The following is a 57,671-nucleotide window of genomic DNA, read 5'->3' on the forward strand; positions in this document are numbered from 1 at the left end:
TCGGCGTCGAGATGGTTGGTCGGCTCGTCGAGCAGCAGCAGATCGGGTTTGCTCAGCAGCAGTTTGCACAGCGCGACACGGCGGCGCTCACCACCGGAGAGGTTGGTGACCGGCTCGTCCGGCGGCGGGCAGCGCAGCGCGTCCATCGCCTGCTCGAGCTGCGAGTCCAGATCCCAGGCGTCGGCGTGATCGAGATCCTCCTGCAGTTTGCCCATCTCGTCCATGAGCTCATCGGAGTAATCGGTGGCCATGAGTTCGGCGATCTCGTTGAACCGGTCCAGTTTGACCTTGATCTCGCCGAGGCCCTCCTCGACATTGCCGCGAACGGTCTTCTCCTCGTTCAGCGGCGGCTCCTGCTGCAGAATGCCGACGCTGGCACCGGGCGCGAGAAAGGCTTCGCCGTTGTTCGGCTGGTCCAATCCGGCCATGATCTTCAGCACGCTGGATTTACCGGCGCCGTTGGGGCCGACGACGCCGATCTTGGCGCCGGGAAGGAAGTTCAAGGTGACATCGTCGAGCACGACCTTGTCGCCGTGCGCCTTACGAACCTTCTTCATTTGGTAGATGAACTCAGCCATAGCGATCACCCTATCCGTCAAACATCGGTGCGGTTTCACACGTCGGCGTTCACCGGCCGGTCGCCGGGCGCCGTTTCTTTCATCGAATGGTCCTGGTCCCCCGCCACCCCTACGGCGACCGGCTCGGTGTCCGGACCCGCCGCATTGTCCCCGGTCACCATCGCATAGCCCGTCCGGCGGCGCACCACCTGGGCGGTGCAGCGGGTGAGGTCGGGCCCCACGATATTCGCCCGCATCTCCAGATCCCGCCGATCGATACCGTCGCGCGAGCGGTACTCGTTCGACCGGAGCTGGCCTTGGACGATCACCGGGTCGCCGCGGTGGATGGAGGCATCGACACCGGCCACCAGCCGCCGCCAGCAGCTCACCGTCAAGAACAGCACGCCGTTGTCCACCCATTCCCCCGACTCGCGATCGAGCCGCCGCGCGGTACTCGCCAACCGGAAGCTGAGCATCTGCTCGCCACTCGGCAGGTCGCGCTTGACCGGATCCGTCACCACGGTACCCACAATTGTCGCGATAGTTTCGTACACGAGCCCACCCCTTCGTCGTGCCCGGTGCCGCCGGGCCACTTCACGCCCCCGGCTTGCGGGGATGTATTCATCGTGTCCGCCGCCGCGCCACCGTGCCGGACGGAATCGCGATCTGTGGACAACTCCCGCCCGCCGCCGAAATTGTGGACAACCCGCGCTTCACCCGGCGGGGGTCAAAGCACCGGAAGCTCGGTATTCGCGCCACACAGCACGATCACCGGCCGCTCCCCCCGCGGCGGAACGTACGCACCGCTGAGGATCGCGGCCAGCGCCACCGCACCCGACAACTCGACGACGATCCGGAACTCCCGCCACAGATAGTCCCGGGCATCGGTGATGGCGTCGTCGGTGACCAGCACCGAACGCACGCCGTAGCGTCGCGCCACATCGAACGAGATCTCGCCCAGCCGCGACGCCCCCAGCGCATCGGCGGTGATACTGGCGACCTCGACGTCCACCGGCTCACCCGCGGCCAGCGCGGAATGCAGGGTCGGAATACCTTCCGGTTCGACCCCGACGACCTCCCGGCGCCGCCCGGCCGCCGCCGCGATCCCACCGATCAGCCCGCCGCCGCCGACGGCGACCAGCACGGGCGGGCGGCCACGCACCTGTTCCTCGAGCTCGAGCCCGATCACGCCCGCGCCGGCCACTACGGCGGGCAGGTCGTAGGCGTGCAATTGCAGCGCTCCCCGTTCCGCGGCGATCTCCCGGGCATGCTCGTAGGCCTCGGCGTAGGTGGTCCCGTGCCAACGCACCTCCGCCCCGTGCGACCACATCGCCGCGACCTTGGTATGCGGCGCCGATTCCGGCACCACCACCGTGCACGATTTGCCCATTCCGGCCGCGGCCAGGGCCGCCGCTATTCCGGCGTTCCCGCCGGAGGCGATCACCACATGTTCGGGGCAGACCCGCTCCGAGAGCAGCGCGTTGTAGCTACCGCGCACCTTGAACGTGCCGCCGTGCTGCAGATATTCCAGTTTCAGCGTCACCGGCACCGGACCACCCGGCCCCGGAACGACGGTATGGAAGACCGGGGTCTTGCGGATATACCTGCCCAGGCGCCGGCGGGCCGCCCGCACATCGGATCGGTAGATACGCCGCAGCGGTTGCACGGGTGTCAGCGGGGTTTTCTGCTCGGTCATCTACCTTACTGCCCGATCTCGCTTGGCCAATTCGGCGAACATGGCGTTGTGCGCGGCCAGTTCCGCGTCGTCGTCGCGTTCCGCGGCCCGGTCGGTGCGACGGGCCAGCTTTTCGTCGCTGCGCGACCACTGGATCAGTAGTGCCAGCATCACCACGACCAGCGGTACCTCGCCACTGGCCCACGCCAGGCTGCCACCGGTGCGCTGGTCGCCCAGCAGATCGGCATGCCAGTCGAGACCGAGACCGCGGTAGAACCAGCCGCCCAGCACGGTACTCATCCCCATCAGCACCACGCCGAAGAACGCGTGGAACGGCAGCGATCCGAACACCATGCCCAGTTTCGTGAGCGGCTCCACCCGGCGGGGTTTCGGGTCGATCCCGATCACCACCCAGTAGAAGAGGTAGCCGCTGACCAGGAAATGCAGGTTCATCAGCAGATGTGCGGCGTGCGAATCGACGAACGTGTCGAAGATCCCGCCCAGGTACAGCGCGTAGAACCCGGCCACGAATACCACCGATGCCACGATCGGGTGGGTGAGGAACCGGGAGACAGGGTTGTGCACGGCCGCGAGAATCCACTCCCGCGGGCCCGGCGCTCCGGTGCGACCCGCCGGGGGCAGTGCGCGTAGCGCGAGCGTCACCGCACCACCGAGCGCGAGCAGGATCGGGGTGAGCATGGACAACGCCATATGCGCGCCCATATGGACGCTGAACATCGCCGGCGCGTAGCGGCCGACACCGGACGAGGTCGTGAACAGCAGCACGGCACAGCCGAGCAACCAGGCGAGGGTCCGCCCCATCGGCCAGCTGTCGCCGCGGATCCGCAACCGCCGGACACCCAGCAGATACAGGACCGCGAGCACCACCGCGAGGGTGCCGAAGATCAGATCGAACCGCCAGTCGAACAGCAGCCGGGTGACGGTCGGCGGCCCCGCCAGCTCGTACCCGAGTTCCACTTCGACCGGGGTGGGCACACTGGTCGGCGGCGGAGGCGGCGTACGCCCCAGCCCGACGGCCAGGCCCATGGTCGCGGCGAAGATCAGCGTTTCCACGCCCGCGAACCGGATCAGCGCCCGCCGGTTCCCCGGTGCGGCGGCCAGCGCGGGAAGCGCCGACCGGCGCTGGAAGTAACCCACCACACCGAGCACGACCAGTGCTGCGGCCTTGGCGAGCACCAGGCGCCCGTAGGTGCTGGTGAACAGTTCGCCGGCCGGCACCCGGACCCAGGCGTTCACCACACCGCTCACCGCGAGCACCACGAACGACGCCGCCGCCAGCGGCGAGAACCGGCGAGCCGCCAGACCGGTATGGGTACCGTCCCGCAGTGCGTGCACGAGCAGCGCGACCAGGCCGCCCACCCAGACCGCCGCGGCGATCAGGTGCAGGATCAGGCTGTTGGTCGCCACATCGTGCGCTCCGCCCGAGGACGAATGGCCGGTCAGCGCCAGCGGCATCATCACCGCGATCGATCCGGCGAACAGCACCGGTGTCCAGCCCCAGCGCAGCGCGAGCCGGCACGCGATCGCCAGCAGCAACGCGCCCACGGCGGTCAGCCGCCAGGTTCCGGCCAGCTCGATCCGGTCGATCACGCCCCACAGGTCCTGTGGTGCCAGGACCTCCGATACCGGCCGGCCGGTGCTGTCGGAGACCGTCAGCGGCACCAGCAGCGCCGCGCAGACCGCCCAGGCGAAGGCCAGCCCCGAGGCCCGCCGCACCGCGCGATATCCGCCGGTATCGAGCAGGCCGCTGCGCTGCGGCGGTACCAGGAAGGCGGCGAACAGCAGGGCACCCACGGTGAACGCGGCCAGCAGATCGGCCAGCGCCCGGACGGCGGGCAGGCCGTAGGTGGTGAGCGGACCGGGATCGGGGATGCCCAGCAAGCTGAGGGCCTGAGCCGCCGACGCGCTCACCACGAGGATCGCGACCAGCGCCGCCAGTGTCCCGGCGAGCACCGTCAGTGCGCCCGTCACAGCCGCCGGAGCGCCCGGCCGACCGGCCTCGGCGGCGGGATCGGCGGCAGGGGCCTGGACTGACGACATAGCTTCGAGAGTAGTTCGGCGAGCATCGGTGGGCCCGGCGGGGCTGTTTCCGGGCAGCCCAAAACAAACGATCCGATCGATCGCTACACTTTTCGGCTGGACAGCGCGGCCGTTGTCCGCCATGGTGGAAACACTGCCTCCGTAGCTCAGTTGGATAGAGCAAGGGCCTTCTAATCCCTAGGTCGCAGGTTCGATTCCTGCCGGGGGCGCTCCACCCACCCGACTGAGCTGTTCGGGCCAGTCGGAGTGGGTGTACCCATCTCGGCGCCGCCCAAACCGCCCGATTCACAGCAATTCCGGGCTCACGCCCGGGCGGCGATACCTTCCGGCGCCACACCCGGCAGGCCCTCGCGGCGGCTGGCCTAGGGTGTGCCAATGGGTTTGCCTTCGCCTACCGCCGACAGCCGCGCCGTCGTGACCGGGGCCTCATCCGGGATCGGGGCCGCGCTGGCCGCCGAACTCGCCGGCCGCGGCTATTCGCTCATCCTGGTGGCCCGCCGCGGCGACCTGCTCGACGAACTCGCCGACCGGCTCACCCGCGCCCACGGCATCACCGCGGAAGTCCGCGCGGTCGATCTGGCCGATCGGGAGCGGCGAGCCCCCTTGACCGAAGAGCTGGCCGGCCGCGATATCTCGATCCTGTGCAACAACGCCGGTATCGCGACCTTCGGCCCGATCACCGGCCTCGACCCGGCCTACGAGCGCGCCCAACTCGAACTGAACGCGGTCGCCGTCCAGGATCTGACGCTGGCGGTCCTGCCCGCCATGCTGGCCCGCGGAGCGGGCGGCATTCTGGTCAGCGGTTCGGCGGCCGGCAATATGCCCATTCCGCACAACGCCACCTACGCGGCGAGCAAGGCGTTCGCGAACACCTTCGCCGAATCCCTGCGCGGAGAACTGAAGGACACCGGGGTGCATGTCACATTGCTGGCTCCCGGACCCGTCCGCACCGAGACCCCCGATCCCGCCGAAGCCTCCATCGTCGACCGCATGGTCCCGGATTTCCTGTGGGTCTCCGCCGAGTACACCGCACGAATTTCGATCGACGGGCTGGCACGCAACAAGATGCGGGTCGTGCCCGGCCTGATCGGCAAGGGGATGAGCGCCGCGGGGAACTACGGCCCGCGGGCGGTCACGGCTCCGGTCGCGGGCGCCTTCTACAAGAAACTGGGCGGCTGACCGGTCACGGAGCGAGTCGTTCACAGATCGTGACCGCCGCGATTGCACCGCGGCGACAGCCTGGCTGATTAGGGTGGGACGAGTGTCCGACAAATTAGTGGTGTGGATGGATTGCGAGATGACCGGTCTCGATCTGGTCACCGACAAACTGATCGAGGTAGCCGCCCTCGTAACCGACAGCGAACTGAATGTCCTCGGTGAAGGGGTGGATATCGTGATCCACGCCGACGATGCCGCGCTCGCCGCCATGCCGCAGGTGGTCGCCGAAATGCATGCCCGCTCCGGTCTCACCGAGGAAGTCCGCAAATCCAGCGTGACCCTCGCCGAGGCCGAACAGCAGGTCGTCGACTACATCAAGCAGTACGCACCCACCGCGGGCGTGGTGCCGCTGGCCGGGAACTCCATCGCCACCGACCGCGGTTTCATCGCCCGGGATATGCCGTTGCTCGACCGGCACCTGCACTACCGGATGATCGACGTGAGCTCGATCAAGGAACTGTGCCGGCGCTGGTACCCGCGTATCTACTTCGGCCAGCCGGAGAAGGGCCTGACCCATCGCGCGCTGGCCGATATCCGGGAATCCCTCCGGGAGCTCGAGTACTACCGCCGCACGGTTTTCGTACCCGCGCCCGGGCCGTCGACCGCGGAGATCACCGCGATCGCCGCCGAGGTCAGCGCCCGGGCCGCCGAGGAGGAGAACGCGTCCCGCGGGAGCGCCGCATCGTCCCAGGTCACCGCCACACCGGAAACCGATTAGCTAACGACGGGGTGAACAAGCTAGTATCTATGCCGCCGGTGCAAATCGGCGATGGTGAGTGTAGTTCAGTTGGTAGAGCACCAGGTTGTGATCCTGGCTGTCGCGGGTTCGAGTCCCGTCACTCACCCTGAAAAGCCCGAGGGCCACCGGCCCTCGGGCTTTTTCATTTCCGGCACGGCCGGTCAGGCAGCAGGTTTGGTGGTGTCGACCGCCGGCGGCACCTCGTCACGGGCACCCTGATCCAGCCGGAACGGCGGATACTCGTCGCGCAGGAGCGAGGCGTAGACCTGCACGCGCAGCATCCATCGGTTCACCCCCATCACGAAATCGAACAGCCCCTGGGAGTACCGCGCGACGAAGAGCAACCCGACCAGCGCGACCAGGGTCAGCGCACCGATCAGTGGAACGCCCGCCGCGCTGGCCATCACATCGGTATCGCCGGTATACACGACCCAGGCCGCGCCGGTCATACCGCCGATGATCAGGTAGTGCGGGATGGCCAGCAGCCACCATTTCACCAGCACCAGGCCGCGATGCAGGGCCGGCGGATAATCGACGTCCAGATCCGCCGGGTAGTTGTCGTCGCGCGACAGGGCGAACGGCGGGTACTTGTCGGTACCCGCCGGGGTCCAGGCGTAGAAGCTGACCCGCCAGGACCAGCGGATGACACCGACGCTGTAATCGAAGAGCACACGCGGGTAGTTGCCGGTGATCAGGATCGCGAAGAAGGCGATCACGGTGACCACGGCATAACCGATGTGCAGGAAGAACAGAACAATGTAGTGCGGTATGGCGAGGATCCATTTGACGATCCACATCCAGCGCGAGAGCGCGGGATCCAGATCGCCGCGGATGCGGACCGGATAACCGACGGGAGCGGACATAGCGATCGGGGCTCCTTCGAGAGTGCTGGCCCGGCCGGCCGAGTTCAGCGCAGCCGTACCTCAATTGTGAGATACAGCACACCCTTTCGGGATGAACGCGGCATAAAGACACGCCATCGAGATCAAGTCGGCTTCGTGCGCGCCCACGGGGCCCCGCGACCGGCGCCTACCGGACCGGAGTGTCGAGCCCGTCCAGCGCGGCCAACCGGGGCAGCGAACCGGGATAGTGCTCGTTGAGCCAGCCGATCAGTTCCTCCCGCACAGCACAGCGCAGCGACCACACCGCATCCGGATCGCGACCGGTCATCGACGCCCGGACCTCGATACCGGTGGGGGTGCTATCGGTGACCAGCAGGTTCCAGCTGCGCCCGTCCCAGTCCGGATGGTCGCTCAGGTACTCGTAGAGATGCGCGCGCAATTCGGCCACCGGCGTGCTGTGGTCCAGGTGCAGGAACACCGTGCCGGTCATCTCCGTACCGCCCTTGGACCAGTTCTCGTACGGTTTGCTGTTGAAGTAGGACACCGGCATGGTGAGCCGGCGATCGTCCCAGATCCGCACGGTGAGGAAGGACAGGGTGATCTCCTCGACCGTGCCCATCTCGCCTTCGACCACGACCGTATCGCCGATCTTCACCGAATCGCCGAACGCGATCTGCAGGCCGGCCATCAGGTTGCTCAGCGTGGACTGCGCCGCCACACCGGCGATGATGCCGATGATGCCGGCCGAGGCCAGCAGGGAGGTGCCCAGCACCCGTAGTTCCGGGAACAGCACCAGCATGGCGATCGCCGCGGTGGCCACAGCCAGCACGGTGCTGGTGATCCGGCGGATCAGGGTGAACTGGGTGTTGAGCTGGCGCACTCGGCGGGGGTCGCGAGCCCGGCGGGAGTAGGTGTTGAGCAGGCCGTCGGCCACGGCGTCGGCGATCCGGACCACCAGCCATACCGCCGACATGGTCACCATTGTGGCGAGAACGCTCAGAATTACCTTGTCCTGCCGCAGTTCCAGACCGGCCAACGGGTAGGTGACCCGGAGTGCGGCGAAGCCGAGGAACAGCTGGAGTGGCAGCTGGATCCGGCGCAGCAGGCCGGGGATGGCGGTCTTGGGATGCCGGACCGACCAGAACCGCAGCCCGCGGTCGATCGCCCAGCCGATTGCGATCGTCACAGCGAGCGTGCCCCCCAGCACGATCAGCAGCCGTATTACGTTCTCCACTCGAGCCCACTCCTTGCCGATCGGGTACGTTCGGAACCCCTTCGGACAAGGCTACAGTTCGGTAACGGCGGATTACCACCTGTCACGGGAGGCCCTCGGTTGCGCTCCGGAGTGCTTCGCGGACTCCCCCGGCCGCGCGTCCGTAGCGTTCAGGCGGCGGTCGCCACGGCGCTCACCTGGTCACCCGGCCTCGTTCGGAGGTGCTTGCCCGTGCGCCGAATACAACCGGACCTCACCGCCCTCCCCGAGGAACGCATTGACCAGCATCACCCGTTCCGCACGGAGAACAGCGGCATCGGGCGCGGTGGTGGTGATCGAGATCTGCGGGATCGCGGCCCAGTTGACCACATAGCGTTCCGGCGGACCCGCGTCATCGGACAAGCGGGCCAGCCGGAAGACCGAAACCGTTTTCCGCTCCATGAGATCGCGCACCACCTCCGCGATCCGCTCGGGATCCTCCAGCGCGAACAGGAATCCGAAGGTCAGCTCCGGGGAGGAGACGTAGGCGGGCACGATCCCAGAGGTTAGCCCATGGATAACCGCCCGGTGTGAACTATCCCACCGGGCGGTCGCCGGACCTGATCAGAGCCGCTTGCCGGGCGTATCGGAACCGGCATCGTCCGGTTCCACCACATCGGCGTCCACGACCTCGGCGACCAACGGGGTCGCCGAGGCGTGCGTCGTCGCGGAACCCGGACCGTCCGCCCGACCGTCGGTGCCGTCCTCGCGCCCCGCCGGACCGTCCACGTCGTCGCGGCCTCCGGTCGCGGCGGCATCACGGCGCGCCGCGGCGGCGGCCTCGTTCATCTCGATCGCGTCGGTGATCCATTCACCGATCTCGCGGGTCACCTCGGCGACGGTGCCGGTGATGATGCCCGCGATATTGCCGACCCGGCGCGCGCCCGAGGAGGTGAGTTCCTGGATGAGGTCCTTGTTGGCCTCGAATTTGCCGATCATCACACGTCCGCTCCGATAGGACTCTGCTGACGCATCACGATAACACCGGGCTCGGAGCGTTTCCGCAGCACAGCGGGCAGAAACCGGGCGAACCGCGACTCCTGGATCTGCGGCGGCAGAGCCAGCTGGAAGATCTTGGCCCAGACCGAGCCGATCTGCTTGCCGAGCGGCCCGGTGTTGTACGGCAGACCGAACTTCTCGCACAGCGCCCGCACCTCGGGCGCGATCTCCGGGTACCGGTTGGCCGGCAGGTCCGGGAACAGGTGGTGCTCGATCTGGTGCGAGAGGTTCCCGGACATGATGTGGAACAGCGGGCTGCCGGTGATGTTGGCCGAGCCGAGCATCTGCCGGACGTACCATTCGCCGCGGGTCTCGTCGGCCGTCTCCTCCTCGGTGAAACTCTGCACACCGGACGGGAAATGCCCGCAGAAGATGATCGAGTACGCCCACAGGTTGCGCACCAGGTTGGCGGTCACATTACCGGCCAGGGTGGACAGGAACAGCGGACCCGACAGCAGCGGGAACGCCACGTAGTCCTTGAGCACCTGCCGCCCCGACTTCCTGAGCTGGCCCTTGATCAGTGGTTTCAGCTCGGCCCAGGTGCGCTTGCCCTTGACGATGTTGTCGGCCTCGAGGTCGTGCAGCATCACGCCCCATTCGAAGAACACCATCAGCAGGAACGCGTACAGCGGGTTGCCCAGGTAATACGGGTGCCAGTCCTGATCCTCGTCGATCCGCAGCACGCCGTAGCCGATATCGCGGTCGCGCCCGTGGATATTGGTGTAGGTGTGGTGCATGTAGTTGTGCGAATGCTTCCACTGGTCCGCCGGGCAGACCGTATCCCATTCGAAGACCCGGGAATTGAGGTTCGGCTCACGCATCCAGTCGAACTGGCCGTGCATCACGTTGTGGCCGATCTCCATATTGTCCAGGATCTTCGACACACTCAGCGCGGCGACACCGGCCAGCCAGAACGGCGGCAGGAAGCCCAGGTACATCAGCCCGCGGCCGGCGATCTCGAAACCGCGCTGTGCCTTGATGATGTTGTAGATGTACTCGCGGTCGCGCTCGCCCAGATCGTTGACGATGCGGTCGCGCAGCTCGTCGAGGGTCCGGCCGATCTCTTCGACCTGATCGGGTGAAAGGACCAGCGGTCCGTCCTTGGTTTCGGTGAGGATGGTCATCTGTTTCTCCCCTTCGTTTCCAGATGTCTGATTTCGGCGTCGGTAGGAAATCTCAGATTTCGATATCGACGTCGCCGACGGCGGCCTGGACGCAGAGCTGGATCGGCTGATCGGGGTCGGATTCCAGTTCACCGGTGCGCAGGTTGCGGGTGCAACCACTGCGTCGCACCGAGGTGCACGAGAAGCAGATCCCCATCCGGCAGCCGAACTCCGGCGTCAGGCCGGCGGCTTCGGCCTGTTCCAGCAGCGAGGTTCCGGCGTTTTCGGCGGTGACGCCGCTGGCCGAGAAGGTGGTGCTCCCGTGCACGTCGGTGGTGTCCACCGGCGCCGCGGTCGCCACGAACTCTTCGGTGTGCAGGCGTTCACTGAGCTCTTCGGCGGCGAAGAGCTCACGCACCGATTCCATCAGCGGCGGCGGCCCGCACAGGAAGGTTTCCGCTTCCGCGAACCAGGGCGCCACCCGAATGAGTTCGTCGCGGTCGAAACCCCGGCCGTCCTGTTCCGGGTACCTCAGCTCCACCGCGATATTCGGATGGGCGGCAGCGATTTCGGCGAGTTCGTCCCGATGCGGCACCAGCTCCGGCGACCGCGCGTAGTGCAGGAACACCACCGGTCCCGCGTAACCCTCGTCGGCGAGGGTGCGCAGCATCGACAGTACCGGTGTGATCCCGCTACCGCCGCTGATCAGCAGCACCCGATCCGGCCGCTGCCGCGGCAGGTGGAATACGCCGGAGGCCGGTTCCAGATCCAGGATCATCCCGGGTTCGGCATGCTCGTGCAGATAGCGCGATACCAGGCCGTGCGGGTGCACCCGGAGCGTGAGGTCCAGGCGGCGGCGCGAATCGTGCTGGGAGTTGACCGGCGAGTAGCACCGCACCTGCCGGACACCGTCGATCACCACACCGAGCTGGATGAACTGGCCGGGCAGCAGCCCGTTCCACTGCCGGGTCGGGCGCAGGCTCAGCGACAGCGTGCCCGGCACGGACCGGTCCACGCCGACGATCCGGGCCCGCATATCGCGGACGGTGAGCATCGGGCGCACCAGTTCCAGGTACCGGTCCACCGGGTGCGGGGTGGTCAGCGTCTGTACCAGGTCGAGGAGGGCCATCGGAGTTCTCCGTCCCTGTCTGTCTGTCGTTCGCGTCACGAGTCTTCTATTCGTTTCGGTGTACGAATGTACACTCAACTAGTGTGCCGGATAACCCAGCGGAACTGTCAACCTGCTTGCGGTGTGACGCGGACGACAAGATGGAGACGACGGAATGGTGAACGGCTGTATGCTCACTGAAATGACCGATCAGGGAGCGAGCCGCGTGGAGCGCAAGGAGCGCACCCGGCAGGCTCTGCTCGACGGCACCCTCGCGCTGGCCGCCGAGCGTGGTTTCGGGGCCCTGAGCCTGCGTGAGATCGCCCGTTCCGCCGGAATCGTGCCGACCGCCTTCTACCGGCATTTCGCTTCGCTCGAAGATCTCGGTGCCACCCTGGTCGACGAAGGCGTACAAGCGCTGCGGCTGGCCCTGCGGCAGCTGCGGCGCACACCGGACGCCCGGCTGTCGGAAACGGTGCGGTTCGTCTTCGGCGAGGTTGCCGCCAAACGAGAGCTGTACGGATTCCTGATCCGGGAGCAGCGCGGCGGCAGCGCGGCACTGCGCACGGCGATCGCCCTCGAATTGCATCTGATCGTGCGCGAACTGGTGGCCGATCTGTCGCGGGTACCGGCCCTGGATACCTGGTCCCCGGATGATTTGGAGGTGGCGGCCGATCTGCTGGTCGCCACCGTGACCGACGGTATCGCCGACTACGTCTCGGCCCCGCCGCGCGAACAGCAGCCGATCGTCGAACGCACCATCGCGCAGGTCCGCCTCATAGCCCTCGGTATGGGCGTCTGGAAACCCTGACGTCCTTACGCCACCGAGGCCGGTGCGGAGGTCTGCTCCGCCTTGCCGTCGGGCGCGGAAACCATGAGCACGGCAATCAGCCCGGCGGCGAGTACCAGGATCAACCCGGCGATCCCGGCCCGGTCCGCGCCGAAGGCCCATACGAACAGGCCGAACAGGCTCGGTGACAGGAACGAGGCCGCCCGCCCCGTGGTGGTGTAGAGCCCGAACATCTGGCCTTCCCGGCCCGGCGGCGTGAGCCGGGTGAGGAAGGACCGCGCCGACGCCTGCGCCGGGCCTACGAACAGGGTCAGCGCAAGACCGAAGATCCAGAACATGGTGGGCCCCGACACCAGCAGCAGCACGATCCCGCACAGCACCGCGGAGGCCAGCGAGACCACGATCACCCGCTTGGGCCCGACGGTGTCGTCGAACCGGCCGGCCCCGATCGCGCCCAGCGCGGCCACGACATTGGCGGCGACACCGAACAGCAGCACATCGGAATCACTGATCTCGTAGACCTGCACGGCCAAGATCGCGCCGAACGCGAAAACCCCCGCCAGGCCGTCCCGGAAGATCGCGCTGGCCAGCAGAAACCAGATCACTCGGCGGTCCACAGTCCACAGTTCCCGCAAATCGCGCCACAGCACCCGGTACGAGGCGAGGAACCCGGCGGTCGCCGCGCCCGGATCGGCTCCGGTCCGCCGTATCTCCGGGACGGCGAAGAACACCGGCAGCGCGAACACCGCGAACCAGACGGCGGCCAGTACCACCACCAGCCGGATGTTCAGCCCGCCGTCGGTGCTCACCCCGAACAGCCCGCGTTCGTCGCCGTCGCCGGAGATGAACCCGAAGTAGCAGATCAGCAGCAGGAAAATGCCGCCGAAGTAACCCATGGCCCACCCGAAGCCGGAAACCCGGCCCACGGTCTGCGGGGTGGACACCTGCCGCAGCATCGCGTTGTAGGGCACGCTCGCCAGCTCGAAACAGACATGGCCGAGCGCCAGCAGCGCCAGACCGAGCCAGAGATAGTGATAGTCGTCACGCACGAAGAACATGGCCGCGATCAGCGCGACCGTGACGGCGGTCAGAATCGCGAGCGAACGTTTACGGTTCGCCGTCGCGTCGAAACGCTGCCCGAGTACGGGCGCCGTCAGCGCGACCAGCAGACCGGCGATGCCCAACGCCCAGCCGAGCCAGGCGCTGGCGGAGATACCGCCGGGCAGATCATCCCCGACGCTGTCGGTGAGATAGACGGCGAATACGAACGTGCTGATCACCGCGTTGAACGCGGCCGACCCCCAGTCCCACAACCCCCAGGAGACCACCCGCCCCCGCCCAACCGGGGCGTCCACCTCGCTCATGGTGTGCACAGTAATGGATCCGCGAACCAGGGGCCTGAAGTCGAGCGGCGAACAGCGCAACCACCGTTCGGGCTCGAAGGCGGCGAGCGCTCCGGGTATCAGGTCGGTCACAACAGCCGATCTCACCCGATCCGTGTGACCCCCGCCGAAGATCATCTCCATACGCTCGAAGAGTGTCCCACCCCTATCGTGTGACTTATTTCATACGCTGGGGCTTTATGCAGCCTCAGCTGCACAAACAACAGAAAAGCCCCAGGTTACGAGCCCGGGACGGGGCAAGTTCAGCGGAAATTCCTTCTTGGCCCGAAAGCTCGAGGGGAGTGTTCGGGGGACTCGGATCTCTGCCCGCGAGTTAAGATCATCACGAACATCCCAGCTCAGGAGGTGTTTCTATGAGTGCGCCATCAGGGACTCGAACCCCGAACCCGCTGATTAAGAGTCAGCTGCTCTGCCAATTGAGCTAATGGCGCGCGCCCCGTCGTGCGGTGCGGGACAGACATTAACAGGCCCGGGCCGCAGAAGTGAAATCGATAGCCAGTCGGGCCGGTGCGAGCCGGACGACGCCGTAACGGTTGGCGAGCCGAACCCTATGTGTAGGTGGGCCAACGGAGCCGGACGTGACGAGCAACGCTCGATAGCACTCCGGCGCGGCTGGCAGAATGTTGGACGTGGTCTCGACCGATCCCGCCGCTGCGGTGGGTCGAGGTGTGCAGGAATCGGTCGGATCCGAAGCCATCGGCGCGTAGCGGGTGCGCCGGGACTTGAAACGGGGTTGTTATGCGTATAGGTGGTCGGCGCAGGCCGATCGGTTGGGTTTTCGGACCGATGGTCCTCGTCACGCTGGTGGCGTTGGTGTTGACCGGTTGTTCGTCCTCGGAGGCTTCACAGGGCACGGTGGCCATCGACCGCAACCCCATCACCGAACTCATCAAGCCGAAACTGGTCGCTCCTGTCAAGGACGGCGATATCGGCGTCTCGCCGGCGGCACCGATGAAGTTCGAGATCAGCGACGGCCTGTTCACCGATGTGGCCTTGCTCACCCCGGATGATCAGCCGGTGGCGGGGCAGCTCTCGGAGGACGGGCGCAGCTGGGCGACGACCGAACCGCTGGGCTACAGCAAGACCTACCGTCTGCAGGCCCGGTCCATCGGCTTGGGCGGCGAATCCACGGCGGCGATGAGTTTCACCACCACGGCGCCCGGCAACGTGACCAAGCCGTACCTGGTGCCCGGTGAGGGCGAGGTGGTCGGGATCGGCCAGCCGGTGGCGATCCAGTTCGACGAGAACATCCCCAATCGCAAGGCCGCGCAGGACGCGATCACCATCAAGACGAATCCGCCGGTGGAGGGCGCCTTCTACTGGGTGAACAACCGCGAGGTGCGGTGGCGGCCCGAGCATTTCTGGGCACCCGGTACCCGGGTGGACATCGACGTGAACGTCTACGGCAAGGACCTGGGCAACGGGCTGTACGGCCAGGACGATATCCATTCGCACTTCACCGTCGGTGACGCGGTGATCTTCACCGCCGACGACAACACCAAGATGGTGACGGTGGAGAAGAACGGCCAGGTCATCCGCACGATGCCGACCTCGATGGGTAAGGACGACACCCCCACCGACAACGGCATCTACATCCTGGCCGACCGGCACCAGCACATCGTGATGGACTCCTCCACCTACGGTGTCGCGGTGAACTCGCCCGACGGCTACCGCACCGATGTCGACTGGGCCACCCGGATGTCCTACAGCGGGATCTTCTTCCATTCGGCCCCGTGGTCGGTGGGCGCGCAGGGCAATACGAACACCAGCCACGGCTGCCTCAACCTCAGCCCGACCGACGCGCAATGGGTGTACAACACCGCCAAACGCGGCGATATCACGATCGTGAAGAACACCGTGGGCGGCACGCTGTCCGGCGTGGACGGCCTGGGCGACTGGAACATCCCGTGGCCCGAATGGAAAGCCGGTAACGCCGAGATGTGACGGCGGGACGAACACAGCGCACGGCGCCGGACCCGGCCGGGTCCGGCGCCGTCGCGTTTCACCGGGCGGTTTCGTACAACCGCCGCACGATGTCCTCGATATCGGGTTCCTCGATGGACAGATCCCGGACCTCGGCCCGTTCCGATACCTCGGCCAGGAGTTGTGCGGCGGTCGTGGTCTCGGCGTCGAAGGCGAGCCGCTGCCGTAACCCCTCGGCCTCGTAGGAGATCAGCTCCGCGCCCGCGAGTCCGCGCAGCGGCGGCGCGGCGGCGACGAGATCGACCACCAGCATCCGCTGCGCCCCCACCGTCGCACCCAGGCCCGGCAGCGAACCGTCGTAGGCGAGCCGGCCGTGGTCGACCACGAGCACGCGATCGCAGAGTCGTTCGATATCGCCCATATCGTGGGTGGTGAGCAGCAGAGTCGTCCCGCGTTCGTGGCGTTCGGCCCGCAGGAATTCCCGCAACCGCTGTTTGGACAGCACATCCAGGCCGATGGTGGGTTCGTCGAGAATGATCAACTCCGGGGAATGCAGCAGCGCCGCCGCGACCTCGGCCCGCATCCGCTGCCCCAGCGAGAGCTGCCGGACCGGAGTGTCGAGGGTATCGCCCATCTCCAGTTGTTCGACCAGTTCCGCGGTGCGGGCCCGGCCGGATTCCGGGGCCAGGCGGTGGATGGCGGCCAGGATCGTGAACGATTCGCGCAACGGCAGATCCCACCACAACTGGGAGCGCTGCCCGAACACCACACCGATCCGGCCCGCCAGTTCCCGGCGGCGGCGAATGGGTTCCAGTCCGCAGGTCCGCACCACTCCGGAGGTGGGTACCAGGATTCCGGCGAGCATTTTGATGGTCGTCGACTTGCCCGCCCCGTTGGCGCCGATATAGCCGACCGCCGCGCCGCGTTCGATCGTGAAACTCATCGCGTCCACCGCGGTGACGACCTCGCGCCGGGGTCGGCGCCAGGTTCCGTCGCGCCGGTACCGGACGAATTCGCGCGTCAGATCGCCGACCTCGATAATCGAATCCCCGCCCATCACCGGTCTCCCATCTCATCCACCGCCGCTCTGATAGTGCCGGGTGCCGAACCGCCACATCACCGCCGCCAGCACCCACGCCCAGGCCGCCGCCACCGGAGCACACCAGGCGAGCCAGGACGGCAGGCCGGCGGGCCCCGGCAGACCGAGCACCGCCAGCGTCGGGAAGTAGGCGGTGAAGGCGACCGGTATCGCGACGCAGAACAGGATCCGCAACGGTGCAGGGAACACCGAGGCGGGCTGGGTCGCCGCGAACGATCCGCCGTAGGTGAAGCTGTTGGTGAGCTCCGCACCGTCGATCAGGAAGAACTGGCAGCCCGCGGCAACCACGAACAGGCCGGCGAAGAGGACCGTGCCGCATACGACGGTCAGCGGGATCAAAATCACTGTGCCCGCGGACCATTCGATATCGTTGCGGACGAGTCCGGCCGCCAGGACGACCAGCGCGACCCCGGCCCGCGCCAGCCGGCGCAGCGAGAAATCACTGGTGATCAGCTGCAACAACACCGGCTGCGGGCGCAGGTGGTAGATATCGAGCATTCCGAGCCGGATCAGGGTCGGCAGTTTGTCCAGATGCCCGCAGAAGAGCTGGGCGGCGGCGAAGGCGAGATTGCTCAGTCCGAACAGCAGCAGCGCGGCATCCATATCCAGGCCCCCGAGCACCTTCGCCTGCCGGAAGACGAGCCAGACCTCGGCGAACTCCACGAGGCCGAGCAATGCCGCGCCCAGGATTTCGCCGGCGAAGGACAGCCGGTAGGAGCGTTGTGCCCGGATCCGCGAATTCAGTACCGCCGCGTAGGGCCGCCATCGGGAACCCGCGGGATCCGGGCGCCGCGCCGGGGTGCGCACAGCGATATCAGCCACCTTGGACCTCCAGCTTCCGGCGGCCCGCCGCCAGCAGTACCCGCCCCAGGGCGCAGACCGCCAGCAGCCAGAAGATCTGTACGCCGACCACCTGCACCGCTGCCCAGCCGGTGACCCGGCCGGACAGGACATCCACCGGGGCCTGCAGCATGGAGGGGAACGGGGTCGCGGTGGCGAACGCGCGCAACCAATCCGGGAAGATGTGCACCGGGACGAAAAGCCCTGCGAGAAACGGTCCGCAGGTTTGGTAGAGGGTTCTGATCCCCCGGGTCTCCACCACCCAGAAGCCGGCGGTGGTCAGGGCGAACAGCGCCAGGAACGAGATCGCCGAAGCCAGCAGGATGCTGAGCATTCCGAGCAGATAGGACTCCGGAGTTCCGGGCAGTACCAGCCCGAAGGTGAGCGAACCGATCAGCAGACTGGGCACCATCCGTGGGAGCAAGGCGCAGACGGCGCGGCCGAGATCGGTGGCGAGGTTGCTGAGTTGCAGATCGACGGGCCGCAGGAAGTCGACGACGATATCGCCGGTGCGGATCCGCTCGGCGAGTTCGAGTTCCGCCGCCATGAACTGCAGGGCGCCGAGCAACCCCTGGGAGATCCAGACGTAGGCGCCGATGCTCCCGGCGTCGTAGCCGGCGAATCCACCGGTGGCGCCGACGGCCGCCACCATCACCGAAGCGCGGACGAATCCGAACACGGAGTTGGTGAACAGCCCGGCGAACATGGCCAGCTTGTAGTGCCATTGCCGGCGGAAACCGGCCACGGCCAGCCGCCAGTAGACCTCGGCATATCCCGGGAGATCGGCCACCTTGCCGAGCACGGCCACCCCCCAACCTCGTGCGGACACAAGGACGGGACCTTACCGCGTTGTACCGGGCGGGAAAAGATTATTTCTCGGCCGCCCGAACCCCGGCGGGTCAGAGCCGGGCGGCCAGCCGGGTGCCCTGGTCGATGGCGCGTTTGGCATCCAACTCGGCAGCCAGTTCCGCTCCCCCGATCAGATGCACCGTCACTCCCGCGCCGGTGAGTTCGGATTCGAGGTCGCGGACCGATTCCTGGCCGGCGCAGACGATCACGTTGTCCACCCGGAGCACCTCGGGCCGTTCGTGTTTCGGCCCGAAGCTGATGTGCAGGCCCGCGTCGTCGATCCGCTCGTAGTTCACCCCGCCGATCTGCCGCACGCCTTTGGCCTTCAACGCCGCCCGGTGCACCCAGCCGGTCGTCTTACCGAGCCCTTTGCCGAACGGCGCGTCCTTGCGCTGCAGCAGGACGACCTCGCGTGCCGCGGGCCCCGGCCGCGGCGCACGCATCTGCCCGCGCAGCTGTTCGTCGTCGGCGTCGACGCCCCATTCCTCTTTCCATTCGTCCGGTTTCAGTGTGGGATGTCCTTCGACGGTGAGGTATTCGCTCACATCGAAGCCGATACCGCCGGCACCGATCACCGCGACCCGGGCACCGACCGGTTTCCGGTCGCGGACCAATTCCGCGTACGACAGCACCATCGGATGTTCGATCCCGGGGATATCGGGAATGCGGGGGCGTACCCCGGTGGCGAGCACGACCTCGTCGTATCCGCCGGCGATCAGCTCGGCAGCGGAGGCCCGCGTATTCAGCCGCACCCGGACCCCGGCCAGTTCGAGTTTGCGGGTGAAATAGCGGATGGATTCGTCGAATTCTTCCTTACCGGGAATTTGCCGCGCGATATCGAATTGGCCGCCGATCCGGTCGAGCGCCTCGAACAGTTCGACCCGGTGCCCGCGTTCGGCCAGATTCACCGCGGCCGACAATCCCGCCGGTCCGGCGCCCACGACCGCGATGTTCTTGGTGCGCCGCGTGGGCAGCAGCACCAGTTCGGTTTCGTGCCCGGCCCGCGGGTTCAGCAGGCACGACACCGTTTTGTGCACGAAGGCGTGATCGAGGCAGGCCTGATTACAGGCGATGCAGGTATTGATCTCGTCGGTGCGGCCCGCGGCCGCTTTGTTCGCCCATTCCGGATCCGCCAGCAGTGGCCGGGCCATGGAGATGAGCTGCGCGTCGCCGCGGGTCAGGATCTCCTCGGCGATCTCGGGCATATTGATCCGGTTCGAGGCGCATACCGGGATATTTACCGCCGCCGTGATCTTGGCGGTGAATTCCACGAACGCCGCCCGCGGTACCGAGGTGACAATGGTCGGTACGCGCGACTCGTGCCAGCCGATATCGGTGTTGAGCACACTCACCCCGGCCGCCTCGAGTTCTACGGCCAATTCCAGTATTTCGGTGAAGGTCTGCCCGTTCTCCACCAGTTCGGCCATCGACAGCCGGAAGATGATCAGGAAATCGGGGCCGACGGCGGCCCTGGTGCGGCGCACGATTTCGAGGGCCAGCCGGCGCCGGTTCTCCGGCGACCCACCCCAGCGGTCGGTGCGCCGATTGGTGCGCGGTGCGAGGAACTGATTGATGAAATAGCCCTCCCCGCCCATGATCTCGACTCCGTCGTAGCCGGCGAACCGAGCCAGTTCGGCGCAGCGCACATAATCGTCGATGGTGCGGCGGATACCGCGGTCGGAGAGCGCGCGCGGCCGGAACGGATTGATCGGCGCCTTGATGGCGGAGGCGGAAACACTGCCCGGAACGTAGGCGTACCGGCCTGCGTGCAGGATCTGCAGGGCGATCTTCGCACCCGCGTCGTGTACCGCGCGGGTGATGGCGCGATGCCGGTAGGCCTCGGTCCGGGTGGTGAGTTTCGCACCGAACGGAAGTAGCCAGCCGGTGCGGTTGGGCGCGTAACCGCCGGTGATGATCAGCCCGACCCCACCGCGCGCTCGTTCGGCGAAATAGGCGGCCAGCCGGTTCACATCCCATGCCCGGTCCTCCAGGCCGGTATGCATCGATCCCATGATCACCCGGTTGCGCAGGGTGGTACCCCCCACCTGGAGCGGGCTGAACAGCTGCGGATAACTCGTCGTCGAGTCCATCGCGGGCTCTCTTTCCGATATCGACCCGGGCCCCGGCCCGGTCCTCGCCTGCAGATCCTCATCTCACCATTCGGTGCACGGCGATTTCCACCCCCGCTCACGACCTGCGGTAACGGCCGGTCACGGCGGGGATCGGGCGACGCCACGAAAGGCCGGAAAACAGGCCGCTGCCATCACGGAACCGTCACGAAGAAGCTAAATCCAGAATTCGGCACGGAAAGTTTTGTGCTGTACACCACAGTAGGTTTAAAGATATTTCGCCAGGTCAGCGCCGTACTGGAACGCGTTCATTTCGGCATTCAAGATCGCACTCAGTATTTTCTCAGGTCTCGTTTACCTGCTGTTCACCTACTGTGACCATTCTGAGATCCGGTCGGAAACGACCTGAGGTTCGACTGCTCCGCGAGATTGTGAACGCCGGGTTGGAAACAACCGGCCGGAACAGCCCGGCACAGCGCCGTAGATGAATACCGCACAAGGTATGGCGACGGCCGAACCCGAATTACAACTGTACTCCGCCCCAGAGGTGGAGATCCGCCGGCGCGGCGGCCCGGGAAACCACCCGGCACCGCGGATGCGCCTTCCGGACCCGAACCGGCCTGCGTTCGGTGTCACACAACAAAACCCGACAACAGCACAGCCATGTTTTCCGGTTGCGACCCACCGGTCGCCGCCGAAGATCCGTGCTGCCCGAACCGGGCCGGATCCCGAGACCGATCAAGGAACCGAATCCGCTCATGTCCAACCACCGTTTCTCCAGCCTGCGCCGTCGTACCAAACGCGAAGCCATGGGTTTCGCACTGGCCACCGCCGGTATCGTCGCCGTCACCGCCTCCTCGGCGGTCTCCATGGCCGACGACAGCGCCCCCACCAAGGTCGCCATGGTCGCCGAGCAGAAGCCGGCCGCGACCGTGAACACCGAGGCGAAGGCCGTAGAGGCCGCCGCCGCACCCGCGCCCGCCGCGGCTGCACCTGCCCCGGCGCCGGCTCCGGCACCTGCCCCCGCACCGGCACCGGCCCCCGCTCCCGCGCCTGCCCCCGCCTACCCCAACAACCTGGACGGCTGGATCCGCGAAGCGCTGGACATCATGCACCAGAACGGCATCCCCGGCACCTACGAGGGCATCCACCGCAACATCCTGCGTGAATCCTCCGGCGACCCCGGTGCGATCAACCTGTGGGACTCGAACGCCATCATGGGCATCCCCTCCAAGGGCCTGCTGCAGGTGATCGACCCCACCTTCGCCGCCTACCACGTGCCCGGCACCCCGTTCGACGTCTGGAACCCGGTCTCGAACATCGCCGCGGCATGCAACTACGCCGCCCACCGCTACGGCTCCATGGACAACGTCAACAGCGCGTACTGAGTTTTCGGTGCCGCCTCCGGCGGCACGGGTTTTGGCCCCCCTTGGTCCCTGCTGTCAGCACTCGACACTCGCGGCTGCGCCGCATCGCATCGAGCACTGACAGCAGGGACGGGCCAAAACCTCTCAGGGCCTCGTAAGACTCGGCGCCGCCGTGGTGGCGTCCGGTTTTCGGGGTTATGTGAAGCGCTGAGGGCCTCGTAACTGGCTCGGCACCGCCGCCGTTGCGTCTGATTTTCGGGGCTACGGCGCTTCGATGCCTCGCTGAACTCGGCGCCGCCGCTGGGCGCGTCCGGTTTCGGGGGCGACAACACAACTTGGTCATCGAGTGGGCACATCGTGGACGCAACGGCGCGTATCACTGTCCGCGAGGGTGGCCAGGGGGAATCCCACAACGGAGTGGGTGTGCGGTGCCGTGCGATGTGCACGGCACCGCGCCTTGCTTTCTGCGCCCGGTGATCCGCGAACCCCGCTCCCGACCGGCCCGTTCACTGCCCGCTTACAGTTGGGTATGGCCGATTACGCGCATTCCCCGGCCGCGGAGGCCGGTCGTGCCGCCAAGGCGCGGCAGCTGGCCGGATATCTGTGGGACCGGGATATCTCCGGTCCCGAACTGCTCGATATGCCCGATCAGGTACGCCGCAAGCTGGCGCGGGCGGCCGGGGTCAATCCGCCGAGTACCGCCGAAACGTGGCGGTCGGTGGCCCGGCTGCTGGACGAGAAGGCCGCCTGGGCGCTGCGGAACCCGGCCCATCCGGCGGCACAACGGCCCCACCGCGACGAGAAACTCCTCTGGGTCAAACCGCCCGTCACCCCATGGTGAGGGGTTCCGCCGGCGGGGCCTGCGAAAACCCTCGGTTCACCACCAGCCGGTGGCCATCCCTATCTGCCGCTCCAGTTCCGGCGCCAGGGTGCGGGCGTAGCTGGCGCTGAGGTGGTGCTCGTCGTGGTAGACCAGCACATTGCCTTCGACCACCCGGCAGATCTGCGGACCGCATACCGAATCGGTGAGATCCAGCAGGCGCATGTTCGGGAAGGCCGCGGCATGGACCAGGGCGGGATTCACCGGGGCCAAGGCGGCCGTGCGCTGCATACCGCATGTGGCACTGTCCCCGCCGGCGGCCAGGCAATCCACGGCGCTGTAGCGGACTCCGGTCGGGCTGCGCAGCCAGGGCGTGTCCCGGATCGCGAGGACGTTCAGCTGACGTTCGGCCAGCGCCGCCCACACATCGAGGTACTCGGCGGGGACCACATCGCCGCCGCTGGGCCAGACGGGCGCCGTGGCGGTGGTGAACACCCATTCGGGCGGGTCGGCGGCCAGTATGTCGATCACCTCGCGCGACCAGTCGCGGCAATCGGAGATATCGAGGCCGCGGTATTGGGCGTCGTCGCGGATATTGAGCGAACACCCCATCTTCAGGTACACGACCACCTTGATGTCGTGCACCCTGGCCAGGGCGTCCATGGCCGGCATCCAGTGCTCGGTATGGGAGTTGCCCACCATGGCAATGGTGCGCGACCCGTTCGGATCCCCGTAGGTGCAGGTCACCACTTCTTTGTTGAACCAGTCCGAGATACAGCCGTCGCGGGTGGGGGCCGGCAGATCGTTGGACGCCTCCAGGATCGACGGCCGCAGTTTCGCCACCGGCACCTCCGCACCGGCGAACAGCGCCTCCGCGCCCGGATACTCGTTGACCGGTAACGCCTCGACCGGCTCGGAGGGGGTCCGGGCCACCACGACCTGCCAGGACACACAGGCACCCAGCACGAGCACACCGACCAGGCTCACCGCCACACCGGGGATCCGGCGCCGCCACACCGGCGTCACCACGGTCGCACCCGACCGCACCCGCAGCGGTTCCTCGATGAACTTGTTGGTCACCACCGCCAGGATCAGGGAAGCGCCGATGACCAGCAGTCCCCCGCCCAGCCCGGCGTGCGGTTTGCCGGTCTGCACCAGGTAGTAGATGAGCAGTGGCCAATGCCACAGGTACAGCGAATAGGCGATGGCGCCGAGCTCGACCATCGGCCGGGTGGCGAGCAGCCGGGTCACGAGCGGCTGCTGCCCGCTCTCGCTCCGTATCCCGGCGATGATCAGCGCGACCGCGGCGCCCACCGGGAACAGCGCGGCGGGCCCCGGGAACTGGCGGGCGCCGTCGAACAGCAGACCGCATATCAGCACCGCGGTGAGGCCCGCGATCCCGAGCACGGCCGCCAGGAAGCGCCCGGCCCGCCCGGATCCCGGCCGCAACCACGGCAGCGCCGCGGCCAGCAGGGCACCGACCAGCAACTCCCAGGCCCGGGCGCCGCTGTCGTAATAGGTCCACTCCTGGGATTTGGTCATCCAGGTGGCGGCGTAGACGAACGAGGCGGCGCCCAGCAGCAGCGACAGCACCACGATCGCCGGTCGCGCGGCACCCGGCCGGCCGCTGCGCCGGCACACCCAGGCAACCAGCCCGACCAGTACGACGACGGCCACGTAGAACTGTCCCTGCACCGCCATCGACCACATATGCTGCAGCGGGCTCACCGAGGGATCGGCGGCCAGATAGCTCTCCGCGGCCTGGGCCAGATACCAATTCTGGTAATAGAGGGCCGTAGCCACGGTTTGGCCCGACATATTGCCCCAGGTCGAGTAGGGCTTGGTGACGACTGTGGCAATGGCCACCGCCGCGAGGACGATCATGAGCGCGGGCAGCAACCGGCGTGCGGTGCGGGTCGCGACCTGCCGCGCGTCGACCCGGCCGGTGCGTTCCACCCGGCGCAGCAGCATACCGGTGAAGAAGAAGCCCGACAGCACCAAGAAGATATCGACGCCGCCGGACACCTTGCCGTACCAGACGTGGAAGGCCACCACCAGAGCGATCGCGATACCCCGGAGACCGTCGAGATCCAGCCGGTAATCGGCCGGACGGGCGGTGGCGCCGGGCTGCGGGGCCGGCGCGGGCGCAGGGGGGACGTCACGGTCCTTGGTTTGCAACAACTGCATTCTCCGACCTACCGGATTCCCCGCCCGGCCCGATGGGGGTCGAGTAACAGCAGCGGAGAACGAGCCTCGGACATAGCATGCATCCCTATCACAACGTGTGGTGTCCGGCGAATTCCGCCTTCTGGACGGCAGACTTCACCACCGTGGCCGATCCACCACGGCATCCGGGGAGTACCCACCCGCGACCCCGATTTCCCCTTGTCTTATCCAGGCCATACGAGTTGACAATCGAGGCGCCCCTCACAACAGTGGTAGCCGCGCGTTCTCCGTCGGACGCATGTTCCACCCCCCAGCAGACATAGAGGAATTCATGAACGTACGCCAGCTCTATGTCAGCGCCGCCGCCGCGGGGCTGACTCTTCTGGCCGCTCCCGCCGCCAGCGCTCAGATCCAGATCCCGCTGCCTTCCCTGGCCGGTACCGGTTCCTCGGCCGCCGACGCGGTGCTCGGCGCCACCGGTTCCGCGCAGCTGGCGCAGACCGGTTCGGCCGGCGGCGCTTTCAAGAACTGTGACGAAGCGCGCGCCGCGGGCCGGGCGCCGATCTTCCGCGGTGAACCCGGCTTCGGACCGCACCTGGATCCGGACGGCGACGGGTTCGCTTGCCCCACCGTCTGATTCGATCTCACTGCGCACGAACGCCCGGTGACGGAGTTTTCCGTCACCGGGCGTTGTCGTATCCGGGATCAGCGCAGGATCTTGAACAGCAGCGCGCCCGCGAGCAGTGCGCCCACGCCGATGAGCGTGTACTTCACCTTCGGCTCGTTCACCTTGGCCAGCGCCAGCTGTTTGGTGCCCTCCGCGATCCGCTGCGGATCGGCCCGCACCGCGATCTCGTCCAAGGTGCTGGCCAGCCGCTCCCGCGCGGCCTCGATCTCCTGCTCGATCCGCTCGGTATCCTTTGCCACCTTCACGCCTCCTGTACCTGGTCTGCCGCGTCCGCCGGCGGCCGATTATCACCCCTGGGTCGCGGCTGCCACCGCGGTGCGCCGGGGTTCGGGCTCGAGTGTATCCGTGGTCACGGGGGCGGCGGTTCGGTCGACCCCGGCGCGGCCGGTCGCCCGCCGCAGCGACACCGCCGGCCCGCGACCGCGTCTCGCCGCGCCGAGTCCGCGTCCGGGAGTCGGCGGCTTCGGTTACGGTGCGAGGGTGACCGATAACCAGCGACTCTCCCCGGGCGATCAGGCACCCGAATTCACTCTCCCCGACGCCGACGGCAACGAGGTGTCCCTGGCCGATTACCGCGGCCGCAAAGTGGTGGTGTACTTCTATCCCGCGGCGAGCACACCCGGCTGTACCAAGCAGGCGTGCGATTTCCGGGACAATCTCGGCGAACTGAACGAGGCCGGCCTGGCGGTGATCGGGATCTCCCCCGACAAACCGGCCAAACTCGCCAAGTTCCGCGATGCCGAACAGCTGAACTTCCCGCTGCTGTCCGATCCCGACCGCAAGGTCCTCACCGAATGGGGTGCGTTCGGCGAGAAGACCATGTACGGCAAGACGGTGACCGGCGTCATCCGCTCGACCTTCCTCGTCGACGCCGACGGGAAAATCGAAGTGGCGCAATACAACGTCCGCGCCACGGGGCACGTCGCCAAGCTCCGCCGCGACCTTTCGGTGTAGTCGCGGACACAGTGCGGCATCCGCCGGTGCTCGCGTGGCATCGGCGGTGCGCGCGCGGACCGCGACGTCCGGCCTCGATCCCGTGGCGACCGGTCGTCATCGGGCGGCGCCGACCTCGCACGGATCGCGCTTGTTGCCGGGTTCCTCGACGAACGCGATCCGTGCGGGAATCCGCCGCGGGTGCTCACGCGTAGGAATCGACCAACCGTTCGTAGCCGTCGAGCAGTAAGCCCAGACTCCGTTCGAAGAACAGGTCCTCCCAGGATCCCTCGTCCTGTTCGAATGCCTGGGCCCGTACCGCCGCGGTGACCGCGGGGAAGCGTTCGGGGTCCAGTACGCGATCGAGAATGCCCCAGTCGCCTTCGGATTCCGGGTTGGCGGGGTCGATTTCGGTGATGAGCCGGACCCGTCCGATCACGAACAGTGACAGGTTCATCACCAATTGCAGTTTGATCGGTTCGGGCACCCGGGTCGGCGCCAGCGCCGAAAGTCCGGCCTCCAGCCAGGCCATGTTGTTGGGCCCCAGCGGGGGCGCGCTGAACCTGATGCTGAGCCAGCCCGCGTGCTGTGCGATCAGGCGGTACTCCGCCCACGCCCACTCGTGCAGTGCCGCCCGCCACGGGGTGCCGGGCGGAGTCTCCGGGGGCGTCCCGAGCACCCGGTCCAGCGCGATTTCCACCAGGGTCGCCTTGCTGTCGACATAGCGGTAGAGCGACATCGCGGTGAACCCGAGGCGCTCGGCGACCTTGTTCATCGACAGCGCGCCGATCCCTTCCTCGTCGACGAGTTCGATCGCGGCGTCCACGATCTGTTCCAGACGCAGCCCGCGCCGGGGCCCACGGGTGCCCGCCGACGCGAGACCCCACATGAGCTCGATCGATTTCGGCAGCGGCCGTTCGGCGTCCGGAACGGCCGCTGTCCCGTCGGAGGCAGCCGTATCCGGGCCGTTGTCCGCTGCGCTCGGCATAGCTCCGATGTCCTTCCGTGTACTTGCCCGACCGGGGTTCCGGTGGCACGCCCGGCGCGATGAGCCGGATACCGGCTCTTCCTGGCGCCTCCCTTCCTATACCACTCGCTTTCGCGCTGCTCTTGCGCCCCGTTCCGAACTGTGTACGATCTAATCAGAATATATGCCATATACAGTTTATCCGGCATGCAGTTCTTCGAATGGAGCCCCGATGACCGCCCCACCCGCCATCTCTCTCGCCGGACTCGGCAAATCCTTCGGTGATCACCGGGTCCTCGCCGGTATCGACCTCGATATCGCGCGCGGATCGGTGTTCTCCCTGCTCGGCCCCAACGGGGCCGGGAAAACCACGATGGTGCGCATCCTCGCGACCCTGACCAGGCCCGACCACGGGACGGCCCGGGTGGCCGGATTCGACGTAACCGGCGAAGCCGACCGGGTCCGCGGCGCCATCGGCGTCACCGGTCAATACGCCGCGCTGGACAAGGTCCTCACCGGTACCGAGAACCTGCGCATGGTCGGCCGCCTGCTGCATCTCGGCCGGTCCGAGACCCGCCGGCGCACCAGCGAACTACTGGAGCGATTCGATCTCGCCGACGCCGCGAACCGGCCCGCGAGCACCTATTCCGGCGGGATGCGCCGCCGCCTCGATCTCGCCATGAGCCTGATGGGCCGCCCCGAGGTGGTGTTCCTCGACGAACCCACCACCGGCCTGGACCCGCGCAGCCGGCGGGAACTGTGGCAGGTGATCCGGGAACTGGCCGACGACGGCGTCACCATCTTCCTCACCACCCAGTACCTCGAGGAAGCCGATCAGCTCGCCGACCGGATCGCGGTCCTGCACGACGGCCGGATCGTCGCCGACGGCACGCCGGCCGAGCTCAAACAGCTCACCCCCGGCGGCCATATCCTGTTCCGCTTCGCCGACCGCGCGGGACTCGCCGCGGCCGCCCGCGTCACCGGATTCCCCGAGACCGATCCCGCCGAACTCACGTTGCAGGTCCCCTCCGACGGCCGGGTCGCCCACCTCAAACATCTGCTGGACGAGTTCGCCGCCCTCGACATCACCGTCGAACAGCTCAGCGTGCACACGCCCGATCTCGACGATGTGTTCTTCGCCCTCACCAGCCGCCCGGCCGAGGCCATGGCAGCGGTGTCCTGACCACCCGGTCCCCGCAACCCGTTACTCACAGAGAGCCATTCGCGTGACCACCCTCACCCATTCCGCCCAGGACGCGGCCACCATGACGGCCCGCAATCTGCGCCACACCCTGCGCAGTCCCGACTCGCTGATCAGCACCCTCGCCCTGCCGATCATGATCCTGCTGATGTTCGTCTACGTCTTCGGCGGCGCCATGGATGTCGGCGACGGCACCTTCGTCGATTACGTGGTTCCCGGGATCATCCTGATGTGTGCCACTTTCGGCGCCGCGACCACCGCGGTCGGCGTTTCCGTCGATATCACCGAGGGAATCGTCGACCGGTTCGGCACCATGGCCATCAGCCGCTCGTCGTTCCTCACCGGGCATATCGCCGAAAGTCTGCTGCGCAATATGACGGCCACGGCGATCGTGGTCGCGGTGGCGCTGGGCATCGGCTTCCGTCCCACCGCCGATCCGGTGCGCTGGCTGGCCGCCGCCGCGGTGCTGGCGCTGGTGGTGCTCGCCCTGTCCTGGCTGTCCGCCTGCTTCGGGTTGATCGCCAGTAGTCCGGAGGCGGCCAACGGGTTCACCATCTTCGCGATGTTCATCCCCTACGTGAGCAGCGCGTTCGTTCCGCCGGAAACCATGCCGAGCTGGCTGCGGGGCTTCGCCGAACACCAGCCGGTGACCCCGGTGATCGAAACCCTGCGCGGGTTACTGGTCGGCACACCGATCGGCAACAGCGCGATCCTCGCGATCGTCTGGTGGGGCGGTATCGCGGTGCTGTCCTACGCGACAGCGCTGGTCCTCTTCCAGCGCAAGACCCGCGGCTGATCCGCACTCCCCCGCCGATCCGGTGGCCGCGGCCGGTGTTGCGTGCCCCGGATCGGTGCCGTCCGGGTGGTGAGACATGACAGACTCGCCGTCACATTCCCGTACTCTCCCACCACCACCTTCGGCGTACCGCTAGCCTGGGACATGTGAACGTACGTACGGAGGCCACGGTGAAACGGCGTCCGGACCCTGCGCTGGAACTGGAACTGCAGGACGATCCGCAGGAACTCATGCCACGGCGGCGTCCGACGCAGGAGCGCAGCAAGCGGAAGTTCGACGCGTTGCTACAGGCATCCCGTGAACTTCTGGTCGAGGTGGGTTTCGAATCGTTCACCTGTGAAGAGGTCGCGGCCCGGGCGGAGGTCCCGATCGGCACCCTCTATCAGTTCTTCGCCAACAAGTACGTCATCGTCTGCGAACTGAACCGGCAGGATCTGGTCGCGGTATCCCAGGAGCTGGCCGATTTCCACGGCGAGATCCCCTCGCTGGACTGGCTGCGGCATATGAACCAGTTCGTCGACCATCTGGCCAGTCTGTGGATGACCGACCCGTCCCGCCGCGAGGTCTGGCTGGCCATGCAGTCCACCCCGTCCACGCGGGCCACCGGCGCGATCCACGAAAAGGAATTCGCCGAGGTCGTCTCGCAGATGCTGCGGCCGCTCACCCCGCGCACTCCCCGCGGCCGGCGCACCATGATGGCCGAGGTGCTGGTGCACGTGGTGTATTCGATGCTGAATTTCTCGGTGCAGGACGAGCAGAGCCACGCCGACGCCGTCGCCGAACTCAAACGCCTGATGGTCGCCTATCTCCTGGTCGCGGAAAAAGAATCCCGCACCGCCAGCCAGGGCTGAACCACCGGCGTACGTGCAGAAAGCCCCGGAGTGGCGGACACTCCGGGGCTTTCTTTGTTTCTGCCGACTCCGTCAGTTCTCCGGTGACCGGCCCTCGATCAGGTCGGCCAGCTCACCCGGATCCTCCAGCACCACCATGGCGGCCGCGGTATCCCCGTCGTGGGTGAGCGACAGGTGCACCCGTACCCGGGGCAGGAACTCCGCGGCCAGGCCGTGCAGTTTGATGCTCGGCCGGCCCCACGCGTCGTTCACGACCTCGATCAGCGGGTACGGGTTGTCCCCGATCTGCGGGCGGCGGGCGAAGCGGGAGGAGGCCCAGGCTTTGAGCACGGCCTCCTTCGCCGCCCACCGCGCCGCATAGCTGCGGGCCGGGTCGGTGGCCTTGCTCTGGCAGTAGCGCCGCTCACCGGCGGTGAAACTCTCCCGGAGCATGGTGGTTCCGGCCCGTTGCAGTTGTTCGCTGAACTCGGAGATGGTCACCAGGTCCAAGCCGATTCCCAGGATGGTCACAGTGGCGCAGCCTACGGGGTACCGGCCGCGGCGGCATCGGTATCGCCGCCGATGAACCGGCCGGTCTCGCAACCGGACCCGTCGACCTGGTAGATCCCGTCGCCCAGCCGAGCGGTCTCCGACAGCAGCATCTCGGCTTCCAGCCCGCGCACCTGCGCGGCCGGAGTGCCGTCGCCACCGAGCCGCCGGTCGGCCGGACGCTCGTAGAGCGCGGCCCCGCCGCACATCGCCTCGACGATGCGCTGCCGCCCGGCCAGCTGCCGTTCCTGTGCCCGGCGCTGGTACTCCTCACGCCGGCCCGGTTCGATCGCCTGGACGAACGCCTGCGGATGTACCACCGCGAGCAGGCCGGAGACGTGCCCGAAGCCGAGCGAGGTCACCAGACCGGCCTTGAGCGGGAACCGGTCGCCGAACCGCAGCGCCTCGCGCAACCACACCAGATGCGGGTATTCGCGCATCTTGTCGTCGACACAGTCGAGGCTGCGGTTGGGCGGCACCACACCGTTTTCCAGCACCTGGCACAGGCCGATGAGCTGGAAGGCGGCCGCACCGCCCTTGGCGTGCCCGGTGAGGCTCTTCTGCGAGACCACGAACAGCGGGGCGCCGTCGGAGCGGCCGATCGCCGCGGCCAGCCGTTCGTGCAGTTCGGATTCGTTCGGATCGTTGGCCGCGGTCGAGGTGTCGTGTTTGGAGACCACCGCGATATCGTCCGGACCCACACCGAGTTTGCGCAGTTCCGCGGCGAACCGGGATTCCCGTCCGCCCCGGCCCGCACCGAGCGCGCCGAGTCCGGGCGCCGGGATGGAGGTGTGCACGCCGTCGGCGAAGGACTGCGCGTAGGCCACCACGCCCAGCACCGGCAGACCCATCTCGAGCGCGATATCGCCCCGGGCCAGCAGCACGGTGCCGCCACCCTGCGATTCCACGAACCCGCCGCGACGGCGATCGTTGGCCCGGGAGAAGTACCGGTCGCTGATTCCCTTGGCGCTCATGGCCGCCGAATCCGCGGTCGCGGACATATCGCCGAAGCCGACGATGCCCTCGATCCCCAGATCGTCGAAACCACCGGCCACGACCACCTCGGCCTTACCGAGCTTGATCTTGTCGACACCCTCTTCGACCGATACCGCGGCGGTGGCGCAGGCGGCCACCGGATGCACCATGGCGCCGTAGCTGCCCACATAGGACTGCACCACATGCGCCAGGGCCACGTTCGGCAGCGCTTCCTGCAGGATGTCGTTGGGCCGCGGTTCGCCGAGCAGGTTGTCCACGTAGAGCGACCGCATCGAGGACATCCCGCCCATACCGGTGCCCTGGGTGTTGGCGACCAGGCTGGGATGCACCCAGGTCATCAACTCGGACGGGCTGAACCCGGATCCGACGAACGCGTCGACGGTGCAGGCGATATTCCACAGCGCGACCCGGTCGATCGAGGACGCCATATCGGCGGAGATACCCCACACCGTGGGATCCCAGCCGGTCGGGATCTGGCCGCCGACAGTACGCGAGAGTTTCGCGCGACGCGGCACCCGGATCTCGGTGCCCGCCTTACGGGTCACCGTCCAGTCGCCGGAGTCGGCGACCGGGGTGATCACCGTATGCTCCGGTGCGGCCGCGTGGAAGGCCCGCGCTTCGGCTTCGCTGCCGACGGTGAAGGACAGATCCTGGTCGAGGAACACCGAGGTCATCAGCGGGCTGCTGTTGTCGACCATGGCGGCGTCGTCCTCGTAGCGGCGGATACCGCAGCGTTCGACGACGGCGTCGTGATAGCGCTCGGCCAGTTCGGCTTCCGGTACGTAGTCCCCGGATTCGGTGTCGTACCAGCCCGGCTTCGGATCGTTCTCCCAGGTCACCATGCCGGTGGTCCAGGCGAGTTCCAGCACGCCGGCCGCCGACAGCTCGTCGGAGACCTCCATCTCGAAGCGGGTGCGCGCCGAACCGTAGGGCCCGAGCTCACCGGCGCCGACGATCACGACCATATCGCTGAGATCGGCGGTCACCGTGCCCCATTCGGGAACCGGCAGCGCCGAGGTCAGCGTCGGCGGGGCGGGCAGCGCGGAAATCCGCGGGGCGTCCGATTCCTCGGCCACCTCGGCGACCTCGGCGTCCGCGGCCTCCTGCGCCTGCCGGGCCAGTTCGGGCAGATCGAGTTTCGCCCCGGCCAGCCCGCCGGTGAGGTCGACCTGCTGCGGACCCGTCTCGGTCGTCGAACGTGCCTGAGCGGTGGCCCATTTCAGCAGTTCGTCGGCGATCTCACCGGTCGACCAGGTCTGCACCCCGGCCTTCTCCACAGCCTCGACCATGGGGTCGTTATGCCCCATCAGCCCGGTGCCGCGAACCCAGCCGATGAGCGCGTGCACCAGCGTGACCCGCGCCGCCCACGACTTCTCGGCACTCCATTTCGCGACCACCGCGTCGAGTGCGGCCTTGGCCTCACCGTAGGCGCCGTCGCCGCCGAACAGCCCGCGGTTGGGCGAACCGGGCAGCACCACATGCAGTTTCGCATCGACATCGTGATCGGCGCCCAACTTCGACAGGCCGCCGATCAGCCGCTCGACCGACCACAGCAGGACCCGCATCTCCATTTCGGCGCGCGCGCCGGCGTCGGAGAGGTCACCGGCGACCCGCGGGGCCGCGAACGGCAGCAGCAGGGTCGGAGTGAAGGCGTCCTTGGTCTTGATCTTCGCGCCGCCGGCATTGTCGACCTGTTCGGTACCGACCCACTCGATCAGGGCGTCGATATCGGTGTAGGAGGCCATATTCGCCGGGACCACCCACAGCGCGGCACCCTGGCGGGCGTTGGCGCGGTAGAGGTCGCGGTAGAAACCGAGCCGGTGGTCGTCGAGACGGGAGGTCGTGACGATCACGGTCGCGCCGCCGCCGAGCAGGCGTCCGGCCACCGCGGCGGCGATGGAGCCCTTGCTGGCGCCGGTTACCACGGCGATCTCGCCGGACCACTCACCCGCACCCGATTCGTCGCGGGCCGCCGCGGCGATCCGCTCGTAGTGTCCGGCCAGTACCGAGCGGGCCTCGTGCACGGCCCGCTGCCGCCACCAATCCGCCTGCGCGGCAACGGCTTCGCCCGCACCGATGAACCCGTCCACCGGCAGCTGGGCGGCCTGTGCGTCCTCCCCCAGCCACAACCGGGCCAGATCTTCGCGCGCCGTGGCCCACCGGTCGTCGATGAGCACCGCCTTACGGGCGTCGAACGCCGGCGCGACCAGCCGCGGCCAGTCCGAGCCCAGTTCGGCCGACACCAGATCGACCAGGCCGTCGTCGGCAGACTCCGCCGCGGAGACCTGTTCGTTCAGGCCGAGCTGCTCGAGGACCAGGCGGGCGGCCGAGGCCAGCACACCGTCTTTACCGGTGATCTGCTCGGTGAACTCGCCGAGCGCGGCGGCATCCACGGTGCCCCCACCGGACCCACCGGCCGCGGGCAGCGATACCGAGATCCCGCGCCGGGCGGCCACCGCCTGGACGGCGGCGTCGATGGCGGCGTCCACGGACGCACCGTCGGTGAGTGCCCCGGAAACGAGGCCGCCCAGGTCACCACCGCGTACGCTGGCGCCCTCGCGGGTGCCCAGCGAAACCTCGGCGGTGATGTGGCTGGCCCAGCCGTCGCCGAGTTCCCAGACCTTCTTCACCCGTTCGGCGATCGCTGCCGGACGTTTACCGGACGGCCCGAACACCTTGCGGAGGTGGTCGTTGATGGCATCGCTGAGTACCGAACCGAACGGCTTGTAGGTGCGGGCGAGCCGTTCCACGGTGGCGGAGAGCGCACCCATATCGGCGTCGGCGGCACCGTCGATCGCGCCGAGCGAAAGCTCGGAGCCCAGGTCGACGAGCAGCTGGTTGCGGCGCGAGGACACCCCGTCGCACAGGCCCTCGATGGTGTCGACCGGGCCGATCTGGTCGATGCGGAGCTTGGTCCACAGCGCGATCAGCACCCTGGTCGCGTCCGCGGCGGTGAAGGCGATATCGTCCGGCCGCGGTCCGCCGGTGCCCGCCGGGGCGGCGGGTGCGGCAGGCGCGGCGGCCGGGGCCGCCGCGGCGGCCGCCTCGGTGACCTCGTCGACCGGTTCGTCGACGGGCGCCGGATCGGTATCGGTCGAGTACACGACCGCCGCCTCGCGCTCGATATTGAGCACTTCCACGGTGGCGGTGGCGAAATCGGGCAGCTTCAGGGTCTGGCTCGCCAGGTTGGCGACGGTCGGGGTGGCCCCGAGGCCGACCTCGACGAACCGCTCCACACCCAGTTCGCCGAACAGCAGGTCCTGGGTTTCGATCCACCGCACCGGGCTGGCGAACTGCCAGGCCAGCAATTCGATCAGCACCACCCGGCACAGTTCGCTCGGCCGCTGCGACCAGGAGTCGAAATCGGCGAGCACGGCGGCCAGCGGCTCCGAGGGCACCAGCTCGGCGATTTCGGCGATGAACTCACGGTCCAGCGAGAACAGCCGCGGCACCAGGTTCGGGATGTAACGCCCGACGAGGACCTCCGGACGCAGTTCGGCCGGCAGCAGCTGTTCGAGTTTGCCGCGGAATTCCGGCACACCCTTGCGCAGCACGGTCGAATGGAACGGCACGTCGATACCGGGAACCAGGATGAAGGCGCGTTTCCCGCCGAATTCCTCGCGGCGCCGCTCGATTTCGGCTTCCAGGGCCTCGAGACCGGCGACGGTACCCGCGATGGCGTACTGCGCGCCGCGCAGGTTGAGGTTCACCACCTCGAGGAATTCCCCGGCCGCTGCGCCGACACCGGCGACGAAATCGATCACCTCGTCGTCGGGCAGCCCGATCTGCGAGGGCCGGATGGCGGCCATCCGGTAGTCGCTGCGGCCCTGCGCATCGCGCGGCACCAGCTCGTGCATGGCCGAACCGCGCTGGAACACGACCTCGAGTACGGCTTCCAGCGGCAGCACCCCGGCGACCGCGGCGAGTGCGTTGTATTCGCCGACCGAATGCCCGGCCAGCAGCGAACCCTCCACGAACGCCCCGGCCTCACGCAGTTCCGCGACCTGCGCGACACCGAGGGTCGCCATGGCGACCTGGGTGAACTGGGTCAGGTGCAGGACGCCGTCCGGGTGCCGGTGCTCGACACCGCGCGCCTTCAGATAGGTCGGGTTGTCGCGGACCACGGCCAGGATGGAGAAGCCCAGCGCTTCCCGGGTGTGCTTGTCCGCGCGATCCCAGATGGCCTTGGCGGCCTTGGAGCGGGTCCGGGCGTCCAGGCCCATACCCTTGCGCTGGATGCCCTGGCCCGGGAATGCGTAGACGGTCTTGGGGGCGGCGGTGCGACCGGTCGCGGTCATCACCAGATCCCCGGCGGCCCGGCAGGACACCTCGAGGATCTCCTCGCCGGCGTCCACCGCGACCCGCTCGACCCGCACATCGATCTCCGCGCCCGGGCGCACCATGCCCAGGAAACGGGTGGTCCACGCGGTGAGAGTACGTGCCGGGACAGTAGCCTGCGGATCAACCGCCGAGACGGCGTGCTGCGCGGCGGCCGACAGCCACATACCGTGCACGATCGGGCTGCCCAGACCGGCCAGTTTCGCGGCGGCGTCGCTGGTGTGGATCGGGTTGTGATCGCCGGAGACCGCGGCGAAGGCGGCCATACTGCGCGGCGCGACCATGGTCACGTCGCGGCGCCGGCGGCGCGGGGTCTCGGTGGCCTCGGCGCTCACGGTGCCCGCGGCCCGCGGCGGATCGGTCAGCTCGCCCGCGCCGGAGCGGCCGCGGATGGCGAACCGCTCGACCAGCCGGGCCAGCGGCACCACGTCCAGGCCCTGATCGCGCATCTCACCGACGGTGACGTTCACCTCGACGACGCGGCCGAGGTCGGTATCGACCACCGTCCCGGATTCGGCGCGCACCACGAGAATGCTGGTGACATCGGGCAGTTCGCGCAGCAGCTCGATCTGATGATCGAGATGCACCAGGTCCAGCATGCCTTCGATCACGCTGGCGGCGGACTCGGTACGCGCCGCGCCCAGCACCGCGAACACGGCCGGCCAGCACGCGCCCACCAGCACGTCCGGCACCGTGCGGCCCAGTGTGCTCAGGTTCGCCGGCAGCCCGGCCCCGGTGACTCCGGCGTGGTCGGCGATCAAATCCGGCGTCCAGGCCAGATTGACGTGCGCGACATTACCTTTCACCTCGGGCAGCGCCTGACCGGCCGCGACGGCCAGCAGCGCCGACATGGCGGCGTCGGCATCGGCTTCGGTGACCACCGGCGCCCCGCCGTTGTACACCGACACCGGCACGGTGATCCGGATCCGCACGCTGTGCCCGGCGGTCAGCGGAACGGCGAGTTCCACATACGAATGTTCGGCCTCGGGACCTTCGGTCTCCACGAGCGTGGCGCCCGTCGGCGGATGCACCGCGCCCTTCTCGTCCACGGTCCACTCGTGCAGATCACCCAGCCGGTGCACCGGGTTGACCGTCGCGCGGCCCGACCAGTTCACATCGGGGGCGGCCAGCACCACGTCGATCGGCCCGCTGGTCACCGCGGCGACCCGGCGCGCGTCGACGGCGGCCGGGACGACCCCGTCGCGCACCAGCGCATAGGCGGCGTCCTGTTCGAACCGGTCCAGCAGTTCGCCGACGGGCTCGTCGACCCGGGTGATGCCGGCCACCGACACAGTGCCCGGGATGACGCAGACCTGATCGGCGGAGTAACGCGGATCATGGGCCTGCCACAGCGAATCCGAACGCCACCAGCGCCGCACGTCCTGGTCCACCACCGGGACGAAGTTCACCGGTTTACCCGCCGTCTTGCACAGGCTGATGAAGAACGGCACGTCCGCCGGGTGCAGCAGCGTCTGCCCGGCCGCCGGATACTGCTCCGACAGCCGCGCGATGGCCGCGGCCGGATTCTCCAGATCCGCATCGCGGAAAAGGGATTCGATCTCGCCGCGATCGGCCGGTGCGAGCCGCGCCTCGGCCCGGCGCAGCATCTCCGCGAACCGGTCGCGCCAGCTGATGTCCAGCCAGACCGAGCGGGTGGAGGCGGCGATCGCGTCACCGAGATCGGTTCCGCAATCGAAGTCCGCGCGGCATTCCTGGCCCACCGCCAGTTCCACATACCGCTGCAGCCAGGCCTCGTAGGTCATGGCCGGCACATCACCGAAATACGGTTTGGCGGTCGCGTTCAGGGCCTCGATGATCTCGGCGCGCCGCTGGGCGACGGCGTCCGCGTCACCGGCGACCTCGTCGAGCAGCCGCCCGGTACGCGAGGCGGCGTTGTCGATTTCGTGGATATCGGCGCCGAGCTGGCTGCGGCCCGAAGCCATACCGCCGCTTGCCGTTCCGGCGCCCACCCAGTCGGGGGTTCCGGGGGTGTCCACCAGGAGTTGTTTCACCTCGGGCGCGGTGGTCGCCTCGAGGGTCGCCATCGCCGCGGTGCCCACCAGCACACCGTCCAGCGGCATCGCCGGGTAGCCGTGCGCGGCCGACCAGGCGCCGGTCAGATATTCGGTGGCCCGCTCCGGGGTCCCGATCCCACCGCCGACGCAGACCACGACGTTCCCGTGGGTGCGCAGTTCGGCGTAGGTCGCGAGCAGCAGATCGTCCAGATCCTCCCAGGAGTGGTGCCCACCGGCCTTACCACCCTCGATATGCATGATCACGGGGTAGTCGGGCACCTCGCCGGCGATCCGCAGCACCGCGCGGATCTGCGCGACGGTGCCCGGTTTGAACGCGACGTGGCTGATCCCCACCTCGGTCAGTTCTTCGATCAGCGCGACGGCTTCCTCGAGCTCCGGGATACCGGCGGTGACGATCACACCGTCGAACGGAGCGCCCGCCGCGCGTGCCTTCTGAACCAGCCGCTTCCCCCCCAGCTGCAGTTTCCACAGGTACGGGTCCAGGAACAGCGAGTTGAACTGCACCTGCCGTCCCGGATGCAGCAGCTCTTTGAGCTCTTCGACCCGATCGGCGAAGATCTGCTCGGTCACCTGGCCGCCACCGGCCAGCTCCGCCCAGTGCCCGGCGTTGGCCGCGGCGGCGACGATCTTGGCGTCCACCGTGGTCGGTGTCATACCGGCCAGCAGGATGGGCGAACGTCCGGTGAGGCGGGTGAACGAGGTCTCGACCACGATCCGCCCGTTCGGCAGCCGCACCGGCTTCGGCGCGAACGCCGACCAGGGCTGCGCGACCTCCGGCGCCGCGCCCGGGGTGAGCAGGCTGCGCTGCCCGGCGCGGGTCGCCACCGCGACCATGCCGACCCCGCTGCCCTTCAGGGAGCTACCGCTCACCCGGGACAGCAGATCGCCGGGCCCGAGGTCCAGGATCCACTCCGCGCCGGCGCCCACCATCTCGTCCACGGTCACCACCCAGTCGACCGGTTCGACCAGGATGTCGCGGGCCATCTGCCCGGCCAGTTCGGTATCGAGCCCGCACTGCGCGGCCCAGCCCGAGACCAGGTCGACGGTGTCGCCCAGCGCCGGGTGGTGGAACGCCACATCGACGTCCAGATCTTCGAACACCGGCGCGAACACCGCGCCACCACGCTGTTTGGCGGCCCGCTCCCGATCCTGTTCTGCGTGCAGCTGCTCGCAGCGCTGACGTACCCGCAGCAGCGCGTCCGGGGTTCCGGAGAGCACCACGCGGCGGCGTCCGTTGCGGATGGAGAGCACGGCCGCGGCCATCGGGTCGGCGCCCGCGAAGACCTCGTCGAGCACGGCCTGAAGCTCATCGGGGTCGATATTGGATACCGCGACCATCGAGGAGCGCTCACCCACCGGCATCAGCCCGCGCCGCCGCGCGACCAGTCCCGCCGCCGCGCCGACGAGCTGGCCGATGGCCAGCATTTCCGCGTCACGTTGCCCGCAGGTCTTCACCGCGGTCGCGGCCAGCAGGCCCTGGGAATGCCCGACGACCGACACCGGCGCGAATTCGGCCGGGTCCAGTCCCTGCAACCGCAGCGCGCGCAGCGCGGCGAGCTGGGTCAGCAGTACACCCGGCATCGACACCGCCGCCGAGCGCAGCACCCGATCCGACGGGGCGTCGGAGACCACGGCCTCGTCCTCGTCGTCGGCGAGGTCGTCCTCCAGCATCCACGCGACCGGATCGAAACCCACCGGCCGCACCGTGAGCAGCTGGTCGGCCACCGGCTCCAGCAGCCCGGCCGCCTCGTTGACCAGAGCGGTCAGTTCGGGCTCCAGCGCCGCGTCGCGGGTGATCTCGGACAGTTCCCCCAGCCAGCTCGCGCCCTGCCCGCCGAAGGCCAGGGCATAGGGAGCACCGGCCCGCAGCCGGTCCAGCAGGGGCGTGCGATTCGTCTCGGAGACAGTCCGGCTCCCCCGGTATCCGGGCCCGGACTCAGTGCTCTCGTTAATCGTCAAGACGCTTCGACTTTCTCTCGTGGCAACAGGTCTGCGGAGACTTCCCCGGCTCCCGGCCCGCGCGCGGGTATTCCCCGCTCGACGGCCTGATATTGCGAGGATCGCACAAAATCATGAGGGAACCCTCACGTTTCTCCCCGGGCGCGCCCCTTACCCACCGGTATTCACGTACCGTCGTACCAGAATGCTCAGAAACATGACCCTCCCTCACGTTTGAACCCGCAGGTGAGGCCGCCTCCTTACCCCGGCGAAACATGAGCACCCCTCATATTGACGGTTACCCAATCGTTATAATCGCAGGTGGGGTTACCGGTCAGTACGAAATCCCGGACCACGTCTTCGCGATCCCGCCCCGGCCCGGTAGAGTTTGGACGGTCGTACCATCACGCGCGAGTGGCGAAATTGGCAGACGCGCCAGATTTAGGTTCTGGTGTCCACGGACGTGGGGGTTCAAGTCCCCCCTCGCGCACCGCTCTACCACGAATTTCCGTCATTTATGACAGAAATTCGTGCTCGAGGGCCCTCGTACACGCCGTTTCCGCACGTTTTCCTGTCATAGATGACGGTTCAGGTGTTAGAGACATCCCTCTTCCACGCCGTGCCACGCGCACGAGTGCCCGCTCCAGGTGCACCGCATCTCAGGAGCGCGCGACCAGCAAACGTCCAAGGGGTTCCCATTGCCGGCCCGAGTGTGTAGACACCGCGCCCAGACCTTGGCGCCGCCTCCCCACGAGCGCCGCCTCCGCGGTGGCTCCTGATCAGCGGATCACGCCCGGACCCGACCACACCGGCCAGCAACTCGCGACACACGGCCACCGACGTGCACGCGTTCCCGGTGGCACACCGGCTGGAATTCAGGTTTCCTGGTAACAGGGAGATCAGCGGGCAGATGAACAGAGGCTTTGCCATGCCCCTTCCCCCTTCCGACCACCCGACCGATACATCGAGCACGGAAAGCATCGGGCTCCCGCTCCCCACTCGGCCCTACCCCAGCCTCGGACCGTCCGTCCGCTTCTCGGTATCGGTGATCAACACACGCGCCCGCGTCGTCGCCAGGGCGGTCTTCGATCACCTGGGCTGGTCACCAGGCCAATCCCTGCGCTACGAGCTCCGTGGCGGCCTGATCACCCTCACCACCGCCGCGGCCGGCGCCGAGCGCCGGCGAACAGTAGCGGCGCCGCGGATGAGTGTCGCGCTGATGCACTGGTTGGGCACCGACACTCGGCGGGTCAGGGAATATTGGCAAGCGTTGGCGGGTGCGGGGATTCCGGTGTGTGGCGCTGCCGCGGTATATCGCCAGCGACTAGGCGCGCGGGCCCGTTCGGCCGACCACCGCATGACACTGTCCAGCGCCGGGCCGGACCGGGCCGACTACACCGCGTACGCTCGCAGACAGTTGCGTTATATTCGGCTGTGTCGCACCGCCTTCCGGCGGAAACCACACCGAGGGATTCGGGAGCCGAGGTGGTCTTGCAGTCGGGGGATGTACTCAGCGGATTCGTGATCGATCGCATCCTCGGCTCCGGCGGGATGGGGGTGGTGTACCGGGCTCGGCATCCTCGGCTGGAACGGTTCGTCGCATTGAAAGTGCTCAGCGACGCCCTCGCCGCCGATCCGAAGGCCCGCATCGGTTTCGAGCGGGAAGCGGCATTGGCCGCCCGGCTCGACCACCCCAATATCGTCCCGGTCCACGACCGTAGCGGACCCGACGAAACCTCGCTGTGGCTGTCCATGCGCTATATCAGCGGCGGCGACGCCAACGGCCTGCTGGCGAAGGCACCCGGCGGGCTGGCCCCGGAGCTCGTGGTGGAACTCATGGCCGATGCCGCCTACGCGCTGGATTTCGCTCACACCGCGGGTGTACTGCATCGGGACGTCAAACCTGCCAACCTGCTGATCGAACCCGACCCACGCCACGGCCACCGGGCAGTGCTGACCGATTTCGGAATCGCTCGCGCGCTCGACGAATCGGTCACCGCGTCCACCCTCGCGGTGACCTTCGCCTACGCCGCCCCGGAACGGTTCCTCGCCCAGCCCTCGAGCCCGCGCACCGATATCTATTCACTCGGCTGCACCCTGCACCAGCTGCTCACCGGCCTGCCGCCGTTCCCACGGGAAACCCAGGCCGCGGTGATGGCCGCGCATCTGAACGTTGCCCCGCCGTCACCGCATCTACTACGGCCGGAATTACCCGAAGCCCTTGATGCTGTTATCGCTACCGCCCTGGCCAAACAACCCACCGACCGCTACCCCACCTGCCGGGCACTCGTCGACGCCACGTGCGCCGCGCTCGGACTACCTCCCCGCGTTCCCGCGCCGCAGACCGCCGCCTCACCGACCGCGCCACCCGCCGATACGAGCGACAACACACTGTCTGCCCCGACCACAGTCACCACTCCTGCCGCACGTCCCGCGACCGCCACGGCGGCGCCTCCGCACGAGAAGGCCGGCACCTCGGACACGTCCGCTGCTGACGGCACTCCGGCACCCGCACCTGCGCACATCAGCGTAGCTACGGACGTACCGGCCACCTCCGGGAACAGTCCCTCCGGCACCGCAGGCGGCCACATACCCACCGGCAACCCGGCCGTCGCACGACCCGGACACGAAGGCCCACCCGCCCGAGTGCCGCCACCGGCCGGGGGCGACAGCCCGCGCGCCAGCACGCCGGTGGGCCAGGGATCCACAGCGCTCCGCCGTAGCATCCCGGACCGCCTACGGTCCGCGGATAAGGGACGCGCCGGCGTGGTCCTGGGGGTTGTTGCCGTACTGTTCGCCGTTCTGCTGGTGGTGGTGATAACACTCCGCCCGGATGCCGGCACGGAGGGCGGCAGCAACTCGGACCCGGAGAACGCACCTGCCCGCCCACCCCATGTCATCGCGACGATCCCGGTAGGTGCCCGACCGGCCGAAATCGCTTTCCTTCCCGATATCCACGCCGGCTTTGTCAGCAATACCGGAGACGACACCGTCTCGATGCTCGATACGAACTCCCGGGCGGTCTCCGCTACCATCCCGGTCGGTAACGAACCGACCGCACTGGCGGTGGACCCGGTGACGAATACCGTCTACACCACCAACAAGGCCGATAACACGGTATCGGTCATCGACGCGGAAAGCCGTAGGGTCACCGCCACGATCCCGGTCGGCTCCGAACCGTGGGATGTCGCAGTGGATCCGGACACCCACACTGCCTACGTCACCAACCGGCTCGAGGATACGGTCGCGGTGATCGATACCGGTACCCGAACCGTCGAACGCTTCGTACATCTCAGCGATGATGGGCCCCTGGGCGAAACCGCTAGGCAGGTGGCGGTCGATCCGAACACCCATCGGGCATATGTCACCGGAATCGATCATAAGACCGTCACGGTCATCGAACCGGACAACGGTGCGGTCACCGTCGTCGACACCCAGGACAGCACGGACGGTGTCACCATCGACACCGGCACGAACACCGCCTACGTCCTCAACTATTACGGACAGGCCGTTACGGCGATCGATACCCGGAACAACAGCATCCGCGGCACTATCCCGACCGGCACCTATCCCACAGAGCTGGTGGTCGATCCGGCCACCCACACCGCCTACCTGATCTGCGTATACGAAGGCACCGTCACGAAAATCGACACCACCACGAACACTGTCGGCAACACTCTGTCCCTCGGCGGTACGGAGATGGCGGGCCTGGCACTCGATCCGGAATCCGGCACCGCCTTCATCACCGTCCGGAGATACACCACCGGTAGTGGTCTCCCCGGCGAGGTCGTCGTCGTGGACACCGCCACGCTCACCGCGGTCGCCGAGCCGGTCACGGTCGGCGTCGATCCGGGCGATGTGGCCATCTCCCCGACCGGCACCGCTTACGTTCTGAATTCCGCCGGCAACTCCGTTTCGGTGGTCACCCGCTGAGTTCCGTGCTCACCTACCCTGGGTCGCCCGACAAGGCATCACCACCCACTGGCTACGCCACACCACCCTCACATGGGTCGAACGCAACTTCGGCTACTCGATCGCCCGCGCCTACGCCGGCCACCGCAAACCCACCGACGCCACCGCCACCTACGTCAAATCCACCATCCAAGAACTCGCCGTCGCCGTCTCCGCACTCACCCGCGAACCCCACCCCCTCCTCACCGGAAACACCCCCACCACCAGCCGCCCCCGTACCGGCCCGAACCGAAACCGACTCATCGGAAGACAAACCACCGCACTGGAACAACTCACGCCCCTCGGCGAAAACCAACCAGACCGCACAACATCATGAAAAGGGGGCCTCAACACACCCAGACAACACCCAATCATCCCTGAAAGGAACTGTGCCCCAATGTAACTCCAACCAGTTGTAGCATCCACGCATATCTCTGCTACGCTACAGCAACCTATTAAAGATGGCACTCTAGCACGCATTCCCGTCATCGATGACATAGATCTGTGCACAAGTCCCCCCTCGCGCACAAATACTCAGCAGATTTGCCGGGTTACATGCCGTGCGTTCGATTGCACGAAGAAACCCGGCATCACGCCTGTCGACCTTCGTTCTCACCCTCGATGCGATGGCTGATCGAAGGAACTTCGGCGCCCCGGCGATGATGGGCGGGCGCATCGGGGCCGGCATGTTCGGCGTTGTGGACAGCGTCGGTGATCAGTTGCCGGACATGGTCGTTTTCCAGGCTGTAGTAGACGGTGGTTCCGGCACGGCGGGTACGCACGAGGTGAGCCAGACGCAGTTTGGCCAGATGCTGGGAGACGGAGGCGGCGGGTTTGCCGACGTAGTCGGCGAGTTCGTTGACCGACAGCTCGGCATCGGCCAGTGCCCACAGCACTTGGACGCGGGTGGCGTCGGCGAGCATCCGGAAGACATCGACCGTCGAGTTCAGTTCGTGGCCGGGAATAGGCGATCGAACCTTCCCGTTATCTGCATTCATACGTAGATACTAAGCCATGCAAGAGGCTGGGCAGAAGGGCCGACTCGATGTTTACCTCCTTGTTTTCCCACCGCGACTACCTCCGGCTGTTCATCGCCCAGGTGTCGGCCCTGTTCGGTACCGGTCTGGCCACTGTCGCCCTGGGACTGCTGGCCTATGAACTCGCCGGTGGCGACGCGGCCGCCGTGCTCGGCACCGCGTTGACCATCAAAATGCTGGTGTACGTGACGGTCGCGCCGATCGTGGCCGCCTACGCCGACCGCTATCCGCGCAGGTTGTTGCTGGTCTCGCTGAACATGGTCCGGGCCGCGGTTGTGCTGGCATTGCCCTTCGTCGACGAGGTCTGGCAGATCTACGTGCTGATCGGCGTGCTGCAGACTGCTTCGGCCGCATTCACCCCGACCTACCAGGCTGTTATCCCCGATATCCTGCCGGATGAGCGGGATTACACCAGGGCGCTGTCGGCCGCTCAGCTCGCCGCGACGATGGAGACATTGCTGAGTCCGATGCTTGCCGCGGCGGCGCTGGCGGTGATCAGCTTCCACTGGCTGTTCGTGGGTACCGCGATCGGGTTCGTCGTCTCGGCAGTACTGGTGGTCACCACCCGCATCCCGGATGCCGGCGCCGGCGCCGCCGAGAGCAGCTTCACCGAACGGATCGCGGTGGGTATGCGGATTTTCGCCGCGACGCCGCGGCTACGGGGTCTGCTCGGGTTGAACCTGGTGGTCGCGGCCGCAGGTTCGATGATCATGGTCAACACCGTCAACTACGTTCGCGACACTCTCGGGGGAACCCAGTCCGGCGTGGCGATGCTCCTGGCCGCGAACGGGTTCGGCACCCTGCTCGTCGCGCCGGCGTTACCCCGGATCCTCGAACGCCTCGATGCACGGCCGGTGATGATGGCCGGTGCGGCCACCCTGATCACCGGACTCGGGTCGGCGATCGCCTTGTCGACCGCGAGCGGAGGCGAGTGGCGCTGGGTCGCCGCGGTCGCAGTATGGGCGGTCATCGGCGTGGGCACGGCGGCGGTGCTGACCCCGACCGGTCAGGTGCTGCGGCGATCGTCGCAGGCCGGGGATCGGCCGGCGCTCTTCGCCGCGCAGTTCTCGCTGTCGCACCTGGCATGGCTGCTCACCTACCCGCTTACCGGCTGGTTGAGCACCGTTGCCGGCTTCACCGCGACCTGGGCGATGCTGGCCGTGCTCGCCGGTGCCGGGATCACGGTGGCGCTGCGGATGTGGCCGCGTAACGACCCGGCGGAGCTGACCCATCTACACGAGGTCGGCACCATCGACGCGGCCCGGCTGGGCGCCGCGGTCCGCGTGGACGAACGCCACTTCCAGCACACGCACGTGTTCATCATCGACGCCGAGCACCCGCAATGGCCGCGACCGGATCGGCGGACGGCAGCAGCTGCTTAGTCTTTCCGCCGCCGAGGCGGTCGACCTCTTGGAAACCGGATCGTGCGGACCGGGCGCAGCCTGCCCGCTTGCATACCCCACAGGGGTAGGGTAACTGTTGAGATGTTCCTTCCGCAGCCCGGCGGTCACGATTCCGGATGGGCACGCGGGCCCTCACCAGATCGGCAGGAAAGATATGAGCACCTCGACCATCACCGTTGCGGGAATGACCTGCGGCGGCTGCGCGTCCAAAGTCCGGGCCCGGCTCAGCACCCTAGACGGAGTCTCCCGGGTCGACGTGGATCCGGCCACCGGCCGGGTCACCGTCGAATCAGGCCGTGAGATCGACCCCGAGGCCATCGAGAAGGCGGTGGAAGCCGCCGGCTACCGAGTCGTCGCCTGATACCGGCCACCTTCCCAGGGGCGGCGCCATCAATGGCTCCGGGACACAGGAAGGCGAGACAGGATGACCGTGGCGAGTAAGTTGTTTCGCGACTGTTGCAGTGCCGCTTCGCCGATGCGGCCCTCACCGCGAGAACAATGAGTGACGAGAGGAGGTGATGCACGTGGCCGAGATGTGCGAATACACCGATATCCAGCGTGAACTCCCGGACGATATTCGATACCACGAGTCCACTGCGACACCTCCGGAGATCGAGACGCCGCCGTACGGGCGCCGAGGCCCGGAACCGAGTGGTTCGCGGTGACCGTCTTCACTCGCCTTCGACGCCTATCGGTGGGCCTGCTGCTGGCAGTGCTGCTGGTTGCCCCGCTGATCGACTGCACCCTGCACGGGCATGACGAGCACACACATCCGGCCGCGGGGGCAGCTGCCGAGATCGCCCTCGCCTCGCACAGCCATTCCCCGCACGCGATGAGCGGGGGGCTCGTCGACCATTGTGATCAGCACATGATGCATTGCGTCGAGAAGGCGTTACCGCCCTCCGGGGGTGCGACCATTTCGCCATTGCTGTGGCTGGTGCTTCTCGCCGCGACCACCGTGGGCGCCATCGCCCCGATTTTCACCGGCGCCTGCGGGATCCGCGGCCCTCCTGTCGCCGCGTTACCCGTGTCGAACGGGCGAGCCGTACTCACGAATTTCTGTATCTCCCGACGCTGATCGGTCAGCGCCAGGCCGCGACTCGTTGTGTCGCCGGCCGGTGTTCGCTGCCTGCTCACCGTCTACACCGTCCTGCGCGGCGGTTCGGATACAGAAAGCGACAATCATGAACAACGTCGTCTTCGGCAAACCGGCCGGAGTACTCACCCCGCCGGCCCCGGTACGGGAATCCAGTTCGCTGGTCGGCAACACCCCGGTCCTGTGGGTGGGCGCGCCGTTGGCCCCGGCCGGCCGCGGATTCTGGGCGAAGCTCGAGGGCTTCAATCCCGGCGGGATGAAAGATCGCCCCGCCCTGCACATGGTCGAGCGGGCGAAACAACGCGGAGACCTGCCGCCAGGGGCGCGCATCATCGAATCCACCAGCGGCACTCTCGGTCTCGGTTTGGCGCTGGCCGGGGCGGTGTACCACCACCCCGTCACGGTCGTCACCGATCCGGGGCTCGAGCCGATCGTGGAACGCATGCTCGCCTCCTACGGCGCGCGTGTCGAGCAGGTGACCGAACCCCATCCCGGCGGCGGCTGGCAACAAGCACGCCGCGAACGGGTCGCCGAACTCATGGCGGCCGAACCCGGGGCATGGTGCCCCGACCAGTACACCAACCCCGACAACGTCGACGGATACGAATCCCTCGGCCTGGAGTTGCAGCAACAGCTCGGTGCGATCGATGTCCTGGTGTGCGCGGTTGGCACCGGCGGCCATTCGGCCGGCGTGGCGCGGGTGTTGCGCCGATTCAACCCGCATCTGAAGTTGATCGGCGTGGATACGGTCGCCTCCACGATCTTCGGCCAGCCCGCGGGCCCGAGGCTGATGCGCGGGCTGGGATCGAGCATCTTCCCCCGCAACGTCGACTATTCCGCCTTCGGTGAAGTGCACTGGGTCGCACCCGCGGAAGCGGTATGGGCATGCCGGGCGCTGGCCGGCACCCACTATGCGACCGGCGGATGGAGCGTGGGCGCCGTGGCACTGGTCGCCGGATGGGCAGCGCGCACCTTACCGGCGGACACGCGAATCGGTGCGGTGTTCCCCGACGGCCCCCAGCGCTACTTCGACACCATCTACAACGACGCCTACTGCCGCACACACGGCCTGCTCGACACCACCCCACCGACAGAACCGGCCGTTATCGCGCACCCGGGCGAACGCGCGGTGGACTCGTGGACCCGCTGCACCACCGTCGTCGACCCGCACACCGGAGAGGGCGCATCGTGACCGTTCTCAGGAGCTTCCGCAGCTTCGACCTCGCCGCACGATTGCTGATGATCAACCAGTTCGGTATCAATCTCGGCTTCTACATGCTGATGCCCTACCTCGCCGGCTACCTCGCCGGACCGCTCGGGCTGGCGGCCTGGGCGGTCGGCCTCGTACTCGGCGTACGGAACTTCTCTCAGCAAGGCATGTTCCTGATCGGCGGCACCCTCGCCGACCGGCTCGGCTACAAGCCCTTGATCGTCGCAGGCTGCCTCCTGCGCACCGGCGGCTTCGCCCTGCTCGTGTTCGCCACCTCGCTCCCCGGAGTACTCGTCGCTTCCGCCGCGACAGGATTCGCCGGAGCCCTGTTCAACCCCGCCGTACGCGCTTATCTGGCCGCCGACACCGGCGAACGCCGCGTCGAAGCCTTCGCGGTCTTCAATATCTTCTACCAAGCCGGCATCCTGGCCGGCCCCTTGGTCGGCCTGGCATTGATGTTCCTCGACTTCCGCGTCACCGCTGCGGCCGCCGCCGTCGTATTCGCAGCCCTGACCGTGGCACAGCTGTGCGCGCTACCGGCACGCCGCGAGCAGAAGGCCGCCGAACAGACGTCGGTGCTGCAGGACTGGCGCGCGGTAGCGGCGAATCGCCGGTTCCTGTTGTTCGCGCTGACGATGATCGGCTCGTATGTGCTGTCGTTCCAGGTGTATCTGGCCCTACCGCTCCAGGCCGAGTACCTCGCCGGAGCACACTCCCAGGTACTGGTATCGGCGTTGTTCGTGGTCTCCGGTGTTGTCGCGGTGGCCGGGCAGCTGCGGATCACCGCATGGTTCGGAGCGCGCTGGGGAACCGGACGCAGCCTGGCAGTGGGGATGGCGATCCTGGCGGCCGCGTTCGTGCCGCTACTCGTCGTGCCGGGGCCCGAGCCGTTCGGCGCCACGGCCGCGATCGTCGCACTGCTTCTGTCCACCGCGGTGCTCGCGGTCGGAACCGCCGCAGTGTTTCCGTTCGAGATGGACACTGTCGTCTCGCTCGCGGGCGGAAAACTGGTGGCCACCCACTACGGCTTCTACAACACGATCGTGGGAATCGGGATCCTGGCGGGCAACCTCGCTACCGGCGCCGTGGTCGGGGCCGCACGAGCCGCCGGTGCGGAGTGGGCGGTGTGGGCCGGTCTCGGACTCATCGGCGCAGTAGCGGCCGTCGCGCTGCACCGCCTGGATCGATCGCGGCCGGTCGAACAGGCTCAGCGCGGCGAACAGCACAGCGAACCCGCCGCCGGAACCGGCCGGCAGTTACCCCGCACGGCACCATCGGAAAACACAACACCGCCCCTCCGCCACGGTGACTTCGACCGCCGTGCACGCCGACCAGCACCTCCCACGCGACGCTGACGCCTGGGCCGGCGATGAACGGCACGGCCGGTGGCAGGTTGCCACGGGCCGTGCCGGCCTCCCACCGAGTCCGTCGCCGACCGGCCCGATGGGTCGGTCCGCCAGGCATGCCACGGTGCGGTCGGTTCAGATCGGCGGCCTTCCCACCTGCTCGGACCAGCGCTTTTACTTCGACCGAAAATCCGGGTTGCCACATACCCCCCAGGGGTATAAGTTGGCTCTCGTCCCGCTGACGACGAGAACAGGAAAATCGCGATGAACGCCGCACACCACATCAACCACGCAGGCCACGGCGACCACGGGCATCACGCGAACCATGGGCAGGCCGGCGCCACGACGACAGCGCATGCCGCCGATTCGCGCAGCGGCCACAACACCCCGGATCCCGCCCCCGCCGGGCACCACTCGCACGCCGGTCATACCGCCGATGCTTTCCCGGGTGGCCTACTGGTCACCCAGGACGGGTACTCGTTGGACTTGGCGGACACCGTGTCACAGCCCGGCGTGATCGATTTCCGGTTCCGGATCTTCGGCCCGGACGGGCAACCGGTCACCGACTACACCCCGATCCACGACAGAGAACTGCATCTGATCGTCGCCCGCCGCGAACTGACCGGCTTCTGGCACGTACATCCCCGGCGCGCCGCCGACGGCACCTGGTCGGTGCGGCTGGATCTGCCCGAAGCAGGCGCATACCGGGTATTCACGGATATAGCCCCGCGCGGACTCGGCCGCACCATCACCCTCGGCGCGGACCTCGCCGTCGCGGGACACTATGCACCGCTACCGATTCCGGAGCCCGCGCGCACCACAGTCGTCGACGGGTACGAAGTCGAACTGGGCGGCGATCTGGTCGCCGGCGAAGGCCGGCAGCTGACTCTCACCGTCCGCAAGGACGGAGCCCCGGTCACCGATCTACAGCCCTACCTCGCAGCGTTCGGCCACCTGGTGGTCCTCCGGGCCGGAGACCTGGCCTATGTCCACGTCCACCCCGACGGGGAGCCCGGTGACGGTGTCACCGCGCCGGGCCCCGACATCACCTTCCATACCCTGGTCCCCGGACCGGGTGTCTATCGCCTGTTCCTCGACTTCAAACATCGCGGAACCGTACGCACCGCGGCCTTCACACTGCCCACCACGACACCCCACCGCCATCACTGACAACAGCAGTCCACCACCGGAAGCCGTCGCCGCCGGTCGTACGGAACGCCACCGGGCGGGCCCGCCACCTGCCGGCCGCGGGCCCGGAGGTGAGCGGATAGGGTCGGGCGGGACGCGGAAGGTATCGATGACTACTCCCACCCTCGACCTCGCCGGCTACGACGTGTACCGCCTAGGTTTCGGAGCCATGCGGCTGCCGACCGAACCGGACGACGCCCGCGCCGCCTCGATCGCGCTGCTGCGCAAGGCCGTCGAGCTCGGCGTCACAGTGATCGACACCGCGCATCTCTACGGCTGGGGCGCCAACGAGGAACTCGTCGCCGAAGCCCTGTACCCCTACCCGGATGGATTGCTGGTGGCGACCAAACTCGGCGTCGAGCGCCGGCCCGGCCACCCCGACGGCGCGGTGTACAACGGCAGCGAACGCTTCCTGCGGGCGCAGGTCGACGACGCCCTGCGCCGGCTGCGCGCCGACCGGATCGATCTCATGCAACTCCACCGGGTCGACCCGGCCATCCCGCTCGCCGACCAGGCCGGGGTGCTGCGGGATCTGAAGGACGAAGGGAAGATCGGCCATATCGGCCTCTCCGAGGTGACCGCCGCCCAGCTCGCGGAGGCGCGCGAAACCACGGAGATCGCGAGCGTGCAGAATCGCTACAACGTCCTCGACCGCGAATACGAATCCGTCGTCGACGCCTGCGAGCAGGCCGGCATCGCATTCCTGCCGTGGCGCCCAGTTGCCGCGGGCGGGGCGGGCACAAGCACCGTGATCGCCGAGATAGCCCGCGAACTCGGCGCCACCGGCACCCAGGTCGCGCTCGCCTGGCTCCTGCGCCGCTCCCCCGTTGTCGTGCCCATCCCCGGCACCGCCTCGCCCGCACACCTCACCGAGAACCTCGCCGCAGCCCGGCTGGAACTCTCCGATGACCAGTACGAGCGTCTCGACCACCTCGCTGCACCGGAAAACCGATAACCGGAAGCGCTCGGCTCCGCATACGCGGCCGCTCGGCGAAACGTGCCCGGCGGACGCCGGAGCGAGCTACGGTGATTCTCAGTAAGTGAATCGCAATTCGCGCCAGGGTCCGAAAACCTCCGCGCCGGCCGATTCCACACCGAGAGGACTGGCGATGGGTATTGCCGTAACCGACCTCCACCGCGAACTGGCCACGGTGGCCCGCTCGTTCCTCGCCGCCAACAAGGCTCGAGCCGCGGCGCGGGCGGTACTGGAGACCACGGAGGACAGGCCGTCGTTCTGGTCGGCATTCGCCGAAATGGGCTGGCTGGGACTGCATATCGGTGAGGAGTTCGGTGGGTCCGGCTCGGGCTTTCCGGAGCTCGTGGTGGTGGTCGAGGAACTGGGCCGGGCCGTGGCGCCGGGGCCCTTCGTGCCGACCGTGATCGCGTCGTCGGTGCTGGCGGCGGCCGGGGACGAGGCGCAGCAGGCCCGGTTGCTGCCGGGTCTTGTGAACGGCTCGGTGACAGCCGGGATCGGTGTGGGCGGTGCGGTCACACTGTCCGGTGGGTACGCCGACGGCGCGGCCGGGGTGGTGCTCGGTGCGGGATCGGCCGGGCTGCTGGTGCTGGTGGCCGGTCCGGATGTGCTGGTCATCGAAGCCGGCCGGGCCGGTGTGACGGTGGAGACGCCGCAGAACCTGGACCCCACCCGCCGCTCGGGGCGGGTGCACCTCGACAAGGTCGCCGTCACCGACGCGGATATCCTGCGCGACGCCGCGCCGGCCGCCCTGGCCCGCGCCCGCACACTGCTGGCCGCGGAGGCGGCGGGCGGGGCCGGTGACTGCGTGGATACCGCCGTCGAGTACGCGAAGGTCCGCGAGCAGTTCGGCCGGACCATCGCCACCTTCCAGGCGATCAAACATCACTGCGCGAATATGCTGGTGGCCGCGGAATCCGCGGTCGCGCTGGTATGGGACGCCGCCCGCGCCGAAGCCGAGGACGAACAGCAGTTCCAGGTGCTCGCCGCGGCGGCGGCCACGTTCGCCTTCCCCGGGTATGTCCGTAACGCGGAACTGAACATCCAGGTGCACGGCGGTATCGGATACACCTGGGAGCACGACGCCCACCTGCATCTGCGCCGCGCACTGACCACCCGGGCACTGGCCGGCGGGGATGCCCCGGCGGAGACGGTGTTCGCGCTCACCGCGGCCGGTGTCACGCGTTCGAACAGCCTCGATCTGCCGCCCGAAGCCGAGCGGTTGCGCACCGAGATCCGTGCCGACGCCCGCGAGATCGCCGCCGCCGGAGACAGCGCGGCGCAACTGGACCGGCTGATCGCCACGGGGTACGTGATGCCGCACTGGCCGCGTCCATGGGGCCGGGCCGCGACGGCGGTCGAACAACTGGTGATCGACCAGGAATTCCGGGCCGCGCAGGTCGAGCGCCCCGATTATTCGATCACCGGATGGGTTGTCCTGACCCTCATCCAGCACGGAACCGATTCCCAGATCGAACGATTCGTGGAAAAGGCGCTGCGCCGCGAAGAGATCTGGTGTCAGCTGTTCTCCGAACCGGCGGCCGGGTCGGATGCCGCTGGGATCAAGACCAAGGCCGTCCGGGTGGACGGCGGCTGGCGGGTCACCGGCCAGAAGGTATGGACCAGCGGCGCGCACTACTGCCGGCGCGGGCTGGCCACCGTCCGCACCGACCCCGGCGCCGCCAAACACGCCGGGATCACCACCGTGATCATCGATATGCACGCCGACGGTGTCACGGTGCGGCCGCTGCGCATGATCACCGGTGGCGCGGAGTTCAACGAGGTGTTCTTCGACGACGTCTTCGTTCCCGACGCGGATGTGGTCGGCACACCGGGCAGCGGATGGACGGTCGCGCGGGCGACGCTCGGCAACGAACGGGTGAGCATCGGGGGCGGGTCGGGGGCGGGGGTGCCGCCGGCGTACGCGCTGGTCGCCCAGGTCGCCGAACATCCGGATCCGCCGGCCGGGATCGAGGTCCGCACCGGCCGCTACATCGCCGAGGATCATGCCCTGCGCCTGCTGAACCTGCGCCGCGCCGCGCGCAGTATCGAAGGTGCCGGCCCCGGACCGGAAGGCAATATCACCAAACTCGTACTGGCCGAACATCTTGCCGAGTGGGCAGCCATTTCCGCCGAGCTGATCGGCGACGATCTGGCCCTGTGGGAAGGCCGCGGAGCGGGGGTCGCGCAGATGGCTTTCGGCGCGCGCGGAATGGCGATCGCCGGCGGAACATCGGAGGTCACGCGCAACCAGATCGCCGAGCGAATCCTCGGAATGCCCCGCGACCCGTTGATCCGCTGATACGTGCCGGGCGCTCCGGTACCTCCCGTGTTTCCGGGTACCGGAGCGGACGCCGGCGGTGCCGCCCGCGTGGATGCGAGCACAAACGCGAACCGCCGACGGTGACCACAACGCGATCTACGGGCTGCGCCGCTGCGATCCGACCGTGACCCAACGGAAAGAAATTGATGCTTTCTTGTCTGGTATCGCCTATCACCCCGGCGAACACTGAGGCCGTGCGCGATTAACCACCTTGGTTCACGCCGATCGGAGGAAAGAAATGTCAGCCAGGCTCACCAAGATCTTTGCCTCGACCGCTATCGCCCTTGCCCTGGGTGTGGTGGCGGCACCCGCCGCCACTGCCGCGACGACCGCTGTTCAGCAACCGGTCATCCCGGGCTTGGGGTCCGTCGAAATCTGTGTTCCCTTCGGCAGCGCCGAGGTGTGCATCTGAGTTCTCCCAGCACGCCGCCCGAGCGGCCGGCGTGCGCGCCGAGCAGGCCGTGATCGCGTGCGGCCTGCTTTTCGCGTCGTGGGGGCCGCACGGCAGGCATTGCCACCACCCGATAGTGATAGCTAAGATCAATCAATCCGGCCGGTGGGACCTGCCCATTCGACAGAACGGAATCTGTTCATGAGGCCAACAGCGCATATTCTGCGCGTCGGCCCCCGACTTCTCGGCGCGACCGTCGGGGCCGCCGCCCTCTTCTTCGCCGCCGCTCCCGCGGCCGCATTCCCCGCACCTCTGGTCCACACCGACAACGGCCCGAACCCACAGGTCGAGCTGCACAGCTACTGCGCGGCCGCCGGTGAGATCGGGCATCTCGCGGACGGCACCACCGTCTACTGCTCTCCCGTTTCCGGTAGCGATACCTTCGCGTGGTCGTACTACGCCGAACCGCTGCCGATCGACCCGAACACCATCAATTACAACTGCGACAGCGCGAGCTGCACCTATCCGAACGGCAACCAGGTTCCCGAGGAACAGCGCTGCGGTATGCAGTGCGGCGAACCCCCCACCTCCGGCGACGTGCAGGAGCATCTGAACAATCCGCGCGGCTGAAGCTCGGGTCCGGGTAGGCCGGTGGCCGGACCGGCCGACCCGGACTCGGCTGCTATCGTCGATCGCGTCATCGGATTACAGGAGACCGACCATGGTTGGTGAACTCGACATCTCCGGGGTCACCCGGCTCTGACGGCCACCAGTTGAGCGCATACGGGCGCCGCTGTCGTGGCCATGTCGTCGTTCACCGATCACTTTCGCGGCGCGAGTGCACGCGCCCGTCGGACACACGAGGTCTCCCCCATGCCCGAAAGCTTCATCGTCTGCTCGAACCTGTCGTTCGCCTGGCCGGACGACACCCCTGTCTTCACCGATCTGTCCTTCACCGTGCCCGCCGGGCGCACCGGTCTCGTCGCGCCGAACGGCGCCGGGAAAAGCACCCTGCTCCGCCTGATCGCGGGTGATCTGCGCACGGCGAGCGGTTCGGTCACCGTCGACGGACTACTCGGCTACCTCCCCCAGACCCTGCCGCTGACCGGCGATATCACCGTTGCCGAACTCCTGGGCATCGCCCCGGTCCTGGCGGCGCTGGCGGCGGTCGAATCCGGTGATACCGCCGAAGAACACTTCACCACCATCGGTTCGGATTGGGATATCGAAGAACGTACGCGCGCTCAACTGGACCGGCTGGGTGTGGGCGATGTCGAACTCACCCGCCGGCTGCACACCCTCAGCGGTGGTCAGGTGGTCTCGCTCGGCCTGGTGGCGCAGCTGCTGCGCCGGCCCGATGTGCTGCTGCTCGACGAGCCCACCAACAACCTCGATCTGGACGCCCGCCACCGGCTCTACGATCTGCTCGGCGACTGGAACGGCTGCTTGTTGCTGGTGAGTCACGACCGCGCCCTGCTCGACCGGATGGACCGGATCGCCGAACTCCATGCCGGCGAGATCAATTACCACGGCGGCAATTTCACCGAATACGAGCAGGCCGTACGCGCCGCTCGGGAGGTCGCGGAGAAGAACATCCGCAGTGCGGAACAGGAGGTCAAACGCGAGAAGCGGGAGCTGCAGCAGGCGCGGGAACGCGCGGCCCGCCGGGCAAGCAACGCTGCCCGCACACTCGGCAACGCCGGTCTGCCGAAGATCTTCGCGGGAACCATGAAACGCAACGCGCAGGAATCCGCAGGTCGCGCCGACGGCACGCACAGCGCCCGGGTCGACGCCGCCCGCACCCGGCTCGACCGGGCCGAACGGGAGCTACGCGAGGACCACAAGATCACTCTGCAACTGCCGGACACCCACGTGCCTGCAGGTCGCACCGTGTTCCTCGGCGAACAGATCCGGTACCGCGTCGGCGACCGGGAGATTTTCGCCGGCGACGGGGTCGACCTGGCGATTCGCGGACCCGAACGTATCGCGCTCACCGGCCCGAACGGCGCCGGGAAATCGACTTTCTTGCGCATCCTGCACGGCGAGCTGACCGCCGGCAGCGGCGAGATCACCCGCGCCGACGGGCGGGTCGCCTATCTGTCCCAGCGCCTGGATCTGCTCGACCCGCAGCGCTCCGTGGCCGAGAACCTGGCCGCGTTCGCGCCGGAGCTACCGGCCGCCCAGCGGATGAATCTCCTGGCCCGGTTCCTGTTCCGCGGCTCCCGGGTGCATCTGCGGGTCGGCGCCCTGTCCGGCGGTGAGCGCCTGCGCGCGACGCTGGCCTGCATCCTGTTCGCCGAACCGGCCCCGCAGCTGCTGCTCCTGGACGAGCCGACCAACAATCTCGACCTGGTCAGCGTCGGACAACTGGAGAACGCGCTCAACGCCTACGAGGGCGCATTCGTCGTGGTCAGCCATGACGAACGCTTTCTCGGGGAGATCGGTGTCCAGCGCTGGCTGCGGTTGTCCGACGGCAGGCTCTCGGAGGTCGCCCCGCCCACGAACCACCGCTGACATCTCGTTGTGTTCCGGCCGGGCAGCCGGCCTGTATCGACATGAGCCCGGTGCGCCGTGGGCGGCACCGGGCTTGTGTCGAGGACG

At 67.8% G+C, this 57,671-nt stretch carries 44 protein-coding genes and 4 tRNA genes (1 of these 48 running past the window's edge); 26 read left to right on the plus strand and 22 right to left on the minus strand.

The annotated features are described in order from the left end of the window. The 4 genes from ettA to ACQEVO_RS24145 form a co-directional block, all read right to left on the minus strand. Positions 1-578, minus strand: the 5' portion of a protein-coding gene (ettA, locus tag ACQEVO_RS24130; RefSeq protein WP_432917240.1) for an energy-dependent translational throttle protein EttA. The gene continues 1,099 nt to the left of window position 1, outside the view; only the first 578 of its 1,677 coding nucleotides appear in the window; the start codon lies at positions 576-578; its stop codon lies off the left edge, out of view. Positions 579-613: 35 nt separating this feature from the next. Beyond that, a complete protein-coding gene (locus tag ACQEVO_RS24135) occupies positions 614-1,111 on the minus strand; it encodes a single-stranded DNA-binding protein (protein WP_432917243.1) in 498 nt (165 codons plus the stop codon). 173 nt (positions 1,112-1,284) lie between these two features. Beyond that, positions 1,285-2,253, minus strand: coding sequence for a threonine/serine dehydratase (locus ACQEVO_RS24140; RefSeq protein ID WP_432917246.1), 969 nt, complete (start codon positions 2,251-2,253; stop codon positions 1,285-1,287). After that, positions 2,254-4,293: a cytochrome c oxidase assembly protein gene (locus ACQEVO_RS24145; protein ID WP_432917249.1), complete on the minus strand. Its 2,040-nt coding sequence runs from the start codon at positions 4,291-4,293 to the stop codon at positions 2,254-2,256. It abuts the gene before it with no gap. 135 nt (positions 4,294-4,428) lie between these two features. On the opposite strand from ACQEVO_RS24145, the gene ACQEVO_RS24150 reads away from it, so the two are divergent. From ACQEVO_RS24150 to ACQEVO_RS24165, 4 genes are all read left to right on the plus strand, one after another. Beyond that, positions 4,429-4,502, plus strand: a tRNA-Arg gene (locus ACQEVO_RS24150). Positions 4,503-4,668: 166 nt separating this feature from the next. Further along, on the plus strand, positions 4,669-5,472 hold the full coding sequence (gene cmrA / locus ACQEVO_RS24155) for a mycolate reductase (protein WP_432917253.1): 804 nt from the start codon (positions 4,669-4,671) through the stop codon (positions 5,470-5,472). Positions 5,473-5,554: 82 nt separating this feature from the next. Further along, positions 5,555-6,229, plus strand: a complete 675-nt coding sequence (orn, locus tag ACQEVO_RS24160) for an oligoribonuclease (RefSeq protein ID WP_432917256.1) — start codon at positions 5,555-5,557, stop codon at positions 6,227-6,229. 54 nt (positions 6,230-6,283) lie between these two features. Then, a tRNA-His gene (locus tag ACQEVO_RS24165) sits at positions 6,284-6,356 on the plus strand. A 55-nt stretch (positions 6,357-6,411) separates the two neighbouring features. Here the strand turns inward: ACQEVO_RS24165 and ACQEVO_RS24170 are convergent. From ACQEVO_RS24170 to ACQEVO_RS24195, 6 genes are all read right to left on the minus strand, one after another. Further along, positions 6,412-7,113, minus strand: coding sequence for a DUF4389 domain-containing protein (locus tag ACQEVO_RS24170; protein WP_432917259.1), 702 nt, complete (start codon positions 7,111-7,113; stop codon positions 6,412-6,414). A gap of 166 nt (positions 7,114-7,279) precedes the next feature. Next, complete coding sequence (locus ACQEVO_RS24175) at positions 7,280-8,326, minus strand: mechanosensitive ion channel family protein (RefSeq protein ID WP_432917261.1); 1,047 nt, start codon at positions 8,324-8,326, stop codon at positions 7,280-7,282. 180 nt (positions 8,327-8,506) lie between these two features. After that, entirely contained in the window at positions 8,507-8,839 is a 333-nt protein-coding gene (locus ACQEVO_RS24180; RefSeq protein WP_280402210.1) for a hypothetical protein, read from the minus strand. Positions 8,840-8,908: 69 nt separating this feature from the next. After that, positions 8,909-9,283 carry a hypothetical protein gene (locus tag ACQEVO_RS24185; RefSeq protein ID WP_432922972.1) on the minus strand — a complete coding sequence of 125 codons (375 nt, stop codon included), beginning with the start codon at positions 9,281-9,283 and terminating at the stop codon, positions 8,909-8,911. Then, positions 9,283-10,467: a fatty acid desaturase family protein gene (locus ACQEVO_RS24190; protein WP_432917265.1), complete on the minus strand. Its 1,185-nt coding sequence runs from the start codon at positions 10,465-10,467 to the stop codon at positions 9,283-9,285. The genes ACQEVO_RS24185 and ACQEVO_RS24190 overlap by 1 nt, the downstream gene beginning before the upstream one ends. A gap of 52 nt (positions 10,468-10,519) precedes the next feature. After that, on the minus strand, positions 10,520-11,575 hold the full coding sequence (locus ACQEVO_RS24195) for a ferredoxin reductase (protein WP_432917268.1): 1,056 nt from the start codon (positions 11,573-11,575) through the stop codon (positions 10,520-10,522). A 181-nt stretch (positions 11,576-11,756) separates the two neighbouring features. On the opposite strand from ACQEVO_RS24195, the gene ACQEVO_RS24200 reads away from it, so the two are divergent. Next, positions 11,757-12,365 carry a TetR family transcriptional regulator gene (locus ACQEVO_RS24200; protein WP_432917271.1) on the plus strand — a complete coding sequence of 203 codons (609 nt, stop codon included), beginning with the start codon at positions 11,757-11,759 and terminating at the stop codon, positions 12,363-12,365. A gap of 5 nt (positions 12,366-12,370) precedes the next feature. On the opposite strand, the gene ACQEVO_RS24205 is transcribed toward ACQEVO_RS24200, so the two are convergent. Then, the gene (locus ACQEVO_RS24205) at positions 12,371-13,708 is read right to left on the minus strand and encodes an MFS transporter (RefSeq protein WP_432917274.1); all 1,338 of its coding nucleotides are present in this window, start codon (positions 13,706-13,708) and stop codon (positions 12,371-12,373) included. A gap of 397 nt (positions 13,709-14,105) precedes the next feature. After that, a tRNA-Lys gene (locus tag ACQEVO_RS24210) sits at positions 14,106-14,178 on the minus strand. Positions 14,179-14,485: 307 nt separating this feature from the next. On the opposite strand from ACQEVO_RS24210, the gene ACQEVO_RS24215 reads away from it, so the two are divergent. Beyond that, on the plus strand, positions 14,486-15,691 hold the full coding sequence (locus tag ACQEVO_RS24215; protein WP_432917277.1) for a L,D-transpeptidase: 1,206 nt from the start codon (positions 14,486-14,488) through the stop codon (positions 15,689-15,691). A gap of 58 nt (positions 15,692-15,749) precedes the next feature. On the opposite strand, the gene ACQEVO_RS24220 is transcribed toward ACQEVO_RS24215, so the two are convergent. The 4 genes from ACQEVO_RS24220 to ACQEVO_RS24235 form a co-directional block, all read right to left on the minus strand. Next, positions 15,750-16,727 (minus strand): ABC transporter ATP-binding protein, encoded by a 978-nt coding sequence (locus ACQEVO_RS24220; protein ID WP_432917280.1) that lies wholly within the window; start codon positions 16,725-16,727, stop codon positions 15,750-15,752. Between the two features lie 15 nt (positions 16,728-16,742). After that, on the minus strand, positions 16,743-17,591 hold the full coding sequence (locus ACQEVO_RS24225; protein WP_432917283.1) for an ABC transporter permease: 849 nt from the start codon (positions 17,589-17,591) through the stop codon (positions 16,743-16,745). Continuing rightward, positions 17,584-18,438 (minus strand): ABC transporter permease, encoded by an 855-nt coding sequence (locus tag ACQEVO_RS24230; RefSeq protein WP_432917286.1) that lies wholly within the window; start codon positions 18,436-18,438, stop codon positions 17,584-17,586. Before ACQEVO_RS24230 ends, ACQEVO_RS24225 begins: the two co-directional genes overlap by 8 nt. A 70-nt stretch (positions 18,439-18,508) precedes the next feature. Beyond that, positions 18,509-20,548 carry an FAD-dependent oxidoreductase gene (locus tag ACQEVO_RS24235; protein WP_432917289.1) on the minus strand — a complete coding sequence of 680 codons (2,040 nt, stop codon included), beginning with the start codon at positions 20,546-20,548 and terminating at the stop codon, positions 18,509-18,511. A gap of 737 nt (positions 20,549-21,285) precedes the next feature. Between ACQEVO_RS24235 and ACQEVO_RS24240 the strand changes: the two genes are divergently transcribed. Beyond that, a complete protein-coding gene (locus ACQEVO_RS24240; RefSeq protein ID WP_432917292.1) occupies positions 21,286-21,915 on the plus strand; it encodes a transglycosylase SLT domain-containing protein in 630 nt (209 codons plus the stop codon). A gap of 508 nt (positions 21,916-22,423) precedes the next feature. Continuing rightward, entirely contained in the window at positions 22,424-22,735 is a 312-nt protein-coding gene (locus tag ACQEVO_RS24245) for a hypothetical protein (protein ID WP_432917295.1), read from the plus strand. Positions 22,736-22,771: 36 nt separating this feature from the next. Here ACQEVO_RS24245 and ACQEVO_RS24250 read toward each other — a convergent pair whose 3' ends face one another. Continuing rightward, on the minus strand, positions 22,772-24,901 hold the full coding sequence (locus tag ACQEVO_RS24250) for an acyltransferase family protein (RefSeq protein ID WP_432917298.1): 2,130 nt from the start codon (positions 24,899-24,901) through the stop codon (positions 22,772-22,774). 310 nt (positions 24,902-25,211) lie between these two features. On the opposite strand from ACQEVO_RS24250, the gene ACQEVO_RS24255 reads away from it, so the two are divergent. Continuing rightward, positions 25,212-25,517 carry an excalibur calcium-binding domain-containing protein gene (locus ACQEVO_RS24255; RefSeq protein ID WP_280418775.1) on the plus strand — a complete coding sequence of 102 codons (306 nt, stop codon included), beginning with the start codon at positions 25,212-25,214 and terminating at the stop codon, positions 25,515-25,517. Positions 25,518-25,585: 68 nt separating this feature from the next. Here the strand turns inward: ACQEVO_RS24255 and ACQEVO_RS24260 are convergent, their stop codons facing one another. After that, positions 25,586-25,807: a DUF3618 domain-containing protein gene (locus ACQEVO_RS24260; RefSeq protein WP_063130515.1), complete on the minus strand. Its 222-nt coding sequence runs from the start codon at positions 25,805-25,807 to the stop codon at positions 25,586-25,588. 241 nt (positions 25,808-26,048) lie between these two features. Here ACQEVO_RS24260 and bcp point away from each other — a divergent pair, with 241 nt between their 5' ends. Next, positions 26,049-26,522: a thioredoxin-dependent thiol peroxidase gene (gene bcp, locus ACQEVO_RS24265; protein WP_432917302.1), complete on the plus strand. Its 474-nt coding sequence runs from the start codon at positions 26,049-26,051 to the stop codon at positions 26,520-26,522. 184 nt (positions 26,523-26,706) lie between these two features. Here bcp and ACQEVO_RS24270 read toward each other — a convergent pair whose 3' ends face one another. Further along, entirely contained in the window at positions 26,707-27,489 is a 783-nt protein-coding gene (locus ACQEVO_RS24270) for a TetR/AcrR family transcriptional regulator (protein WP_432917305.1), read from the minus strand. Positions 27,490-27,700: 211 nt separating this feature from the next. On the opposite strand from ACQEVO_RS24270, the gene ACQEVO_RS24275 reads away from it, so the two are divergent. The 3 genes from ACQEVO_RS24275 (at position 27,701) to ACQEVO_RS24285 (ending at position 30,316) form a co-directional block, all read left to right on the plus strand. Continuing rightward, positions 27,701-28,651, plus strand: a complete 951-nt coding sequence (locus tag ACQEVO_RS24275) for an ATP-binding cassette domain-containing protein (protein WP_432917308.1) — start codon at positions 27,701-27,703, stop codon at positions 28,649-28,651. Positions 28,652-28,733: 82 nt separating this feature from the next. Further along, positions 28,734-29,465, plus strand: a complete 732-nt coding sequence (locus tag ACQEVO_RS24280) for an ABC transporter permease (RefSeq protein WP_432922975.1) — start codon at positions 28,734-28,736, stop codon at positions 29,463-29,465. A gap of 230 nt (positions 29,466-29,695) precedes the next feature. Then, complete coding sequence (locus ACQEVO_RS24285; RefSeq protein ID WP_084493442.1) at positions 29,696-30,316, plus strand: TetR/AcrR family transcriptional regulator; 621 nt, start codon at positions 29,696-29,698, stop codon at positions 30,314-30,316. Positions 30,317-30,388: 72 nt separating this feature from the next. Here the strand turns inward: ACQEVO_RS24285 and acpS are convergent, their stop codons facing one another. Beyond that, complete coding sequence (acpS, locus tag ACQEVO_RS24290; protein WP_432917311.1) at positions 30,389-30,826, minus strand: holo-ACP synthase AcpS; 438 nt, start codon at positions 30,824-30,826, stop codon at positions 30,389-30,391. Between the two features lie 11 nt (positions 30,827-30,837). Beyond that, a complete protein-coding gene (locus ACQEVO_RS24295) occupies positions 30,838-40,173 on the minus strand; it encodes a fatty acid synthase subunit beta domain-containing protein (protein WP_432917314.1) in 9,336 nt (3,111 codons plus the stop codon). Positions 40,174-40,560: 387 nt separating this feature from the next. On the opposite strand from ACQEVO_RS24295, the gene ACQEVO_RS24300 reads away from it, so the two are divergent. Together ACQEVO_RS24300 and ACQEVO_RS24305 are read left to right on the plus strand one after the other, a co-directional pair. After that, positions 40,561-40,642, plus strand: a tRNA-Leu gene (locus ACQEVO_RS24300). Between the two features lie 995 nt (positions 40,643-41,637). Further along, the gene (locus tag ACQEVO_RS24305; protein WP_432917318.1) at positions 41,638-44,085 is read left to right on the plus strand and encodes a protein kinase domain-containing protein; all 2,448 of its coding nucleotides are present in this window, start codon (positions 41,638-41,640) and stop codon (positions 44,083-44,085) included. A gap of 608 nt (positions 44,086-44,693) precedes the next feature. On the opposite strand, the gene ACQEVO_RS24310 is transcribed toward ACQEVO_RS24305, so the two are convergent. Continuing rightward, complete coding sequence (locus ACQEVO_RS24310) at positions 44,694-45,101, minus strand: ArsR/SmtB family transcription factor (RefSeq protein ID WP_432917321.1); 408 nt, start codon at positions 45,099-45,101, stop codon at positions 44,694-44,696. Between the two features lie 47 nt (positions 45,102-45,148). Here ACQEVO_RS24310 and ACQEVO_RS24315 point away from each other — a divergent pair, with 47 nt between their 5' ends. The 11 genes from ACQEVO_RS24315 to ACQEVO_RS24365 all read left to right on the plus strand — a co-directional run bounded on the left by ACQEVO_RS24315 (position 45,149) and on the right by ACQEVO_RS24365 (position 57,584). Then, positions 45,149-46,522 (plus strand): MFS transporter, encoded by a 1,374-nt coding sequence (locus ACQEVO_RS24315; RefSeq protein ID WP_432917324.1) that lies wholly within the window; start codon positions 45,149-45,151, stop codon positions 46,520-46,522. A 175-nt stretch (positions 46,523-46,697) separates the two neighbouring features. Then, a complete protein-coding gene (locus ACQEVO_RS24320; protein WP_432917327.1) occupies positions 46,698-46,904 on the plus strand; it encodes a heavy-metal-associated domain-containing protein in 207 nt (68 codons plus the stop codon). A 300-nt stretch (positions 46,905-47,204) separates the two neighbouring features. After that, positions 47,205-47,621, plus strand: a complete 417-nt coding sequence (locus tag ACQEVO_RS24325; protein WP_432917330.1) for a hypothetical protein — start codon at positions 47,205-47,207, stop codon at positions 47,619-47,621. Positions 47,622-47,727: 106 nt separating this feature from the next. Beyond that, complete coding sequence (locus tag ACQEVO_RS24330; RefSeq protein WP_432917332.1) at positions 47,728-48,831, plus strand: PLP-dependent cysteine synthase family protein; 1,104 nt, start codon at positions 47,728-47,730, stop codon at positions 48,829-48,831. Then, positions 48,828-50,204 carry an MFS transporter gene (locus tag ACQEVO_RS24335; RefSeq protein WP_432917335.1) on the plus strand — a complete coding sequence of 459 codons (1,377 nt, stop codon included), beginning with the start codon at positions 48,828-48,830 and terminating at the stop codon, positions 50,202-50,204. Before ACQEVO_RS24330 ends, ACQEVO_RS24335 begins: the two co-directional genes overlap by 4 nt. Positions 50,205-50,459: 255 nt before the next feature. Next, positions 50,460-51,365 (plus strand): hypothetical protein, encoded by a 906-nt coding sequence (locus tag ACQEVO_RS24340; protein WP_432917338.1) that lies wholly within the window; start codon positions 50,460-50,462, stop codon positions 51,363-51,365. 127 nt (positions 51,366-51,492) lie between these two features. After that, positions 51,493-52,338, plus strand: coding sequence for an aldo/keto reductase (locus ACQEVO_RS24345; protein WP_432917341.1), 846 nt, complete (start codon positions 51,493-51,495; stop codon positions 52,336-52,338). A 154-nt stretch (positions 52,339-52,492) separates the two neighbouring features. Beyond that, positions 52,493-54,658, plus strand: a complete 2,166-nt coding sequence (locus tag ACQEVO_RS24350; RefSeq protein WP_432917343.1) for an acyl-CoA dehydrogenase — start codon at positions 52,493-52,495, stop codon at positions 54,656-54,658. 259 nt (positions 54,659-54,917) lie between these two features. Further along, a complete protein-coding gene (locus ACQEVO_RS24355) occupies positions 54,918-55,091 on the plus strand; it encodes a hypothetical protein (protein WP_432917346.1) in 174 nt (57 codons plus the stop codon). 180 nt (positions 55,092-55,271) lie between these two features. Beyond that, positions 55,272-55,700: a hypothetical protein gene (locus ACQEVO_RS24360; RefSeq protein ID WP_432917349.1), complete on the plus strand. Its 429-nt coding sequence runs from the start codon at positions 55,272-55,274 to the stop codon at positions 55,698-55,700. A 243-nt stretch (positions 55,701-55,943) separates the two neighbouring features. Then, a complete protein-coding gene (locus ACQEVO_RS24365; RefSeq protein ID WP_432917352.1) occupies positions 55,944-57,584 on the plus strand; it encodes an ABC-F family ATP-binding cassette domain-containing protein in 1,641 nt (546 codons plus the stop codon). The last annotated feature ends 87 nt before the right edge of the window (positions 57,585-57,671 follow it).

The organism is Nocardia sp. CA-290969, assembly GCF_050936135.1.
Lineage (GTDB): Bacteria > Actinomycetota > Actinomycetes > Mycobacteriales > Mycobacteriaceae > Nocardia.

Bases quoted from the DNA above. Each gene is read 5' to 3' on its own strand.
- ACQEVO_RS24140 (WP_432917246.1), bottom strand. From the start codon at position 2,253: ATGACCGAGCAGAAAACCCCGCTGACACCCGTGCAACCGCTGCGGCGT.
- ACQEVO_RS24145 (WP_432917249.1), bottom strand. From the start codon at position 4,293: ATGTCGTCAGTCCAGGCCCCTGCCGCCGATCCCGCCGCCGAGGCCGGT.
- cmrA (WP_432917253.1), top strand. From the start codon at position 4,669: ATGGGTTTGCCTTCGCCTACCGCCGACAGCCGCGCCGTCGTGACCGGG.
- ACQEVO_RS24170 (WP_432917259.1), bottom strand. From the start codon at position 7,113: ATGTCCGCTCCCGTCGGTTATCCGGTCCGCATCCGCGGCGATCTGGAT.
- ACQEVO_RS24185 (WP_432922972.1), bottom strand. From the start codon at position 9,283: ATGATCGGCAAATTCGAGGCCAACAAGGACCTCATCCAGGAACTCACC.
- ACQEVO_RS24190 (WP_432917265.1), bottom strand. From the start codon at position 10,467: ATGACCATCCTCACCGAAACCAAGGACGGACCGCTGGTCCTTTCACCC.
- ACQEVO_RS24195 (WP_432917268.1), bottom strand. From the start codon at position 11,575: ATGGCCCTCCTCGACCTGGTACAGACGCTGACCACCCCGCACCCGGTG.
- ACQEVO_RS24200 (WP_432917271.1), top strand. From the start codon at position 11,757: ATGACCGATCAGGGAGCGAGCCGCGTGGAGCGCAAGGAGCGCACCCGG.
- ACQEVO_RS24205 (WP_432917274.1), bottom strand. From the start codon at position 13,708: ATGAGCGAGGTGGACGCCCCGGTTGGGCGGGGGCGGGTGGTCTCCTGG.
- ACQEVO_RS24215 (WP_432917277.1), top strand. From the start codon at position 14,486: ATGCGTATAGGTGGTCGGCGCAGGCCGATCGGTTGGGTTTTCGGACCG.
- ACQEVO_RS24220 (WP_432917280.1), bottom strand. From the start codon at position 16,727: ATGGGCGGGGATTCGATTATCGAGGTCGGCGATCTGACGCGCGAATTC.
- ACQEVO_RS24235 (WP_432917289.1), bottom strand. From the start codon at position 20,548: ATGGACTCGACGACGAGTTATCCGCAGCTGTTCAGCCCGCTCCAGGTG.
- ACQEVO_RS24240 (WP_432917292.1), top strand. From the start codon at position 21,286: ATGTCCAACCACCGTTTCTCCAGCCTGCGCCGTCGTACCAAACGCGAA.
- ACQEVO_RS24245 (WP_432917295.1), top strand. From the start codon at position 22,424: ATGGCCGATTACGCGCATTCCCCGGCCGCGGAGGCCGGTCGTGCCGCC.
- ACQEVO_RS24250 (WP_432917298.1), bottom strand. From the start codon at position 24,901: ATGCAGTTGTTGCAAACCAAGGACCGTGACGTCCCCCCTGCGCCCGCG.
- ACQEVO_RS24255 (WP_280418775.1), top strand. From the start codon at position 25,212: ATGAACGTACGCCAGCTCTATGTCAGCGCCGCCGCCGCGGGGCTGACT.
- ACQEVO_RS24270 (WP_432917305.1), bottom strand. From the start codon at position 27,489: ATGCCGAGCGCAGCGGACAACGGCCCGGATACGGCTGCCTCCGACGGG.
- ACQEVO_RS24275 (WP_432917308.1), top strand. From the start codon at position 27,701: ATGACCGCCCCACCCGCCATCTCTCTCGCCGGACTCGGCAAATCCTTC.
- ACQEVO_RS24280 (WP_432922975.1), top strand. From the start codon at position 28,734: ATGACGGCCCGCAATCTGCGCCACACCCTGCGCAGTCCCGACTCGCTG.
- ACQEVO_RS24285 (WP_084493442.1), top strand. From the start codon at position 29,696: ATGCCACGGCGGCGTCCGACGCAGGAGCGCAGCAAGCGGAAGTTCGAC.
- ACQEVO_RS24310 (WP_432917321.1), bottom strand. From the start codon at position 45,101: ATGAATGCAGATAACGGGAAGGTTCGATCGCCTATTCCCGGCCACGAA.
- ACQEVO_RS24315 (WP_432917324.1), top strand. From the start codon at position 45,149: ATGTTTACCTCCTTGTTTTCCCACCGCGACTACCTCCGGCTGTTCATC.
- ACQEVO_RS24320 (WP_432917327.1), top strand. From the start codon at position 46,698: ATGAGCACCTCGACCATCACCGTTGCGGGAATGACCTGCGGCGGCTGC.
- ACQEVO_RS24330 (WP_432917332.1), top strand. From the start codon at position 47,728: ATGAACAACGTCGTCTTCGGCAAACCGGCCGGAGTACTCACCCCGCCG.
- ACQEVO_RS24340 (WP_432917338.1), top strand. From the start codon at position 50,460: ATGAACGCCGCACACCACATCAACCACGCAGGCCACGGCGACCACGGG.
- ACQEVO_RS24345 (WP_432917341.1), top strand. From the start codon at position 51,493: ATGACTACTCCCACCCTCGACCTCGCCGGCTACGACGTGTACCGCCTA.
- ACQEVO_RS24350 (WP_432917343.1), top strand. From the start codon at position 52,493: ATGGGTATTGCCGTAACCGACCTCCACCGCGAACTGGCCACGGTGGCC.
- ACQEVO_RS24355 (WP_432917346.1), top strand. From the start codon at position 54,918: ATGTCAGCCAGGCTCACCAAGATCTTTGCCTCGACCGCTATCGCCCTT.
- ACQEVO_RS24360 (WP_432917349.1), top strand. From the start codon at position 55,272: ATGAGGCCAACAGCGCATATTCTGCGCGTCGGCCCCCGACTTCTCGGC.
- ACQEVO_RS24365 (WP_432917352.1), top strand. From the start codon at position 55,944: ATGCCCGAAAGCTTCATCGTCTGCTCGAACCTGTCGTTCGCCTGGCCG.